The sequence below is a fragment of the Methanobrevibacter sp. V14 genome (genome assembly GCF_963082475.1).
Classification (GTDB): domain Archaea; phylum Methanobacteriota; class Methanobacteria; order Methanobacteriales; family Methanobacteriaceae; genus Methanocatella.
The window spans coordinates 1-57671 of record NZ_CAUJAM010000007.1; the positions used below are offsets into that span (position 1 = coordinate 1).

Annotated in this window: 39 protein-coding genes, 1 tRNA gene and 1 pseudogene; 17 read left to right on the forward strand and 24 right to left on the reverse strand. The window is 29.9% G+C overall.

Going from position 1 to position 57671, the window contains the following annotated elements; genetic code table 11:
* The 4 genes from Q9968_RS04035 to Q9968_RS04050 all read right to left on the reverse strand — a co-directional run.
* On the reverse strand, positions 1-2224 hold a 2224-nt coding region (locus Q9968_RS04035; protein WP_305513721.1), incomplete at its 3' end, for an Ig-like domain-containing protein.
* Positions 2225-2310: 86 nt separating this feature from the next.
* A complete protein-coding gene (locus Q9968_RS04040; RefSeq protein WP_305513722.1) occupies positions 2311-7914 on the reverse strand; it encodes an Ig-like domain repeat protein in 5604 nt (1867 codons plus the stop codon).
* A gap of 65 nt (positions 7915-7979) precedes the next feature.
* On the reverse strand, positions 7980-10475 hold the full coding sequence (locus Q9968_RS04045) for an Ig-like domain-containing protein (protein ID WP_305513728.1): 2496 nt from the start codon (positions 10473-10475) through the stop codon (positions 7980-7982).
* A gap of 63 nt (positions 10476-10538) precedes the next feature.
* Positions 10539-11237 carry a hypothetical protein gene (locus tag Q9968_RS04050; protein ID WP_305513730.1) on the reverse strand — a complete coding sequence of 233 codons (699 nt, stop codon included), beginning with the start codon at positions 11235-11237 and terminating at the stop codon, positions 10539-10541.
* Between the two features lie 41 nt (positions 11238-11278).
* Here Q9968_RS04050 and Q9968_RS04055 point away from each other — a divergent pair, with 41 nt between their 5' ends.
* Positions 11279-11941, forward strand: a complete 663-nt coding sequence (locus tag Q9968_RS04055; protein WP_305513732.1) for a hypothetical protein — start codon at positions 11279-11281, stop codon at positions 11939-11941.
* 3 nt (positions 11942-11944) lie between these two features.
* Here the strand turns inward: Q9968_RS04055 and Q9968_RS04060 are convergent, their stop codons facing one another.
* The 6 genes from Q9968_RS04060 to Q9968_RS04085 form a co-directional block, all read right to left on the reverse strand.
* The gene (locus tag Q9968_RS04060) at positions 11945-12769 is read right to left on the reverse strand and encodes an energy-coupling factor transporter transmembrane protein EcfT (protein ID WP_305513734.1); all 825 of its coding nucleotides are present in this window, start codon (positions 12767-12769) and stop codon (positions 11945-11947) included.
* Positions 12766-14493, reverse strand: coding sequence for an ABC transporter ATP-binding protein (locus Q9968_RS04065; RefSeq protein WP_305513735.1), 1728 nt, complete (start codon positions 14491-14493; stop codon positions 12766-12768). Before Q9968_RS04065 ends, Q9968_RS04060 begins: the two co-directional genes overlap by 4 nt.
* A 16-nt stretch (positions 14494-14509) precedes the next feature.
* Entirely contained in the window at positions 14510-16270 is a 1761-nt protein-coding gene (locus Q9968_RS04070; protein ID WP_305513738.1) for an ABC transporter ATP-binding protein, read from the reverse strand.
* Positions 16270-18018, reverse strand: coding sequence for an ABC transporter ATP-binding protein (locus Q9968_RS04075; RefSeq protein ID WP_305513740.1), 1749 nt, complete (start codon positions 18016-18018; stop codon positions 16270-16272). The genes Q9968_RS04070 and Q9968_RS04075 overlap by 1 nt, the downstream gene beginning before the upstream one ends.
* A 116-nt stretch (positions 18019-18134) precedes the next feature.
* Complete coding sequence (locus tag Q9968_RS04080; RefSeq protein ID WP_305513742.1) at positions 18135-18686, reverse strand: ECF transporter S component; 552 nt, start codon at positions 18684-18686, stop codon at positions 18135-18137.
* 859 nt (positions 18687-19545) lie between these two features.
* Positions 19546-19692, reverse strand: coding sequence for a hypothetical protein (locus tag Q9968_RS04085; RefSeq protein WP_305513744.1), 147 nt, complete (start codon positions 19690-19692; stop codon positions 19546-19548).
* A gap of 379 nt (positions 19693-20071) precedes the next feature.
* On the opposite strand from Q9968_RS04085, the gene Q9968_RS04090 reads away from it, so the two are divergent.
* From Q9968_RS04090 to Q9968_RS04105, 4 genes are all read left to right on the forward strand, one after another.
* The gene (locus Q9968_RS04090; protein WP_305513747.1) at positions 20072-24814 is read left to right on the forward strand and encodes a chitobiase/beta-hexosaminidase C-terminal domain-containing protein; all 4743 of its coding nucleotides are present in this window, start codon (positions 20072-20074) and stop codon (positions 24812-24814) included.
* 23 nt (positions 24815-24837) lie between these two features.
* Positions 24838-25608, forward strand: coding sequence for a hypothetical protein (locus Q9968_RS04095; protein ID WP_305513748.1), 771 nt, complete (start codon positions 24838-24840; stop codon positions 25606-25608).
* An 814-nt stretch (positions 25609-26422) separates the two neighbouring features.
* Positions 26423-27415, forward strand: coding sequence for a ketol-acid reductoisomerase (gene ilvC, locus Q9968_RS04100; RefSeq protein ID WP_305513750.1), 993 nt, complete (start codon positions 26423-26425; stop codon positions 27413-27415).
* A 54-nt stretch (positions 27416-27469) separates the two neighbouring features.
* On the forward strand, positions 27470-28474 hold the full coding sequence (locus Q9968_RS04105) for a methanogenesis marker 12 protein (RefSeq protein WP_305513752.1): 1005 nt from the start codon (positions 27470-27472) through the stop codon (positions 28472-28474).
* Here Q9968_RS04105 and Q9968_RS04110 read toward each other — a convergent pair.
* Positions 28471-28668: an LSM domain-containing protein gene (locus Q9968_RS04110; protein ID WP_305513754.1), complete on the reverse strand. Its 198-nt coding sequence runs from the start codon at positions 28666-28668 to the stop codon at positions 28471-28473. The two genes, Q9968_RS04105 and Q9968_RS04110, sit on opposite strands and share 4 nt — an antisense overlap.
* A 76-nt stretch (positions 28669-28744) precedes the next feature.
* Between Q9968_RS04110 and Q9968_RS04115 the strand changes: the two genes are divergently transcribed.
* The gene (locus Q9968_RS04115) at positions 28745-28888 is read left to right on the forward strand and encodes a hypothetical protein (RefSeq protein ID WP_305513756.1); all 144 of its coding nucleotides are present in this window, start codon (positions 28745-28747) and stop codon (positions 28886-28888) included.
* 5 nt (positions 28889-28893) lie between these two features.
* Here the strand turns inward: Q9968_RS04115 and surE are convergent, their stop codons facing one another.
* Positions 28894-29670 (reverse strand): 5'/3'-nucleotidase SurE, encoded by a 777-nt coding sequence (gene surE, locus Q9968_RS04120; RefSeq protein WP_305513758.1) that lies wholly within the window; start codon positions 29668-29670, stop codon positions 28894-28896.
* Positions 29671-29792: 122 nt separating this feature from the next.
* On the opposite strand from surE, the gene Q9968_RS04125 reads away from it, so the two are divergent.
* A complete protein-coding gene (locus tag Q9968_RS04125) occupies positions 29793-30725 on the forward strand; it encodes a restriction endonuclease (protein ID WP_305513760.1) in 933 nt (310 codons plus the stop codon).
* Between the two features lie 21 nt (positions 30726-30746).
* On the opposite strand, the gene Q9968_RS04130 is transcribed toward Q9968_RS04125, so the two are convergent.
* On the reverse strand, positions 30747-31817 hold the full coding sequence (locus Q9968_RS04130; protein WP_305513761.1) for an oligosaccharide repeat unit polymerase family protein: 1071 nt from the start codon (positions 31815-31817) through the stop codon (positions 30747-30749).
* Position 31818: 1 nt separating this feature from the next.
* Positions 31819-33168, reverse strand: a complete 1350-nt coding sequence (gene cfbB, locus Q9968_RS04135; RefSeq protein ID WP_305513763.1) for a Ni-sirohydrochlorin a,c-diamide synthase — start codon at positions 33166-33168, stop codon at positions 31819-31821.
* A gap of 392 nt (positions 33169-33560) precedes the next feature.
* Between cfbB and Q9968_RS04140 the strand changes: the two genes are divergently transcribed.
* From Q9968_RS04140 to Q9968_RS04170, 7 genes are all read left to right on the forward strand, one after another.
* Entirely contained in the window at positions 33561-34925 is a 1365-nt protein-coding gene (locus Q9968_RS04140; protein ID WP_305513765.1) for a hypothetical protein, read from the forward strand.
* Positions 34926-35082: 157 nt separating this feature from the next.
* Positions 35083-35802 carry a hypothetical protein gene (locus Q9968_RS04145; RefSeq protein ID WP_305513767.1) on the forward strand — a complete coding sequence of 240 codons (720 nt, stop codon included), beginning with the start codon at positions 35083-35085 and terminating at the stop codon, positions 35800-35802.
* A complete protein-coding gene (locus Q9968_RS04150; protein ID WP_305513769.1) occupies positions 35795-37318 on the forward strand; it encodes an Ig-like domain repeat protein in 1524 nt (507 codons plus the stop codon). Before Q9968_RS04145 ends, Q9968_RS04150 begins: the two co-directional genes overlap by 8 nt.
* A gap of 10 nt (positions 37319-37328) precedes the next feature.
* Positions 37329-40286: a phage distal tail protein gene (locus Q9968_RS04155; RefSeq protein ID WP_305513770.1), complete on the forward strand. Its 2958-nt coding sequence runs from the start codon at positions 37329-37331 to the stop codon at positions 40284-40286.
* Between the two features lie 8 nt (positions 40287-40294).
* Entirely contained in the window at positions 40295-43390 is a 3096-nt protein-coding gene (locus Q9968_RS04160; protein WP_305513772.1) for a hypothetical protein, read from the forward strand.
* A 22-nt stretch (positions 43391-43412) separates the two neighbouring features.
* Positions 43413-44087, forward strand: coding sequence for a cysteine peptidase family C39 domain-containing protein (locus Q9968_RS04165; RefSeq protein ID WP_305513774.1), 675 nt, complete (start codon positions 43413-43415; stop codon positions 44085-44087).
* Positions 44084-44245, forward strand: a complete 162-nt coding sequence (locus Q9968_RS04170) for a hypothetical protein (protein WP_305513776.1) — start codon at positions 44084-44086, stop codon at positions 44243-44245. The genes Q9968_RS04165 and Q9968_RS04170 overlap by 4 nt, the downstream gene beginning before the upstream one ends.
* Positions 44246-44497: 252 nt before the next feature.
* Here the strand turns inward: Q9968_RS04170 and Q9968_RS04175 are convergent, their stop codons facing one another.
* The 10 genes from Q9968_RS04175 to Q9968_RS04220 all read right to left on the reverse strand — a co-directional run bounded on the left by Q9968_RS04175 (position 44498) and on the right by Q9968_RS04220 (position 56075).
* Positions 44498-45799 carry an O-acetylhomoserine aminocarboxypropyltransferase/cysteine synthase family protein gene (locus tag Q9968_RS04175; RefSeq protein WP_305513778.1) on the reverse strand — a complete coding sequence of 434 codons (1302 nt, stop codon included), beginning with the start codon at positions 45797-45799 and terminating at the stop codon, positions 44498-44500.
* 365 nt (positions 45800-46164) lie between these two features.
* Positions 46165-47511, reverse strand: coding sequence for a cysteine--tRNA ligase (gene cysS, locus Q9968_RS04180; protein ID WP_305513780.1), 1347 nt, complete (start codon positions 47509-47511; stop codon positions 46165-46167).
* A 31-nt stretch (positions 47512-47542) separates the two neighbouring features.
* A tRNA-Cys gene (locus tag Q9968_RS04185) sits at positions 47543-47613 on the reverse strand.
* Between the two features lie 73 nt (positions 47614-47686).
* Positions 47687-48061 (reverse strand): transcriptional regulator, encoded by a 375-nt coding sequence (locus Q9968_RS04190; RefSeq protein WP_305513782.1) that lies wholly within the window; start codon positions 48059-48061, stop codon positions 47687-47689.
* Between the two features lies 1 nt (position 48062).
* Entirely contained in the window at positions 48063-48776 is a 714-nt protein-coding gene (gene cysE / locus Q9968_RS04195; RefSeq protein WP_305513784.1) for a serine O-acetyltransferase, read from the reverse strand.
* A gap of 528 nt (positions 48777-49304) precedes the next feature.
* On the reverse strand, positions 49305-50252 hold the full coding sequence (cysK, locus tag Q9968_RS04200) for a cysteine synthase A (protein ID WP_305513785.1): 948 nt from the start codon (positions 50250-50252) through the stop codon (positions 49305-49307).
* Positions 50253-50394: 142 nt separating this feature from the next.
* The gene (gene nth / locus Q9968_RS04205; protein ID WP_305514345.1) at positions 50395-51024 is read right to left on the reverse strand and encodes an endonuclease III; all 630 of its coding nucleotides are present in this window, start codon (positions 51022-51024) and stop codon (positions 50395-50397) included.
* A complete protein-coding gene (gene aroA / locus Q9968_RS04210; protein WP_305513787.1) occupies positions 51024-52340 on the reverse strand; it encodes a 3-phosphoshikimate 1-carboxyvinyltransferase in 1317 nt (438 codons plus the stop codon). The genes nth and aroA overlap by 1 nt, the downstream gene beginning before the upstream one ends.
* A gap of 284 nt (positions 52341-52624) precedes the next feature.
* A complete protein-coding gene (locus Q9968_RS04215) occupies positions 52625-54064 on the reverse strand; it encodes an ATP-binding protein (RefSeq protein ID WP_305513789.1) in 1440 nt (479 codons plus the stop codon).
* A gap of 130 nt (positions 54065-54194) precedes the next feature.
* Positions 54195-56075, reverse strand: a complete 1881-nt coding sequence (locus tag Q9968_RS04220; RefSeq protein ID WP_305513791.1) for a GNAT family N-acetyltransferase — start codon at positions 56073-56075, stop codon at positions 54195-54197.
* 479 nt (positions 56076-56554) lie between these two features.
* Here Q9968_RS04220 and Q9968_RS04225 point away from each other — a divergent pair, with 479 nt between their 5' ends.
* From Q9968_RS04225 to Q9968_RS04235, 3 genes and pseudogenes are all read left to right on the forward strand, one after another.
* Positions 56555-56743, forward strand: a complete 189-nt coding sequence (locus Q9968_RS04225) for a hypothetical protein (RefSeq protein ID WP_305513793.1) — start codon at positions 56555-56557, stop codon at positions 56741-56743.
* Positions 56744-56900: 157 nt separating this feature from the next.
* Positions 56901-57353, forward strand: a pseudogene (locus Q9968_RS04230) (transposase); the annotation flags it as partial.
* 13 nt (positions 57354-57366) lie between these two features.
* A complete protein-coding gene (locus Q9968_RS04235; RefSeq protein ID WP_305513794.1) occupies positions 57367-57648 on the forward strand; it encodes a hypothetical protein in 282 nt (93 codons plus the stop codon).
* The last annotated feature ends 23 nt before the right edge of the window (positions 57649-57671 follow it).

Below are 57671 nucleotides of genomic sequence, written 5' to 3' on the forward strand. Positions count from 1 at the left end.
TAGATACAGAAATGTTTTTAGCAAATGATTCATACTTATCATCCCCAGAATATGCAATATTAACATTGTGTTCACCTTCACATAATTCAAGGATTTTAATTTTAGCATTGCCTTTTACTAAAGTTTCAACATAATTTTTACCACCAACACTAACTGTTAAGTTACCAGTTGCATCTAAAGGTAAATTAATAGCAAAATATAGGCTATTGTCTTTAAAAGAATTTATATCCAATACTTTATCAATATTAACGATTTGAACTTTAGATACTTTAATACAAGTTGTGTTTTCATTTGAGCAATATTTATCATCACCTTTGTAATTTAAAATTAGGATATAAGTTCCTTCTTCAGAAAAGCTTAAATTTAAAGTTGAAACACCATTTATAATAGTTAAATTTTGTTTTATATTGTTAAGCTCAACAGTTAGGTTTCCAGTAGCATCATTAGCTAAATTAAAGGTTATATTTACCTCATCACCCACTTTAACATCACTAGGAATTAGGATATTAATTAACGGATTAATCTTATCAACAGTTACAATAACATTTTTTGTTTTTTCTCTGTATTTTTTATTTCCAGAAAACTTCACAATTAAATTATTATTTCCAAAAACTAAATTTGGAATATCAATATTAATAGTACTATTAGTTAATTCTTTTGTATAATTTTTATCCCCTACAAAAACATCAATATTACCATTAGCATCAGAAGGCACAATAATTTTTAAAGTTGCATTTTCACCAACTTTGATTTCACTTGGAGCGATTACATAAATCTGATAATCATCAACTTTAGATACAATAAAATTAACTGAAGTTAAACCATGAATATGATTTACTTTATCAAAAAAGTAAATATTAGCCGTATAATTACCTTCATCTAAATCATTAATAGTTACATTAACTAAAGCTTCATTATTTATACTTAAAGAATGAGTTTTATTATTAATAGTAACATTAACAATGCCAGATATAGCCTCAGGCAAATTTACAGTTATATTTGCATTTTCAGTAGGATGAATATTATTACAGCTTGCATTAATGCCAATATTTTTAAAATTTAAATTAATTATTTGTTCATCTAATTTAGCAGTGATCTTGTTATTTGAAGAATTGCTAGTGTAAATTACTTTAAAAGTACCATTTTCTAAAATTGCAGTCCATGCTAATTCACCTGTATTTGAAGATAAATTAACCACCATAGGTCTTATATTTTTAATAACTTCATTTGTACCATTCCTCATTAATTTACCAATGATTTCATATTTATTATTTCCCAAGTATTTTTCACAAATAGAAAATACCGCATAACTTGAAACTAAACATTTACCAATAGCCCACGTACCTGAAGGATAATAAGTCATCTGCCCACTAAGGGTAACAACATAATTAGGAAGAGTATTTTGACAGAACCAACAATCTTTTAACATTCCTATTTGTGATGTAGTCATCATTCTTGCAAAAAAATGAGACTCAGGATCTTTATCTAAAATACAGTATTTAAATAATGCCTTAACATTAAAATAATATTTTTCAAGAATTATATCACACTTACTAAACTTACAATTAATAAATTCAAAAGGAGAATGGTAAGATAAAACATAAGTACGGTAAAAATTTAAAAAAGTACAATTATGAAATTTGCCATCCATAAATTTACCTTTCACTACATTAAACCAACTATAATTACCACTAATTGGAGTATAATTTTGTACATAACCATAATCTTTTGCATCAAAAGTAATATTAGAAAATGTAAAATTAGAAGACGCAGAAACAAATCCTAGTGACTGTGAATAACTATTAGAGTTAACTGGTTTAATAATAACATTTCCACCATTAATGGATTGCATTAATAAATTACTTGTATTAAATTTTAAGTTTGATCCAACATAATAAATTCCATCAAATATATTAATTTTTACATTACCTTTGCCATTAACATCAATACATGCTAAATCTAGAGTTGCAAAAGGATTTTCATAAGAACCATTACCTCCATCTTCAGTGATGTTTTGACCAACATGAACTTCATAAAACTCTTCAGATGATTTTTGATTATTATTAACTGAACTTAATATGTTCTCATTATCAATATCATTAACAATTATTTCATCTCCATCATAGGTTAATGAACTATTATCATTTGTTGCACTAACTTGCCCAACACAACAAATTAATAAAATCATCATTGTTAAAACAAAAACTTTTAACTGTTTTTTCATCGTTTCACCTTCATTTTAGTATTAAACAATTAATTAAATAAAAAAATAATATAAAAATAACATTATATTATCAATAACATTATTTTTTAACTGCATTTTTTATTTGCATTATCCTTTAAGTAAGATACATTATAACTGTATTTTTTTCCAACTTTTAATTTTTTAAGAATGTTTTTCTTAATATTAAAAGTTGCAAGTCCTTTTTTATTGGTTTTTGCGTTATATATTTTGCCCTTGAATTTTAAAGTGATTTTTTTGCCTTTTAAATATTTTCCATTGATTTTATTCAAAGATACTTTAATTTTAAGTGTTTTAGCAGATTTTTTAACTTTTAGATTTTTAGCAGATATTATGCTTTTTACTGTTATTTTATTAGTTGTTTTAACTCCATTATACATTGATATTACGGTGTATTTTTTGGAACTAGGATTTAAATTAATCTTAAATGAAGCATAACCATATTTATCAGTTTTAGCTTGTGTTTTTTTACCGTTTACCATGAAAGTTATGGTTTTACCAACTAAATTTACATTTCCCCAAGTTAGTCTAACTTTATACTTAACCCCACTAGTATACGGCATTATAACATCAAAGCCAGATAACTTCACAGGAGGAATATTTACAACACAGTAATGAATATTCGCTGCATATTTATCATCCCCAAGATATATAATAAAAATATTATGATTTCCAGAAGATAGATCTGGAATTTTTAATAAAGCACTACCTTTGACAAGATTTATAATATAAGCTGTACCATCAACATAGATAGTTAAATTCCCAATTGCATCATCAGGTAGACTAATAGTGAAAATTGAATTTCCATCAGATTGAATCTTGTTATTCATATTAATCATTGGAATATCCTTAACAACAAAACTAGCCAATTTACTAACCTTATTAAATCTCATATCACCACTATATGTGACGTTAATTGAATAATTACCAATTGGTAAATTTGGAATAGTTATTTGAAATACTCCTTTATCAATAATATATTCATATATTTTTTCACCAATTTTAAAAGAGATATTGCCTGATGCTTGATTATTTAAAGTAATTATAATCCTCACATCACCAACAGCAGTACCGTTTTCAACAAAAACAGATAAATTAGGATTAATTAATTCAGAACTATTTAATGCAAAAATACTATTATCCTCAGAAGTGACATAAATCATACCATCAGCATTCATTATTGGATTTCCAGTTATTTTACATCCCAAATCAGACTTCCACAAAACTTTACCATCACTATTGATTCCATAAAACATTTTACCAGAAGCAAAATACAAATTTCCATTATTATCTATTAAAACACCAGAACTTATACTCAAATCACTAACTAAAGATTCGATACCACTAATTAAATCATATTTATATAATTTACCTTGTGAATTAACTGAATATACTCCTTTTTCATGATTCAGAATTATCTTGTTTCCAACACCTCCAGTTACTTTTGTTTTCCACATTCGAGCACCAGAACTGTTATATGCAACAATAAAATCATCATGAATCGTGTAAATTATGTTTCCTTCACCAATAACCGGCTTTACTTTAGCATAATTTCCACTTTTGATAAAAATAGTTTTCAACGTTTTAGCGTCAATTACTCTAAGAGTGTTTTGGGATAAAACAACTATAATATCATCATTTAGTGTTGGTGAAGCAATAGGTTTTACATTACCTAAATCAACTATTTTAATTTGTCCACCATGCTTCCAAGCCTTAAATGGAACTATAACAAGATTATAATTGTTTGATGAAACTTGATACTCACTAACAATGTATAAATTTGCATTAGAATCAATAATAGGTGAAAATAAACTAGATCCTTGATATATATTAGAACTCCCATAAATCTCACCAGTTGTTTGATTTATAAAGTATAATGTATCTCCAGATTTTGGTGAAATTATTACATCCCGACCAATTGTGATTCCTGAAAAATTACCATCATGTGTACCATATGAACAATTCCATCTTGGAGTTCCATTACTTGTAAAAGAATAAATTCTAGATTTTGTTGCTACATAAATATTGCCTTCATAATCAATCATCAGACTACCAACAATTTCACCACCGATAGTTTGATTCCAAAATACATTACCATTAACTTCACTATCATATATTGATTTTCCACTATTGCTAGTGTCAAAACCTTCATTTACCCATTGGGAATTAGGATAATCCGATACGCTAAATGTGGTGGAATTAGAAACAGTAAAATAATTATTACCTGAATATGTTGCAACAAATGTATATTCACCAATTTCTAAATCTTCAATTATATAAACTAAATTACCAGATAATGGGATTTTTAATGTAACTCCATTAATAGTGAATGTTCCACTTACCTTTGGAGGAACACTAATATAAATAATTGCATCCTGACCAATTTTTATACTGCTGGATGAAATATTAAATGACAGATTAGTCTTATTTATTGTGAAATTATTAATTATTGTTTTATTAAAGTAAGTATCATCACCAGTATAAAATATTACAACATTTTTGATTCCAGCATCAATATTTTCAAAAGTTATTGTTGATTTTCCATTGACAACACTAGATGTATTTGTTTTACCATCAATTGTAGCACTTACATTCCCTGTAGCATTATCATTTAAAGTAATCTGTATAGTAACCATTTCGCCATAAGTAATATCTTCAATTACCGCATCCATAGTTGAATTTAAATTATCTACTTCAAGATTATATGAACTTTCGCTAGATAAATACTTATCATCTCCACTGTAAATAGTTCTGATAAAATAATCCCCTCTACTTACATTTTTCATGGTATATGATGCTTTTGCATTTTCTAAAATTAATGTGTTAACAACACCATTTACTGAAATACTTACATTACCTGTAGCATCATCATTAACAGTGATATTTAAAACAACATCACCACCAACCACAAATTCATTAATTAAAATTTTAGTAAAAGAATTATATTTAGATACTGTAACCGAAGTTGTTTTAATTTGAGGCAAATATTTTTTATCTCCAGTATAGTTAATAATGATTGGATAATTACCTGCTTTTAAATTTTCAAAAATAAATATTGTATTAGCATTTGCAATTTCTTTTACCTGAGTTAAATTGCCAACACAAACTGTTAAATTGCCACTAATATCATTTGGAAGTTTGACTTCAACAACTAAATTATCACCATACATAACATTTTTAGCCTTAAATGAAATATTAGGATCAGATTTTAAAAATTTAAAATTAATCGTGGTGAAAATTCCATTATAACTAGCAGTTAAAGACCCATCATATAACTCTGTTAAGGTATACTCCACTGTAGAATAACAATCTGTAATATTTTTATTAATACTTCCATTAACTGGGATAATTTTTAAATTAAATTTAGGAAAATCCAAATATTCATCGCCATTAACCAGATTAAAACCAAACTGAACTAATGTCACTTGATTTTGCTCAAGAGAATCTGAATTTGAAGTAATATTTAAAATTAACCAATTATCCATTTTTAAATTATTAGGTTTAGTTAAATTATTTAAATTGTTACCCCACCAATTATAATTAACATTAATATTCTCAATGTTACCAGAAATAATATCCTTTTTGTTATTTATTAAAATCGAATTTTTAATTGATGCAAATCCATTATTATAAACTATAACTGCATTATTATTCATAATTATAGAATTAACTATTTCAACAGAAGTAGAATCTATAAATTTAGATACTAAATTATCCATTATTAAACATTTTAAAATAATTAAATTACCGTTATTCTGTTTAACAAAAGTATTTCCAGTTAAATTAACAATATTCATATTTTTAATAGTGAAATTACTGGCATTTACACTAAACATAGACTTTGAAATACTACCAATAAATTTAGCATTACCCTCACCTTTAATTGTCAAATCATTATTTATTTGAAGATCTTCTTCATAAAAATCCCCATCCATAATTAAAATATTTTTACAATTTTTAGAAAGTTCAATTGCTTTTTTAATTGAAAAAACAGGATTCGACCTTGATAATCCATTATTAGCATCATTTCCATAATTTTTTGAAATGAAAATATATTCGCGAGTACTAATTACTGTTAAACTGTTTGATTTATGATTAGAAATACTTGGAATAACATATACATTAAAAATGTCCAAATCATCAAAATCTAAAGTAAAACTAGTTGAATTTACTGTTTTAAAATACTTATTATCCACATAAACATCATAAAGCGTTTTATCTAAAATATCTGAATCATAATATTGGGGATTAACTAATTTCGAATTAATTTTAAATGAAGCATTATCATCATTAACATCTAATAATTCAAGATTTAACCTTGAAAATTCAATTGAATTTCCCAAATAATAATTATCCGAAATACTTGCATTTGATGAACCTAATTCAACATATAAAACATCACCATATCTAGTATGATTAATGAATTTATTTCCTTCAATGATAACATTTGGAGAACCCCAATCCCCACCTGGATCTAATACACATATTGCTGTACCAATTGAAGCCGCATTTGAAATAAAAGTCGAATTTCTAACCTCTATTGAACCTTCATCCATTATAGAAATTGCTCCTCCACGACCAGTTCCAGTTGTTGATGTGTTATCAAGAGCCCAGCAAAGATTTTCATTATTTTTAAATAAAGAATTTTCAATATAAATATGAGGTGCTGTTTCATAATTACAAGCTCCAATTGCTCCTCCACCATTATTAGTAGTGCAATTATTACCTTCAAATATTGTATTATAAATTTGCAAGTAACTATAAGTATACAATGCTCCACCATTCCAACCAGCTACATTATCTGTGAAATTAGAATCATAAATAGTTGTATTAGCTCCACCATGAGTATGAATTGCTCCAGCCCACCAAAAAGACCTATTTTTATAAAATGTAGTATTGTAAACAGTTAAAAGAGCACAATTATTAATACAACCAGGTTCAGTTCTAGCATAATTATTTCCAAAATAACAATTTTTCACAAACATGTGCGCAGATTTAAAATGATAACGTTCAAAAATACTAGCACAACCAAAATCAGTTGTACAATTAATAAAAGTACAATTATCTAAAGTTGCATAACCTCTTTTTAAATACACAATACAGGAATGACCTAACTTAGTATTAATATTACTAAATGAGCAATTCACCAATGAGTTATTTGATTTACCAGCCATTTGAAGAAATATTGCATCAGGACTGTGCTGTACGTTAATCCATTTAAAATCAATGCCTTTTAATGTTAAACCTGCATTAACCCCATCTTGGACAATAATAGCAGTATATTTGATTAGTTTGGGAATTGATGAATTATCACCAATATATGCTCCAGAACTACCTAAAATAGTAAAATTATTCAAAACTTTAATTTGACAGTTTGAATCAGAAGAATTAGTAGGATAAAAGTTAGTATTTTCCTTTAATTTTACAATATAATCCTTATCTGTTTGTGATGCATAATATTGAAGTTCATCCCAATTATTCACTACAATGACATCAGATCCCGATTTTATTAAATCTGATGAATCATCAGATTTCAATTCATTAGTAATATTACTAACTTCCAGATTGGAAGAATCATCATCTAAAGTTAAATTATCATTAATTTCATTTGCAGATACAATATTAATTCCTAAAAGTAAAACCAACATCAAAAAAATAAAAAACTTTTTCATAATCCACCTCCACTTATGGATCTTAAAATAAAAAAAAAAAAAAATAAAATAGAGAAGAATTAACTCTATTTTTTAACTGTAATTTTTTTACTTACACTATCTTTAAGGTAAGATACGTTGTAAGTGTATTTTTTACCAACTTTTAATTTTTTAAGAACATTCTTCTTAATACTAAAAATCGCTACACCTTTTTTATTGGTTTTTGCTTTATATTTTTTTCCTTTAAATTTTAATGTTATTTTACCTTTTAAATATTTGCCGTTGACTTTTTTCAAAGAAACTTTGATTTTAAGTTTTTTAGCTGATTTTTTAACTTTTAAATTTTTAGCAAAAACAATACTTTTTATAGTGATGTTTTTATTTAATTTGACATTATCATATGTTGCAGTTATTGTGTATTTACCTGGTTTTGCATCAAGTTTTAAGATAGCATATCCATTTTTATCAGTGATGACTAGATAAGGTTTCTTATTGAACTTAATAATTACTTTTTTTCCTTTAACTGCAACACCATTCAAAGTTACAAGAATCTTATATTTGTATCCACTAGTATAGTACATTGTAATATCTTTACCGGTTAATTTAGGTTTAGGAATGTTAATAGTAGTATTTTTAACTATTGGAGCATATTTATCATCACCAGAATAGGTAATTATTATATTATGGTTTCCAGCTGATAATACAGGAACATTTACAGTAGCACTACCGTTAAAAAGTGTTTGGGTATAATTTTTACCATCCACTGTTACAGTTAAATTACCTGTTGCATCAGCAGGTAAATTAATACTGAATGTAGGGCTGGTACCTATTGGAGTGGTGATATCTAATACTTCATCAGTATTGTTTATTTCAATTTTAGATACTGTAAAACTAGTGCTATTTCCATTAGAACCATATTTATTGTCACCAGTATAATTAACAATGACTGAGTAGACTCCTTCTTTTAAATGAGTAAAAGTTAAAGAAGCAGTGCCATTTATTATTGTTAGGTTTTGTTTATCATCATTTACTTGAATAGTTACGTTTCCAGTAGCATCAATTGGAAGATTGATTGTTATAATAACATCATCTCCAACTTTAGCTTCACTTGGAGCAGTGATATATATTTGATAATCCTCAATTTTGGATACTGTGAAATTAGTTGAAGCTTCACCATAAACCTGATTTACTTCATCTTTAAATGTGGCATATACAGTGTATTCTCCTTCATTTAAAATCTCATCAACAGTAATATTAACAGAAGATGAGTCTGTAACATTCACTGTATAAGTTTTATTATTAACCACTACGTTAACTATACCATTTGAATTATCAGGTAAAGTCACAGTAATATTAGCATATTGTCCAATAAGAATATCTTCAACACTCACATCAATATCTGCTGTTTCAAAATTCAATTCCAATTCTTCAAAGTCTAACTTAGCAGTGACTGTATGGTCTTTAGAATTACTTCTATAAATTACTCTGAAAGTACCATTTTCTAAAACAGCAGTATCTGGCAATTCACCAGTAGTTGAAGATAAAGTAACATTCATAGGACCTAACTGATCAATACCATCACTTGTACTATCATTCCACATCAATTTACCAACAATCTCATAAGCAGTATCATTAATATAATTCTCAGAAATAGAAAATATCGCATGCCTATTGATAATTAATGAACAGTTATGAAAATAAATTGGAATAGGATAAAAAGATAGATCATCTGTAATATTAAAAGAAGATGGAATAGTATTAGAACCTAACCAAACATCCTCCAAAGTTACATTTTTAGAGAATGTACTTATAAATCTGGAACAATTAGCTGAAAAAATACAATATTTAAATTGTCCTCCGAATGATTCTAAAATATATCCTGTTGGATTATCAATATCAATGAATTTACAATTCGAAACTATAAGACTAGATTCCAAACTTCTTAACCAATACAAAATTGGGTTTTTATTAAAGCCCCTAAAAGTACAATTATAAATCTCACCTCCCGTAGAAGTTCCAGTTAACCTATAATAACTACCAGTTAAGTCTGAAGCATCAAAAATTAAATTATTTATTTTCCAATACCATCCATCAAATGTTAACTCAACACTATTATGAGGTTTTGGTTTTAAAATTACTTCACCACTAACTGGCTCCATAATTACATTAGTATAAGACCAAAACGCTGTATTTTCTATAATATGAGTTCCTTCAAAAAACTTGATTGTTAAATTCTTTTCAACATTCTTAGTCTTTTGAATGGCTATTGTTAATGTTTTAAAAGGATTATCATAAGATCCATTACCATCCTCTGTATTTGGTCCAACATAAACAACATGTTGAGAATTTTCTTCAGAAGAATTATATGATCCATCTTTTAAAACATCACTATCAGCCACCTTTAATACAGTATCCACCTTATCTGAATTATTTTCAATATTAGTGTTTTCATCATCTATTGATAAATCTATTGATTGATCAACTGTATCAGAAGAGTTAATATCTTCCAAAGCATTGACTGCATTAAACGAAAGTAAAATTGTAAAAATTAAAATTAAAAGAAAAATTTTTTTAAACGTCATATTTAAAGTCCTCCTAAAAAAATAAAAAAATGAGAGTTTTAAACTCCCAATAGTTTTACATAATTAACTTCTTATAACTCCTATTTTTTGAAAATTTCCTAAATAAGAACCAGATTTATAAATATTCGCAAAGGGTATTTTTAAATCTATGAAAGAAGATGAAATAGTGTTTATAATGTCTCGGCAATAATTATTACTAACACTATTACCGCTTCCACCACCAATATATACTGCAGCATCACCACAGTTAACAGTACCAGCGGAGTTAATAGTTTTTAAAGCATTATAATGCACAGTAGTATTAACTGCACTCATTAAATAAACCGCATATGTTCCATTTTTAACAAGAATATTATTATTGTATATATCATAGATATGATTTCCAGAAGTCCATTGAGCGTAACTAACTCCAAATGCATTGAATGATGGATTATAACCTGCAACATTATTAACAAGAATAGTGTTGCCAGTTACATTAGCATAATCATCTTGTAATTCCATGCCAGATACTAATGACCATGAATCAGTTCCTGCAGAACCAGTAACATCAATATTATTGCCAATATTAGTTCTATTTAAATTATTTTCATCAACTGTAATCACATTCTTTTCAACGTCTACAAGTGATTCATCAGCAACATCTGCTCCAATAACATCACTTTCCTCAATTATTGCACTTTCATTTGTATCTGTTGCACTAACTGTACCAACACAACAAATTAAAATGATAGCCAATATCAGCAATATATTTAATTTTTTCATTAAATTCACCTGTTTTAGAATATTAAACTTTATCCTCTTTTATGGGCAATAATTATTCGAAAATTAGTGCTGTTTATAAAGCCATTAAATCTAAGTTATCAACCGGAGAAAGTGTTAGAATATATATGAGAAACTTTACACAAGAAGAAATTGGATACTCATGTCAATTCTGTCATAATTTATATAAACTAACTTTTTTAAGTTATTACAAATATCTAAAATCACCCAAATATCAAATTATTGCAGCACCTAATAGAATCCCTCTTGTTATTAATTTTTTAACAGGGCATTGGCTAGAATGTTATGTTGTAAATGAAATTGAAGAATTAATAAAAAAATTGAACATCAACAAAGAAACATCTTTTTTATTAAATCCGCAAATAATTTTACCTAATGGAGATGATTTCGAACTAGATGTTTTATTTTCAGTTGAAGAGGACATTTATTGGATTGAATCAAAAACATCAGATTACCACCATTATCTGGAAAAATATTCAAAAATGGCCAAACTATTAAGTTCTGAAAAGGTTCATCCTTTTTTAATATTGACGGATGTTCCCCAACAAACTTGCAATAAACTTTCCAATTTATTTGGAATGGAAGTTTTAAATATAGAAAATTTCTCTGAAGTAATGTTTGAAGAATTAAAACCCTATAAAACTATTCACAATACTGAAGAAATAACCAATAGTGAAATTGATTAATATTTAACCAAATTTACCTAAATAAAAACCAATTTCACCCATCAATCCAAATTTATATGCGATGAAAAATATTAATGACCCTGTAATCCAATACATCAATACATAAATCCAATCATCCCTATCGAATTTGAGTTTTTTAAAAAATGTACGTTCTTCAAAAGCTCCAAAAGCTCTGCTATCCATAGACAATGCAGCTCTACTGCCAATTCTGATGGAATTAACAATAAGTGGAACAGAATATCTTTTTAGTTTATTGAAATAAGAAAAAATCCCCTTCTCATCGGAAAATCCCATAACTTTGTGAGCAGACCTTACAACATTAAATTCGGTTTCTATCATAGGTATAAATCTAAATGCAACCATAACCCCATAACTAAATTTATAAGGAATATTCAAATTTTGAATTAAAGATCGTATAAAATTACTTGGTTCTGTAGTGAGACTAAAAGGCAATGCTAAAATAAGCAAAGAATAAATTCTAACAGCATAAATCAAACCTAGATAAACACTAGTCCAATAAATATTAAATGACCCAATGGAAAAAAGTATTGGAGAACCTGCAGTTAAATCACTTCTTGCAGCTAGCAAAAACAGAATAAAAATCGAAAGTGAAAAAATCGATATTGGAGCTGAAATCTTTAAAAACCTAATAATGGGAATTTTGCCCAGTGTTAAAATAATCAGTGCTGTAAAAACAATAAACGCCAGAGGTATCCAAATCTCATTAATCAAACAAATTAAAAAAAGAAATGGAAAAAAACTAATTATCTTAGATAGTGGATTTAATTTGTTTAAAAAAGAAGCGTTATCATAGAAAAAGATCTTCACAGTACCACCTGTTGACTGAAATAATCAACAAACTCCTCACTAGAAGACATGCCCCTCAAATTTTCATCATAATGAGATAAACGCTTAGAAAGTTTCAAAAGAGGAGGTAAAGTTAATGATGCTCTTTCAAGAATTTCATCCCTCTTAAAAAGATCCTTTGTTGTTCCCTTAAAAATTATCTTTCCTTTATTCATTACAACAACTTCTTCAGCGTATTTTTCCACCAAACTCATATCATGAGTAATCACGATTATTGTTTTACCTTTATCATTTAAAGACTTTAAAAAACTTAACAATTTAGTTGAACTTTTAAAATCTTGACCAAAAGTGGGCTCATCCAATATTAAGATATCCTGACCTAAGGTCAACATTGTTGCAACACTTAATAACCGTTTTTGACCATGGCTTAACATAAATGGGCTTTTGTTTCGATAATTTTCTATATCAAATTGCTTTAAGGTTTTATTTAGCCAATTATCAATTTGATCTTGTGAAAATCCTCTAAGTTTCAATCCAAAGCTCAATTGTTCCTCAACTGTGTCCTTAATAAACTGATGTTCAGGATTTTGAAAAACATATCCTATCTTTTTGCTTAGATTTTTTGAGGATATGTTAGATATATCCTCATTATCAATGAAAACCTTAGATTTAGGAGGTTCTATAACATTCACCATATGTTTAGCCAATGTAGTTTTACCTGCCCCATTAGTTCCGACAATAGCTAAAAAATCACCGGAATTGACATTTAAATTAATAAAATCCAATACCTTCTTTTTACCATATGAAAATGACAAATCTTCAATTTTAATCACATTTTCTTTATTTTCCTCAAAAGACTGTGAAATTTCATTAAAATCATTAGATTTTTTATTGTTCGCAAAATTTTCAAGATTTCTTATAGATTCAACAGCTTCCGGAATGGTCAATGGCACCCTATCAAGTTTTATGTTATTTTTTTCCAGCTCATAATAAAGCATAACCACCTGAGGCATCCAAATTCCTTCCCTAATAAGAATATCTGCTTTGTTCGTGAAAATTTCCCTTGGTGTTCCTTCGGCTATTTTAATTCCCTGTTTATTTATAACTAAAATTCTATCAATGATTTCCATTAAATCATCAAGTTTATGCTCAATGAGAATTATTGTATTATTTTCAACTTTTTTAAGGTCCTTTAACTTTTCAAAAAAATCTAAAGTACCGAAAGGGTCTAAATTAGCTGTTGGTTCATCAAAAATGAAAACAGAAGGATGCATAGCTATTAATGCAGCTAAAAGAATTTTTTGTTTTTCACCACCTGAAAGGCTGTAAACCTCCCTATAGCGATAATCTAACATGTTGACTTTATTTAGTGCCTCAATTAACCGTTTTTCCATTTCATCATGAGAAAAGCAAAGATTTTCCAATGCAAAAACAATTTCATCCTCTACATTCAAACTAACAAATTGCGCTTCAGGGTCTTGAAAAACAATTCCCACTTTTTGAGTCAATTGATGAACTGGAGTTCCATCAGTTTTTTCACCGCAAATTTCAACAGTCCCTTCCATCTCACCAGGTATGATATTAGGTATAATGCCATTGAGAGATAATGCAAAAGTACTTTTACCCGAGCCAGATGGCCCTAAGACCAGTACCACTTCCCCTTTTGAAATTTCAAAATTAATATTTGTTATGGATTTGCAATCATTTTTCTCATACTTAAAAGCCAAATCATTGATTTTGATCAAAATTTTCACCTATCATTTAAAAACCTGATTTATTGATTTTCCAGCTTTTAGCTTTAATTCGTCTTTGCCAGAACTCCCCATATAAACCTTCTTCATTAATTAAATCATTATGAGTTCCTTCCTGTATGATTCTACCGTTATCAATTACAATTATCTGATCGGCATTTTTTATTGTAGACAACTTATGAGCAATCATTACAAGGGTTTTGTTTTTAACAAGTTCATCAATAGCTTTTTGAATATGTTTTTCATTGTCCGGATCAACACTGGCAGTTGCTTCATCAAGAATTATAATAGGCGCATCCTTTAGAATTGCCCTTGCTATGGAAATCCTCTGTTTTTCACCACCTGACAATGAAGATCCTCCTTCACCAATGATAGTATCATAACCATTTTCCAATTCCATTATAAACTCATGGCATCTTGCTTTTTTACAAGCTTCAATTACTTCATCTTTTGTTGCATCCACATCTCCAAATTTTATGTTATTTAAAACTGTGTCATTAAACAGATAAACATTTTGAAATACCATTGACATGTTTTTGAGAAGATTATCTGCAGTCATTTCTTTAATATTGACATTTCCAACCTTTATCTCACCAGAATCCACATCCCAGAATCTTGCAATTAAGTTAGCTATTGTTGTTTTGCCACTACCTGATCTTCCAACAAGAGCTGTCATACTATGCTCCGGAACTTTAAAACTGATGTTGTGCAATATTTCCTGTTCTTCATATGCAAAGCTGACATTTTCAAATTCTATATCAAAATGTTCAAGAGCTATGTCATTTCCACCGCTATCTATGATTTCAAGATTAGAAATGGATTTATATCTCTCTAAAGCTTTTTCCATAATATATATTTGAGGACTTAATCCAGCTAATGATTTAAGAGGCATATAAAACTGGAATATGAAAATAAGTATCATCAACATGAAAATCATGTCCATGCTTTTATTGAGTGCGAAAAATGTGGCGAATAAAATAGTTACTCCAATCCCTATTGAAAAAACATTTTCAAAGATAAGCATTGGAAACCTAGATTTTTTCTCAAATTCAATAGCCGCATCCCTTGTTTTTATAAATTCCCCATTCAATTTTTTAGATCTAACTCCAACCATATTAAATGATTTGATAATTGGAATTCCCTTAATATATTCTATAACTGCATCAATAAGTTTGGATTGAACTTGTAATTTGATGCCTGAATGAAATTCCATTACTTTTTCATGTCTATTTAGTGCAAACAGCGCTAAAAGTACTGTGATGAGAGAAATAATTCCAATCCTATAATCCAGTATTGTTAAAAATACAACTCCTATAGCTGTATTTAAAAAAGCAGTTACTATTTTTGAAATTTGCATCATGGAATTTTCTTCTATAAAGCTCATATCAGATGTGGCGACTGCTGTAATGTTGCCTATATTACTTTGTGAAAAGTATCCCATCGGAAGTCTTTTTAACTTATCTCCCAATTTCATCCGTTCATCTGCAAAGATTTTAAACCCGATATTTGCTTGAAACTTGTCAATTAAACGCCTTGTTATAGTTCTCAAAATAACGCTCATAACAATGACTATGCCTACAGTCCATATATTATCCATTGTAAGGCTGTTTGAAATTATCTGGTTTAGAACATATAATATCAGCATTATTGGAATAATTGCAAAAATTTCTTCAAAAAATGATAATACAAAAGCTATTTTTAAATTTTTTGAATAGTCCCCTGCAATATTTAGAAGTTCTCTGATGATTTTAATCATGTTGAATTCCAACATTATGTTTCCCCCTTAACATTTATATCCCAGTTTAATGATTCCATGTGAGATTGCCATAGCAATTTATATTGATTAGACTCTTCAAGCAATATTTCATGTGTTCCTTGCATTAATAGGTTACCATCATCCATTAATATTATATTATCCGATTCGACGATGCTTGAAAGACGATGAGCTATTACGATTAAAGTTTTTTTACCTACAAGTGAATTTAATGCCTCCTGTATTTTATCCTCATTTTCTGAATCGGTGAATGTTGTTGCTTCATCAAGAATTATAATAGGTGCATTCTTTAGAATTGCTCTGGCAATTGTGATTCTTTGTTTTTCACCACCAGAAAGTTTGTTTCCAGCATCTCCAACATCCGTATCATATCCCCTGTCCAATTCCATTATAAAATCATGGCATTGTGCAAGTTTTGAAACAGATATGACTTCCTCATCACTTGCATCAGGCCTTCCGATTCGAATATTTTCCATGATTGATTCGTTGAATAAAAAGGTGTCCTGAGAAACATAACTAATTAAATTCATTAAATTTCCAAATGAAATATCATTTATGTTAATTCCACCTATGGTAATTTCTCCACCATTCAAATCCCAAAAATGAACTAGAAGCCGAGCAAGTGTACTTTTACCACTTCCAGATTCACCAACTAATGCAGTTACAGAATTTTCATCGACTTTGAATGAAACATCTTTGATAACTTCTTTCTTATCATATGCAAAGCAAACATTTTTAAATTCGATGTCATGATTTTCAGGTCTTGATGATTTGTCAGTTATGTGAAGTTCATCTCCACTAAAAGTTTCTTCAAGAGCATCGGTTTGATAATTAAGTCTGGGAATCAATGGTAAAAATGTAACCATCCTTATTAAAGGAGATCCTAAACTAAGTGAGATTAATAATGCAAAGATAAATGTTGAAAGAGCCAAACTTCCTTGAAAATAAAATAAAGTACCGAAAGGTAATGAAAACAGTATTGTGCATGGCATTACAGCTGCATATACCGCCATGTAATTCCATGATTCATTATACCAGTCAAGAGTATATTTTTTATAGTCTTCAACAGAGGAAGCGTATTTCTCATAGGAACTTGTAGTTCTATTGAAAATCTTTATAACTTCCATTCCGGCAATATACTCAACTATATTGGAATTCATATTTTTTGAAGATTCATAGTAATATTTCATCTTCTCCACACCGGATTTCATCATCAACATTATAGCCACAAGACCTACTGAAGTTGAAGCGACAGTTAAAACACCTAATCTCCAATCAAGAACAAATAGCATAATATATACCAGAATACAAATAATCATGTAAGGTAGCCCTTCAGGAATCATATGGGCTAAAATCAGTTCTACTTGCTCAATATCATCTACAAAGTTTTTTTTATAACTGCCTGTGCCCTTCTGATTTATGACACCTAATGGCAATTTGGTCATTTTTTCAGCAAATTTCATCCTCATACCCAATAAAGTATCGTATGCAGCCTCATGAGAGAAATCCAATCCTTTTATATACAGAACCGATTTTAAAAATAAGAAAAGAATAATGGCGCATCCCATTATTATAAGATACTCAACAGTTATTGAATGCTTTTCAACAAAACTAATGATTATATCATATGTTAAAATAAATGTAATTAATTCTGAAACCACACTGAAAAAAATAAGGAGTATTGCTAAATATATTTTATTTTTATGTTCTTTTGCATAAGAAAAAGTTCTCAAAAAACTACTCATAAATATCCCTCAAAAAAGAAACAGTTTATTAAAACATATAGAGTATTGACCAAAATCAGTTATTTTTAAGCATTTTCCTCTTGATTTTGGCAGATATTCCATAAAATTAAATTTTATTATTGGATAACACCTGTTTTTAAAACAGCATCCCCTATCCATTTAGATAATAATCCTGCAAATACTGCTCCTCCAATAACAGTTTCAACAACAGCAAGCAATTGAATTGTAATGTCCATATTCAATATTCCATAGGATACAAAATATAAAATTCCACCAACAACACTTACCACAATACCTGCAATAGCCATAAACCAGCTTTCAAAGTGTTTATACCTGCCGATTAAGAAAACAATTTCCAATGGCAGTCCATACATTAAAACTTGACCTAACATCATAACACCATATGGGGTAAATGGCACTCCCAATACCATAATAATAAGAGAAGACAATAAAACAACTCCAGGTTTACGTATAAGATATGCCACCAAAATAGGTGGGAAAAATCCTATACCCATAATAAATGGGAAAAATGTTGGAAAAGCCATTAAATAAGCAGTTGCATAAGTTAAAGGAATATTTAATAGTCCTAAAGCTATTGAAAGTACAGCTGTAATCATGATATCATGAGTACTCCATTTACGATTAAAAATTGAAACATTTTCGTTCATAACAAACACCACCATAAAATTAAGCATATTTAGGTATGCCTAAATTTACTGCATATTATACTAATATCATATTATTAATATATATATTTTTTTATTGAAATTGGATTGTTGGCAGAAATTATTGAGTTTTGGCTTTTGTTCAATTTTAAACTGTCTTTTCTATTTTTTTTATCAATGTCATCAACTCAATTTTTGATTTCATGTTTTTTCCTTTTTTATATTACTTTATATGTCTTGTTCAATTGTTATTCGTATTTTTTCCTGTGTAATTTTCAATGTTCAGTCTGTTTTTCATTGTATTACAATTGATTTCGATTCCCCGTGTAGATTGTAGAGTTTTTTGAAATCTTCTATTGTGAAGTTTTTTATCTAATAATGTTGGTTAGTAGTAAATTCTGTTGTTCCGTTTTCTAGTGTTATTGTCAGTATTCTTAAATTTAAGTGTTTTTGTTTTACTGTATTTTTTCTTTTTAGGTCAGGATTGTGGAATTTATTTTAATCTGTCTTTTGTGAGTTCAATTTTTGATTTTTGAGTCATTTTCTGTAATTTTGTATCGTTCGTCAATATAACTTTTATCTTTTAATTTGGGGATGAAACAACTGTTCATGGACATTATGTGTGCGTATAATTTATATTGCGTTGTATTCTATGTCGAAATGAAAATTGATTTATTCTGGTGTGATTAATTCATGGGATGTTTTCTAGGTTTTGGTGCATTAGAGGTAATTCTGCTTGTTTGTAGTTTCCAAGTATTCCATCGAGTATAAATCCGTTTAATAAGTCCATAATTGATGAAAATTTGGCTTGTGCAGGTTTTTCTGTATTTTTTCAGTGACTTTGATTTTGGGATTTGATAGATTATCCAGTAATCTTGATCTTTTCATTTCCTATTTTTCTGGAATTATTGTTGTCTTCTTTCCTGCAGATCTTTTGAACTTTTTCAATGGAAATTTGTTGTGAATTGTCATTATATGGTTCATTATTGATTTTATTTATCAAATCCATTTCATTTAGTGATTTCGAGGATAAATATCTTTTTATTTCTTTATCAGATAAGTTTTCATTGTTTTATTGAATATTCGATTAATTGTTTACCGAATGTGTTGTTCATGTTTTCAATACTGTAATGACATGATGTAATTACAAATTGAATGCATTGTTTTTTGTATTTTACTTCCATGTATGAGTTGCAATTAATTCCTTGAAATCCTGTTACATTTATTTTCTAAAAAAAGCAAAATATTCAGTTTTTATGTCAGTTGTGTTTGGTTTTTTTAAGATCTTTTTCTGGATTTTCAGGATGTGTATTATATTTAATGAATGGTTTTTCCATAGTTTAAATTTAGTTTTTGTCTTGTAATGACCCATATTTGCTTTTCGCTATATGTTATTCCATATTTTTCTTCAATTAAATTTTGTACATCTTTTAAATTATATTTTTCTTCATTCCCAGTTATTATTTCGTTTAATTCTTTTAATTGTTGGTCGTTTTATAATTTGTTTAAACTGCACTTATGCAGTTTCAGACAATGCAGTCGAAAATGATACGTTAAGCATCGATTATCAATCAGATGATATCTATTCTGATAGTATAGATGTTTCATCAGATGATAATCATGTTGATGAAAAAATTGAAAATTCATCCAATGTTAAAATTCAAGACAATAATACGAAACCCAGTAATGTTGTAAAAAAAGCTAGTTCCACAGTTAAAACAACAATTACTGCAAAAGATGTGACCAAATATTACCAAGACGGAACTACTCTTAAAGCTTATTTGAAAAATTCAAACGGCAAAGCATTATCCGGGAAAAAGATCACAGTAACTTATTCTGGTAAAACTTACTCACGTACAACCGATTCCAAAGGTTGCGTTAGTTGGGATGTTCAAAAAGGACCCGGAACATATTCAGTGAAATTTTCTTTTTCAGCAAGCGGTTATGCAAGAAGCAGTAAAACAGCAAAAGTTACAGTAAAAGCAATGCCAACAACATTAACTGCAAATAATCTTGCTTTCACATATGGTGATGGCAACAATAAGTTAAAAGCAACTCTAAAAGATAAAAATGGAAAGGTTTTAGTAGATAAAACTGTTGTTTTTAATTTTAATGGTAAAAACTATAATCAAAAAACTGATTCCAAAGGAGTTGCAACACTAATAATTGGAGCAGGACCAAAAAAATACACAACAACAATTTCATTTACAAATTCAAATTATGTAACCAGTAAAAAGACAGTAACCGTAACAGTCAACAGTATCCCTACAAGTTTAACAGTGAATGATTTAACTTGTAATTATGATGACAGCAATGCATACTTATATGCAACTTTAAAAGATACCAAGAATAATAAATTTTTAAGTGGACAAACCATCATATTTAAAATCAATGATAAAAGTACAAATGTAGTTAGTGACAGTAATGGGCGAGCAGGAATTAAAATAGAAGAAAAACCCGGAACGTATAATGTTGAAGTCTCATTTGCTAAAAGTCCATATGCAAGTGTTAGTAAAAAAATTAATGTAAATGTAATATCATTTCACCCAACAGTGAATTATGATGGTGGATTTTACAATAACTCTTATCTAAATTTATCATTAAACATAAATAATGCTAAATTGATTAAATATAGTTGGGACAATAATAATTGGAACCAATCTAATAAATCAAAGTCATTTATCTTGACAAATGGCATTTATGATTTATATTACAGCAACGGCACCTGTAGTATTTACCATGAACATTATATAATTGACAATAAACGTCCACTCGTCTGGAGTAATTTGGATTCCGATTTATATAGCTCACCTATTCTTGTAAATTTGACTAGCTGGGATAATCTTGATCAAAACCCTAAAATTTATTATTCATTAAATGAATCAAATTTCAGATTATATGAAAATGTATTAAGTATTTCCAAAACTACCTCTTTACGATTTTATGCAATTGATTTTAATGGGCATAAAAGTGAAGTAATAACCTGCAATTACATTTTTGAAAAAGTAGGTAATTTAAATTCAGGTAAAGGATACACAACAATTCAATCAGCAATTAATGATGCGAATACTCATAATGGAGACGTAATTAAAATTGGTGAAGGTTTATATAATGAACAAATAACTGTAAATAAATTTATTAATTTAATATCAATTAACGCTACATTACAAGGCATAGACTCTACTCATCCAGTTATTGGAGTTACCAATGGAGGAAGCAATAGTGTTATTCGTGGATTTAAAATTAAGGATTCTTCTTTTGGAATTGTAATTTATCAAGCAGAAAATGTTACTCTCATTAATAATCAATTTATTAATGTGGTTAGTTCTATAGAAACTGATTGTGATACAAATACTTTGATTGCTTATAATTCAATTGATTCAAATAAGTTCATAAATTCCATGAGAGGTATAAGTGTTAGAAAATCCGATAATCTTATGGTTTTAAATAATAATATATTATTAAATTCTAATATGGGTGCTGGCGGGATTCTTGTTTTAAATAATACTTCAAATAATATTTCAATTGTTAACAACAATATTATCAATAAAAACAAGTTAAATGGTATTGGATTATATATTCTTTGTCCGAATATAAATATAAATTCCAATAATATTTCAGATTTTGATACTGGATCATATGTAATCTCTTATAACTCCCACGTGCTTTATAATGAATTTAAAAACAATAAATATGGAGTATTCTTAAGAGTTTCAGTTAATAATACTTATGCTTTTAATAATATTCATGATAATAAATTATGTGGTTTTGTTTTAGACGCCTCTCTTTTATCATATGATGATTCATTTTATTTAAATAGATTATGTGATAATGGTCAATATGATTTTTATTCCGAAGCAAATTGCTCTTATGTTATAGATAATAACTGGTGGGGTGAAAATACTCCTAAGATTTCTACAAGTCGCAATGTTCTTTCTAATGTTTATAATGCTACTGGAAATTTAATAATGAACACCTGGATGGTTGCACATTTATTTTCATCATCTTATAAAGTAAATGAATATAGTCAAATTGAAAGAGCTAAATTCTATGTTGATTTAACTTATAATAATTTGGGAAATAAATTATCTTCATTAGGATATATTCCAGATAATCTTGAATCTTTTATTTCTGTATTTAATGTTGATGGAAATAAAAAGTTTAATACAACTTATTTAAAAGACGGCAAAGCATTTGTGGATTTTGAATTAAGTAGTTTATTTGCAAATCATGACCATATTTCAGTTATGGCTATTTTTGATAATGAAAAAATAGTTAACACATTTAATAAGAATGCAACAATAGACATAACATTATTTTCATCTGCATGGGATGTTGAAAATAATTATTTTGTAAACAAAACATATCATATCCCATTTAGTAATAATGCCTCTTGGATTACTTTTAGTTGGGGTGAATCAGGTTTATATTCTGGTAAAATTTATATGATCGTTAATGGAGAAATTATTGATGAAATTAATATCAACAATCTTTTTTATCAATATTTTAAAAATAATTATTCGACAAAGGTTTTTGAAGCCATTAAATTTTTAAATAATGTTTTTGCAAGTATGAAAGAAGGTGTTTGGGAGCCTAATGGCTACTATTTAAGTTTTGCAAAAGCAGCAAATATTGATGCAAGTAATTTTAATTTAGTTTATAATAGATTCTTAAATTATCTGCAATTAGATTATAAACTAACTAATTCAGAATTAGATTTCGTTAAAAATCATAAAAACTATTTTATTGATATGATTGAAATGACTGCGGATTATCATGGTGACGTAACTCCAGACATTAATTTTGAATATAATGGACAGCATAAGCTTTTAAATCCACCATCCAGTTATGCGTACCGTATAAGCAATATCTATTATACTGATATTACTGATGAAAATAATATGAGCATTGGTTATGAAGGTATGCGCAGTTTTGCAGTTGTTAAAAATAATCTAACAAGCAATGATTTACGTTACTGGTTAAATCAAAAAGAACTATATGCACCAGGTTTGATGAAAGCCGCTTATGGTACATTTTTAACACCATTAATTGTCATTTACGAAAATGACCGTGTCGCTGATGAATCAGCAAATAAATTTAATGTAACATGGAGCCGTATTAGTCCAGCATGTGTTTCACTATGTAATGATTATAACAGTCTGTACATTACTGGTGAATCTGACCATAATATGGGTCGTGAAACCATAGGAAACAACACTAATGTTTGGAAGTTTAATTATGCTACAAGTTTCAGTTTCAGTTTAGTGGAACAATTAGTCGGCAATAATGTATGGAATACCACAGTAATTGGCAGCGTTACTCTTGGTTTAATTGAAAGTTTCATGAACAATGGAACTCTAGAGATATTCACCAGTAATGGTTATACTTTTATCAAACATGCAGACGATAATAGTACATTATTATTTTTAGATTTAGAAACCGGCATTGTACGTGATTACTTTAGTAATTATGGATTACTTGGAACAATGCCCTGCTACCATGACAACATAACAGAAAATGCTTGGAATTATGGTGGAAAAATATTAAATAAATCAAGTAATGATTATTCTGATTTAGAATCCATTGGGAATTATTCAATAAATAATGTTTTATTCAATACCTCTCTTGGAAATGATTGGTCTGAATTGGAATCATTTTTTACTAGTTTAATTGTTGGAATTGTAGGTGGAGAATTAGTTTTAGCAGGCATTACTCTTACAGCAGGGGGATTAATTACAGGTGATATTCCCGTATCTATCGCAGGAATATTTTTATTTGCATCAGGAGAAGTTGGATTATTATATGCCGATGGATTATTAGATGGGGAAATAACCTATATTGATGCGGCATTTTTCCTTTTAGATAATGGTTTATCTTTTATTGGGTTAGGTGGCACTTTAAAAATAGGTACACAAATTACCAAAGTTACTGTTGAGCGAATAATACTTTCAAAAGGAGGAAAAATTGCAACTATAACTTCAATCAAAATTGATGAGAAGTTGATTAGATATAATCCAATTGAGTTAATATTAAAAAACAATTATGATGATCCAGTTATTCGTCAAATAATTAATTTTTTCAATACCAATATTGTTCCTCCAGTATTTAAAGAGGCAATCGAAAATAAATAAATAAATAAAACAGAGGAAATATAATGAAATCATTCGCTGAAATTATGAAGACTAGTTGGAGAGATTTGAATTCATATGAACTTAAATATTATACATTGGGTTTGATTATAGAATGCGAACTCTTATCATTCTTCACTTCAGTTTTCATTGCATTTTTAATTGGAGACTTTAATTATTTATTAATTTCATTTACGGGTTTATCTTTTTCATCACTAATAATAATTTTAATTATTTATAAACGTGATTATTTAAATGAGAGGTATGTTTTATTTGATATGAGGTATCCTGGAATTTCATATCAGGGAATGATTTTCATTTTATTTGGAGTTAGTGGATTATTATCCACTGGTGTGGGAATTTTAGCTTTTAAACAAGGTGGTTTGTATTCCACTATTGCTTTTAGTTTAATAGAATTTTTCCCACCCCTATTTATGTTTTTGAAATTAAATGTGTATAATAATGAGAGTAGATGGTGTTTAAATGACTTTAAGAATAACATGACTTTTGGATATCATCCCTTTTATTATTATATGTTATCTCTTATGGTTTGTAATGGTCCAATGGGCATTTCACTTTTATGGATATTTAAAAGCATTTTTCAAAATGTAATGTCTTTGAATCATAGTTTATTTTATTTTTTACTATCATTCTGTTTATTTTGCTTTGTACTATCTCCAGATAAAATTAATAACATAATTCCATTTGAATTAAAAACAGAAAAAGGATTTAAAAAATATGCCTTTTTATCATTAATTTTAACAACCACATTATTAATATCAATGATATGGAAGTAATAACATGTTTATAGGAAATGATAAAGGTAGTCAATTAGCAAGATATATTGCTTGGATATATATTATTTTATGGATTTTATTCATTATCTTTATGGTAGTTAGATTTAATCTTAATGAACTTTTTGAAATTGATTTGATAATACCATTAATTATAACAACTATTGTTGACATCTCATTGTCATTAATTATTTACATATCGTCATATAAAATTAAAAATAATAATCAATTATGTATTTTATATAGCGTTATTTGTTTATTTTCAATTTTTTGGTATTTTAATTGGTTTGGGTTAATTTTATTAATACTATTTATAATTACCATAGCAATAATTAAATTAGAAAGGGACACTTATTAAAAATTATATAAATGACCATAAATTAATTAGATTTGGACTTCATAAATTGGTGATTTATCGAAATCATATCCGTTGCAGGTATTTCATATATGATTTTATTTTTGGATGAATTTTTTCTCCTCATTGCAATTAATATTTATGAGGACATGTCAATTATAAAACTTTTTTTAATGCAAATTATCTTAATAATCTATGACATATTATATTATAGATGCAGATTTCCTATTTTTAAATCGTGTAGTCAAGATTGCAAAACTTGTTCGTTTCATTCGCTATGAGCATTCTAAAAATGTTAGGGATATTTTCATAACAACTTATATACTAGGATGTATAAAAATTACGTGCCGAGAGTGTGAAAGTATTCATAAACACAAATCTTTTAGTTACTTTTATTAATAATTAACAATCATAATTATTAAGTGATATTTTAAGATATCTTAATTTTTAACAAGTGATATTATGAAAATGTATTATGACGACGATGTAAATACAGATGCTCTTGAAGGAAAAACCATTGCAGTAATAGGTTATGGTTCACAAGGAATAGCTCAATCTAGAAATATGGCTGATAGTGGAGCTAACGTTATTGTTGGTGTAAGGGAAAATGGTAATTCTTGGGATTTAGTTAAAGAAGATGGCATGACTGTAAAAACCATTGAAGATGCAGCTGCTGAAGCGGACATTATTCACATTTTGCTTCCGGATGAAATCCAAGAAAAGGTATATGCAGAGCAAATTGCACCTTATGTTGAAGCTGGAAACACTATTTCTTTCTCTCATGGTTACAATATTCACTTTAAATTAATTAAACCTGGAGAAGACGTAAATATTGTAATGTTTGCCCCAAAAGGACCGGGATCAATGGTAAGAAGAACTTATGAAGAAGGATTTGGTATTCCTGGTTTGGTAGCAGTTGAACAAGATGCAACTGGTGACGCTTTACAATTGGCATTAGGTATGGCAAAAGCATGTGGTTTAACCAAAGCTGGTGTTTTAGAAACTACATTTAAAGAAGAAACTGAAACTGATTTGTTCGGTGAACAAACTGTATTGTGCGGAGGAGTTACTGAATTAATCAACGCGGGATTTACAACTTTAGTTGAAGCTGGTTACCAACCTGAAATCGCTTACTTTGAAACTTGTCACGAAGTAAAACTAATCGTTGATTTAATCTACGAAAAAGGTTTCGAAGGAATGTGGACAGATGTCAGTAACACCGCTGAATACGGTGGATTAACTAGAGGTAAAACCATTATCACTGATGAAGCTAGAGAAGGTATGAAAGTAGCTTTAAAACAAATACAAGATGGCACATTCAAAAAACAATGGGCTGAAGAAAACGCAACTAATGGAGCTAACTTAAAAGAAATGCGTGCAGCCGAAGGTCAAAAAAACATTGAAATTGTTGGTAAAAGATTAAGAAAAGCTTGTGGATTACAAAAAGACGATTAAATGCCTTTTTTCTTTTTTTTATTTTATTTTTAATATATTTTTAGTGTGGTAATCATGGTATTTATTGGAATGGACCATGGAACAACTGGAATCTCTTTTTGCATAATGTCTGATGGGGGGGATGTTATTGATGTTTTTAAAATTGGAAGGGAGGAAAGTAAAGACGGTCTGATTTCTGCATCAGAAGAACTTAAAAAGCGTGTGGATTTCAGTGATGTTAAATTAATGGCAATTACATATGCAATGGGTGACGGAATTAATCAGATTTTGCCAACGGATAAAGTTAAAAATCGGGGGATATTGTCAATTAATGGTGCAGGTAAAGTAACCGGCGGCGGAACATCCGTATTCAGCGAACTTGAACAATTGGATATTCCTTCAGTCATGATTCCCGGTCTTCATAAAGACTCTGAATCTTTAGATAAACTGTTTAGGGCAGCTTATTCACATCAGACAAGTCCAGAAAAGGTCAGCATTTCATATAATGCTATAAAAGAAACTGGGTGGAGTAATTTCATCGTTGCGGACATATCATCTAACAGTGTTGATATTTTAATTGAAAACGGTAAAATTAAAGGGGCTGTTGATGCATGTTTAGGTGCAATGGGTGTTGTTCATGGACCGCTTGATTTAGAAATGCTTCGCGATATTGATGAGAACGATGCATCAGCTAATACATGTTTTTCACATGCAGGCGCTATTAAAATAGCAGGTATTGATGGAAAAGTTTCCAATATGAAAAATCAACTTTTAGATAATTATCGTGAAGGCGATGAGAAAGCTAAACTTGCAATCGATACATTAATAATGACTGTTGCAATGGAAATAGCTGGTTTGGAGATTGTTTGCGAAAATGAAATTGAAGGGGTTGTATTAACCGGTTCTATTGGGAGTGCGGCTGAACCATTTAACTTTAAAGATGAGATTAATAAGTACTTTAAAGATAAATATGATTTAAGAATAATTTCAGCAGAATCAGGAGCGATTGGCGCAGCTCAAATTGCAATGGATGTTTATAATGGTGAAAAAGAGATATTGGGTGTTAAAGTTAATATCTAATCTTCTTTTAAATTTATAAATATTATATTTCCGCCTTTAATGGTTTCAAGGTTATTATTATTTTCTAATACAAGATTTAAGTAATTGTCAATAGCCACCACTTTACCTTCGGTTTGATAATTTCCTCTTAAATCAACACTTACATATTTATTTTTAAATTGACTAAAAAGTTTGTTTACAGTATCATCACTCATTATTTCAAATCCTTGAATATTCTATTTTTACATTAGTTTTTCAACTTTAAATACTTTAATGTTTATAATATATATTATGGTAATTAATCAATTAGAAAGTAATTTAGAAGCTATTACCCGTACAATAGCCAAACTTAAACAAGAAGGTTGTACTGATGAGAAAGTTTTAGGAGAACTTAGAGAAGAAAGAGATAAAATACTTAAAGATTTAAATTTATAAGTATTTTAATCTAACCATTCATGTAATGATGCCATATCTCCAGTCATATCGATTTTTATTGGAGTTATTGTAGTTTTTCCTAAATTATGTAAAGCATAACCGTCACTTTTAGATTCGTATGATTCATAAGGTTCACCACCAATCCAATAATATGGTTTTCCACGGGGATCTAGGCGTTTTTCAACATGTGGAGTATACATCCTTTCGCATAAGTTAACAATTTTAAATGAATCGTCTGAAGGATTAGCAGGAATATTAACGTTTAACAAGTCGATTCCTTCAGGTAAACCTTTTTTTAAAACAATTTTAGTCAGTTTGTTAAGCATTTTTTCAGCAAAATCAAAATTAACTTCTATGTCTCCATTTTCAAACTTAATATCGTCACGAGTAACTTCCTGGGATATTGCAATTGTTGGAATTCCAAAAGTTGCAGATTCAATAGCGGCTCCTAGTGTTCCAGATGTTGTAAGTTCTGCTTTACCAATATTAAAACCAGTATTTATTCCTGAAATCATTATATCAGGTTTTTCATCCATTATTTCAAATAAAGCTAGTGTTACAGCATCAGTTGGTGTTCCTTCAACTCCTAAACCTTTACTCCCGTCTTTTAAGGTATATTCATTTATTCTTAAAGGGTCATACAATGTTAACGCATGACCAATTCCACTTTGTTGAGTTTCAGGAGCTATGACATAGGTTTCACATAAATCTTCAATGGCCTTTTTACAAGCAAGGATTCCTGAAGCGGTTATTCCATCATCATTACTAATTAACGCTTTCATATATTTATTAATAGCATACTTTGTTAAAATAATTTTAGGTTGCAATGAAATATAAAAAGGTTTAATAACAATTTAATCTATAAAATATAATAATCATTTAAAAAACACATATGGGTGGAAACTTGGAAAAACCACAATTGATTAATTTTATAGCGAAGGTAATGGAAGATTCTGGTTTTAAGGTTTATAAGAATTTTAAAACCTCACAGAAAGTCATTGACATATATGCTATTCTACCCACTACAATTGGGGATTTTGGGGTAGTTGTAGCATGTAAAAATTATGATAAAGAATTTCAGATTGGTGTCGATGTTTTAAAAGAAATGGAAGATGTACAAAAGAGTATTAAAGCTTCTAAAGTAACTATTGTGACCTCAGCATATTTTTCTGAACAAGCTAAAAACTATGCAATTAGAAAAAATATTAAATTAGTTGACAGGGATAATTTACTTGAATTGGCTAAGAAATATCAGGACAGAACTAAACAAACAACTCTTGATAATACACCATATGATGGCGGTGCATCTGGTTATATTGAAGAAGACTATCCAGAATACAGTTATGATGCTTCAGATATGGAGTATATAATGCAGAGAAGGGATGCTAATCCACATGTTTATAAAAATACCTTATACAGACAAGTTGATGAGCCTAGGTCAAGAACAAGGTTTTTAAATAGACAACTTGATGAACCTAGAGGTGGATTTTTAAATAGGGCACCATCTAGAAATAGAGGACATTATGGTCAAACTAATTTATATAATTATGATACAAGAAAAAGTCATTTTGGGCCTGATTCATTATTCTTTAAAATTATTAGCAATCCAATCGGCTTAATTATTTTAGTAGTGATCTTTTCATACTTGATTTCATTTATTGCAGGGAAATTAATTGGAATGGATTCAGGCATGACAGGTTTAATAGAAATGTTCGCTGCCTTAGCTCTATCATATGGGGGATCATTCTATATTGATAGGAATGCTGACTTTATTGTAAAAGGAACATTCATATTCTTTATTTCATTAATAATTTTAATCATATTAATTTTTGTATAAAAAGATTAATATTAGGATTTTTCATTTGGGTTGGGTTTTTAATTTCACTCCACTCTTTCCTTTTCTGTAAATTATAATTAAATAAATCAATCCAATTAAGTATAAAAACCAAATCATGATGTCTGTAGGACCTGTTTCTATCCAAATTAGCGTATGTGTCAAAATAATGGAATATATTCCGATTCCAATGCCTTTTTTTATTTTATGTATTAATCCTAAAAATGTTCCCATAAATAACATTTGAACTGTAAGGCCGACATATCCAAAATCAAGCATCACCGGACCAAATAAAGTTGATGTTAAACATACGGTATAATGCAGGACATATTCACCGATAAATGTTCTAGGACTTCCTGATGAGAAAATCATTGATAATATTTTACCGTTTGTTGTTCCTGCAAGTGGAATGATCTTTTCAAATACTTCTAAAGTAAATCCTGCGCGGTAAAATATTAATTCTAATGGGTTCAATGTCCATGTTTGACCTATAATTGATTGAGATGCAATATAACCAATACCGGCAATTCCAGCTATTATTATTGCAATAAATAGTATTCCAAATTTCCTTGATATTTTATCTAAATAATATAGTGTGATAAATGTACTTCCTAAAATTCCTAAAACAGATGTTCTATAACCGTTTAAGCCGAATATTAAAGCTCCAAGCATTACTAAAATTAAATATTTCCGATTATAATATTTGGCAAGTAAAAAGTTAACGCCTATTAAAAATAATGGATAAGCGATTCTCCAAATATTGGTTGTAGCATTTGCTTTTAATTCGCTGTTAAAAAGAGGAATTCCTCCGAGCAAAACAAGATTAAGTGCTTGTAAGATTAATGCAACAATAGTTAAAATTAAAAGTAACTTTTCACTTAAATAGTCAATTTCAGATGATTCAAGAGTTATTTTGTATTGGACTGTTATCAAAGATATTATAAATACTGTACAGGAAAAAATAACGGTTAAAATCACATTTGAATTTAATGGATCTTCGAATCGGTAGTTAAATGAGCCAATATAGCCCATTGCGAGAAATGCCAAAATAGCAACTACTGCAATTGATGGATTAAAAAAATCATGGTTTTTCATTTTAATCTCCCAATTCTCTTGCAGAAATTGCTAAATTACCTCCAAAATTAGGCATAGCTGCAACATGTGTGTGAACATAACTTGCAAGAGTGTTTTTTTCCATAAAACCATCTTGTAGGTTATAAGAACCTTTTCCTCTTGTGACTTTAAAAGCCAAGGGATTTTTTAAATTATCAACAATAACTTTTGAATAGTGGAATTCATGTCCATTGAAGACTTCTCCTTTCTTTGAAATAATATTATCTTCTTGCACTTCAGCAACGGTATATTTTAATGCTTGCACTCTATCGGTTAAGACAGATTTATATGGATAAATTCCAACTTGTTTATCATCATGAATAGCATCCATTAAATACATCAAACCTCCACATTCAGCAAAAATAGGTCTTGATTCATCATGGAACTGTTTAATGTCCCTTAACATTTGAGAATTTTGTGATAGTTCTTTTGAGAATAATTCAGGATATCCTCCACCGATATAAAGGCCATCAGCATCAGGTAGGCCTTCATCATTTAAAGGTGAGAAATATTGTATTTTGGCATTGTTCGCTTCTAAAGATTCAATGTTTTCTTTATAGTAAAAATTAAACACTTCGTCATAAGCAACTGCAATTTTAACACTTTGTTTATTTAGTTTATTCCAAATTGGAATTGTTTTTGAATTTATTTTTGGAGCTGATTTAGCTATTTCAACTAATCTGTCTAAGTCAATTGATTCTTTAATGGTTTTAGACCAAATATCAATAAATTTAATTGAAGTTTCCTTCTCCCGTGCTGGAACAAGGCCTAAATGTCTTTGTTCAATTGAAATATCGTCATCTCTTTTAATGCCGCCGATAACTTCAGTATTGGTAATTTCTTCAATTGATCTTTTAGTCTTTTCGTAATGTGCGTTATTTTTAACTTTATTTAAAATAACTCCCGCAATATTGATTTCTGGGTCAAGACTTTTAAAACCTAAAACAAGTGCAGCAGCACTTTTAACAAGACTTCTAGAATTAATAATCAGTATTACTGGTGCTTCTAGGGATTTTGCAATACTTGCGGTACTTCCAATATCATTAATTGAATCGATTCCTTCATATAGTCCTCTAACGCCCTCAATCACAGCAATATCTTTGCCTTTCATTCCTTTTAAGAAAGAATCTCTAACTTGCCCTTCTTTCATGAAAAACGAATCCAGATTTCTTGATGTATTGCCGGTAGCAAGTGTGTGGTAGGATGGGTCAATATAGTCGGGTCCAACTTTAAATGGTTGGACATTATATTTTTCACTTAAAGCTTTCATTATTCCAGTTGCAACAGTTGTTTTTCCAACTGCACTGCCTGTTCCTGCTAAAATAATTCTCATAGTTATATAGTATTATATTGTTTATTTAATTAATTTTGGTATTTAAAATTCTAAGTATTACCTTTTTTCAAATTTTAGTCAATAAATATTACATTTGTTACTATTTATTTTTGCGGTAAATTTGTTTGAAAAAGTTATGCTGCTTTAATCTTTTGGTAAACCTTAATTTAAAAATAAACAAAGGAATTATTTATCATGAAAAAATTATAAAAAATCAGTATTTTTATATTTTTTTAAAAATTTATAATTTTATTAAAATTTTTTAAACATAATAATTACAATATTGCAAACATCATAAAAATTATTTAGTTAAGTATATATATTATGTGTATTTTATATATAAGATGTTGATTTATAATTATATGTATTAAATCAATTAAAGAGGTTATGTAATGAAGAAATTTAAGATATCATTATTGATAATTTTGATAATGACTATATCAATTGCTGCAGTTTCTGCAGCTGACAATTCTTCAGAATTAGAAATTGCTCAAGTTGAGGATTCTATGTTGGATGTAAGTTCTGATGTAGAAAACAATGTTGTTCAATCAACAAACGATTTTGAGATATTGTCTGATGAGGAGAATGGAAATAATTTCACTTCACTTCAATCAACTATTGACAATGGAGGATTAGTATCATTATCCTCCGATTATGTTCGTGTTGATGGAGAATATGATGTATTAATTTCAAAAAATGTTACCCTTTTTGGTAATAATCATAAAATTGATGCAGACAACAAAGGTGGAATTTTTAAGGTTCAATCTGGTTGCACTTTAACTTTAATTGGTGTAACTTTGATTAATGGAAATGCTGAATATGGTGGGGCTATTTATAATAATGGAAATTTAGCCATTTCTCATTCTTATTTAATAAATAACACTGCTACTAAAAGTGGTGGTGCAATATATGATGAGGGAGGCAATGTTAATGTATTTGGTTCTACTTTTGATAATAATATAGTTCGTGATTTGACTAAGAATGATGATACTGGTGGCGCAGCAATTCATGCTATAAATTCAAATATAACTATAACTGACTCTAGAATTACTAATAATGGTAATAAATCTATGAGTCGTACTAATAATGATTTAACTAATGGAGCTATTAACTTACTTAGTTCAGAAGCTCATATTACCAATACATTATTTGAAAACAACACCGGTATCTATGGTAGTGCAATTACTGCTTTACCGGTTTCAGGTTCTACAAGTAAAAATATTAAAATAGATGCTTGTAACTTCACTAATAACGTTGCTTATGCAGGTACAGTTCATATTGAAAAATCATCTTATACTATTTTGAATTCAATATTTACTAAAAACATGGCAACTGGTGTTGGCAGTAACGGATATACTGCAGCAGGCGGCGCTATTTCTATATTATATAATGCAGATGAATGTTTAATAGATAATTGTACTTTTATTAAAAATAGTGTAACAAATACTTCTAATGCTCAAGGAGGAGCAATATCTATTGAATTTAACGAAGTAACTATAATTAACTCCAGATTTGAAGAAAACTCTGCTGAAATTGTAGGAGGAGCTATTGACGCTTATGAAACTACTATTATAATAAAAAATTGTGACTTTACAGGCAATAGTGCTAATACTGGCGGAGCCATTTCGGCTTCTGGAAATACTAGTATTTCTAATTCAGCATTCGTTGATAATGAAGCTGCAAATTACACTAATGCTATGTACATATGGAAAACCGGTTCTTCATTAAATTTATCTAATAATACTATTACCTACTAGTGGTAAAAATAATAAATTTTCCGTACCTGATTTAATAAGAAGTGGAAATATAAAAATACCAATTGGTCTAGAAGATCTAAAAAATCGTGGTGCTGGATGGACTACTGGTGTAAGCAAACATGTACAAAAAATCAAAGATACCTCAAAAAACTGGGGAATGAAAGGACCTAAAATAATAGGTAAATATCAAACCAGCCATGGATTCAAAGTGAAAGAATTCCTAAACGGAACACCAAAAATAGACTTTGCCACATTTAAAAGCATGGCTGAAGATGTATTTAGTCAATGTCATTATGAATTTTATTACGATAGTAATAAGTATGGTTCATGGCAAAGAGCATTTGCTGGTGGGGGTATGAATTGTAGTGATTCAAGTGACGCATTAATTGCAATGGCTCACAGTATGGGCTTACCGGCCAGTAAAGTTCATGGGCATTGGGGTAAGACCGGACATTTCTGGGCTAATGTTGCAGGGCATAAAATGGATACTACCGGTTGGATGAATCAAAGAAATTGGACTCCTGCTGCTAGTCATGCTGGACCTGCTCCAAGAGGATTAAGCTTTGGTGAATTTATTGATGCTATTAAATCTAAAAATGATTCTACTCTTGTAGTGGATAACAATTCTAGTGATGATGATGTGGAAATCAAAGGTAAAGTAACTGTTGAACATATTCATAAATTCATTGATTTACCAGAAGGAGTTTCTGCTGCAGAAGTGGCTAGATTAATCAATGAAGCACCTGAAGACGAATCTTGGTTAATAAAATTAATCAAGTTACTGGTTAAAGAGAAACACTTCCAAGATTTGGATTTAAAAGAAAAAATCAAATTAAATAAAAAGAATGCACGTGCGGGAGGAATTATAAGTGGATAAGTTAATTGTCGATGTTAAAAAGATAAGAGGATTGGGGAATATAGTTTCCCCAAAATCTTTTTATGATTTCATAGGATATCAAAGCATAATATCTGAAAGTGAAGAAACAGTAGGATTAGTAACTTCTCAAGTTTTTAGTGTAATACCAGTGAAAACAAAAGCCAATACTGTACTTAGTATTAATGTGCCATTATCATTAGTTTATAGTGATGAGTTTAATATTACTGGAACATTACACAATGAAGAAAACACCCCTATAAGTAATGTTAATATTAAGTTAAAGGTCGGAGATACTGTTGTTGATACACAAATCACTAATACTGAGGGAATAGTGACTTTTACTCAAACCCCAGTAAACTTAGGTACACATAGTTTCCAATTAATTTTTGATGGAAATGATAACTATGAAAATTCAGTTTCCAGTGAAATAACACGAGATATAAATAAAGAAACAAGTGTTTTAAATATTAATTCTCCAGCAAATAATCAAATATATTATTCTGGAGATGTGGTAAATGTTAGGGGTGTTTTAACTAGTGATGATGGAGAACCATTAATCCATCAAAACATAAACTTGAGGAACAATAATGAGGTCTTGGCATCTATCACTACAGGTAATGATGGTTCATTCTCAACAACACTAACTGGACTAAACGTAGGTCAATATAGTTTAAACATACATTATGAAGATAACTATTATACTTCAAGTGATGCACATATCAATTTTAGTGTACTGGAAGGAAGTCTAACACTTACTAAAACAGCAGGCAAACAAATATTATACTACCCTAACATAAGTAATGGAGAAGAATACTGTACTTTAACCGCCACATTGTTCACATCAGACAATGTTAACAAACCAATCACATTTAAACAAGGAAACACAATTTTAACCACAGTTAACACAGATAATGAGGGTAAAGCAACATACACCTATAATTCACAAGGAATTGGAGATGCAACAATAACCGCTGAATACATGAATCTACACGGAACTTACATTATTGAAGATTACTTATTCAAACCGGCTTTAGACGGGACAACAGGAGCAAAATACTGTCATTCGTATAATGAAGCAAACGGAGAAAGTGTTGGAAAAGGATTTATCATAAATGGAGGATTTCCAAATATTGAAAAATGGGAATTATCATTCGAATTCAGGCACGACAACATAAGATACACAGGCATAATTCTTTTAGCGGATGTTAACTCTTCATATAATGGAGGTGGAGGTGGTGGAACAAATGCACTAACCACTTGGGAAGGAAGTTTCCCAGGTACATCAGCATACGCAGGCCCTTATGATGGAGCTATTGATTGGTTTGACATAAAAATAACAAAAATTGATGAAACACATGCTAGAATAGAATCTGTTAAGTTAAATAAAAATGCAACTGTTGAACTAGTTAATTTACCTAACTGGCAACAAATATCCTGCGGAGCAAGACATAATACTGTTAGTCAATATGGCCCTTCCAGAATAAGAAATATTATTGCAAAGAGAATATTGGAGTGAAAATGTAACCATGTCAAGTAAAACTGTTTATCCCAGCACTATTTCTCAAAGTAGTTCATCAAACACTAAATTTCGAGAATTCACAAATTTAAATAATATAAAAAATAACACATCAAGTTATGCGATTTCAGAATCAGACATTGCAAGTAGCAGTGGAACACATAACAGACCATCCACACTAACCACTAAAAATTATAAAACAAAAATACCAACTGGTTCTAAAATTACAAAGATAACATTAGAATATGCTGCTTGTTATACTGGAAACTTAAGTATTGCAGGACCTAGTCTAGATTTATTAAATGTTAGTGCATCAGCTAAAACTGGAAAAGCATTAACTAAAACCATGACTAAAACTAGTGTTTCATGGAAAAGTAATTTTAACGTGTCATCAGTAAATAGTAGTAATTTTGGAGCTACTATTAATTTCCCAAAAAATACTAAAAGTGATATTGGTAAGGTCAAAATTCAATATGTAAGACTAATAATCGAATACAACTCACCTAACTTTACTTTATCTGCGGGTAAAACTAAGGGATTGTATACTGGTGATGATTTCCTTGTTAAATTAACATGTAACAACAAAGGACAAACCAATGGTGGAACTAATGTAAATATAACATTACCTTCAGGTGTATCTTTTGTTCGGCAAGAAAGTGGTGACGGAACAATATCAAGTAGCAAAGTATGGAATACAAACATTGGATCTAAACTAAGTGCCAGTGTAGTTTTCCGTGTGAAAATAACTACAGATGGAAATCATAACCTATCATTTAAGGAGAGTGCTACTGGCCATACTGCTAGTTTGAATCTTCAATCAATACCAGTACCCGCTCCAGAACCTGCTCCCATTCCAGAACCCGAACCAATTGAACCTCAAATTATCACTGGGGAAGTTGAAGAATTTTTCATACAAGTTAAACAAAATGAAGAGTTTAGTGTTAATCTAAATTTCCCATCATATAATAAAAATCATGTTAAAATATACGCATGTGTTATTAAAAGTAATGCTTTTCTTGGTGGAGGTTTTGAGAATTATGCTGTTGATAATTGTACAGAAGACATTTTAGTCTATGCAATTATATACCAACAACCATCTTGGAGAAAAGTAACAACATTAACCCAACAGGGAATTTATCCATTAAAATACATGTTGGTTGGTGGATTAATACAAAACAAGTTCAAATGCTTAACCCCTGGAGAATATTGTCTTGCAATATTTGATGTTGATAACATAACAGGTAGCGGTTTATTAAGAAAAATTAATATTAGTGTAAAACCAAGTAATTTAACTGTCCCAAATATTGGTGTTTTGAAATTATCTAGTGAAGAATTAGACAGATTAAGTGAAGGCACATATTTTGTTCAATCATATTTAAAAGAAGTAACACCAGATACTTATGTTCGTGATTGGGGAAGAAACTTCCGTATAGGAGTATTTAACAATTCAATTGAAGCAAATCTATCTACAACTACAATAATTGATGAAAACGGTGTTGCACAAGAAGTAACTACTGATTCTACCGATTATGAAAACTTAACAATTGAAGAAATATACAACAATGCATCCTACTGGAGTCAATGTGTAAATGAAGTAAACACTTTTGAACAATTAACATCTGAGTTTATTTACAATGAGGATTACCCAGTATACATTCTTTTTGTTGGAGATTATATTGAAGGAAATCATAACCATTCATATATACAATTTACTCCACCTACAATTAAAGAAGCAGAATCCAATAATAATCAATGTATTTTCCCAATACCCATTAAAAAAATAATCTCTGATGATGCTTCACTTTCACAATTAAGTCTTAATTCATTTGAATCAAGTAATCCCATAAGGTTATATGATTTCGATACTAATGACATTGAAACAATTGAAAAAATTAGCATTCTTGGATTTCAAGTAAATATAACTTGTGATGTTACAGATAACGTTATATTACTTGTTAAATTAATAAATCCAAACGGAGTGACTGGTGAGAGAAGTATTCAAATAACAAAAAATACTGAAGACAGAATAATTTCACTTGGAGGAGCATTCGATTTATGGGGATTCGATGTGGCGGATCTTAAAAACCTTGATGACTGGGAATTAGAAATAATAATTTCAGATCCATGGGATAATCCAGCAGAATCAATTTTAACTATTGAGCATGTTGAATTGATATTTTTTGTAAATAAAATCAAAGACTATCTTGTAAAATGTTATCTTAATGGTCAAGATACAAGTAATTACGGAATGTTTCTTGAAGAGGTGGATGTGCCTGCTGGTTTGAAAACTGATGTAAAATACTTAGATATTGAAGGTACGGATACAAATAATGCATACCGACAAAATATTAATAAAAAAGAAATTACTATTAAATTTGGTATTCATGGTTGTACTATTGAAGAAACAACAAACATGCTTAGACTTATAACTAAATTATTCACCAACAAAAGAGATGAAATGAACCGACCAATACCAAATAACATAGAATTCAGCCATTATCCTGGGGAATATTGGCGTGTTATCATGGAAGATCCAATTGATAGTGATGTTAATAGTGTTGATTATAGTAGTACATTGAAACTTATTGTTCCGGATGGCACTAGTTTTAGTACCCGCGAAACAGTAACATCTTTTGTTGGGAATATTAATTCAATTGCAAAAATATTTCCCACATTAGAATTAATTCCAGAACCTGGGGTAAATCAAGTCACTATTCGTGAGTTGAATTCTAAACAAACAATGGTGTTGAATTACACTGATTTTACTGAAGGGGATATTATTAGAGTAGATTGTGAAAATCAAAAACTATTTTTAAAACGATTTTCAACTGAACTTTCTGATCATGTTGAAACAAATATTAGTTCTGCTGTGGATTGGCATAGTGACTGGTTCAGTCTTATTGGTGCATATTATTTTGAATGTGAAAACGCAACATTAAGAACAGTTTCATATACTGAAAGAGGATGATTATAGTGTTGACTGTTGTTTTATTGGATCATGAAGAGAATTTCATTGATTTTCTTGATATTGATTTAATTAGTCTTGAAGAAACATGTGAAAAAAGGAAGTTAAGGACATTGTCTGTTGTTTATTTTGTTAGTGATTTTGAAACTGCAAAGAAAAACTTCAAAATGGGCAACAAACTATATATCGCTGGATATAAACAACTGAAACCATGTTTGTATGTTATTAATACTACTATTGAGCGTGATTATTATCAAGAGAACAACATTACTTTTGATGTAGAAGACGCACTTGTTGAATTAAATTATGTGCCATTATTCAGTCAACATGAAGCCACAACTGCAAATGGGTTCACAGTTACAAATGATGGAGTAATAACATTAGACAGAAATGCATTAGGGTATTGGTTTGGGGAATATTTCAATATTGGAATTATCCAGGACTGCTTAAATGACAAGTTATTGAAAATTCACCCGAAATCTACAATGACATTAATGGATCTATTACGATTTATTGAAGAGGAAACTTCAAATGTATTCCTAACAAGATATGAAAAAGATCCTTGTAAAAACATTATTCACAAGTATCTTGATTTTTTAAATCCAAATGACAGTGATAAATCGTGGGAAGTGGTTATTGATTATGATTATCCGTTAACTGAAGAAGATGTTAGTGTTAATGTTCCCGCTGATGAAACAATACAAGCTGGAGATAACACTATTGCGCCTTTAACTCAAGTTAATCGTGTTTCTATTGAAGATTTGACATTAAGATTAGTACAACAAGAAAATATTCTTTTTGAAGAAACAGCTGAAAATCTAGGTTTTGACAATGACTATACAGACTATGAAATCACATTAAAATACAATAAACCAAATTTAAACATTGCTGTTTTAAAGGAAATGGAAAATGATGATGTATTGACTTCAAATACAGAAAATCAAACAAATATATCTATTGATTTATTTAATGATCTTGAGTTACAATTATATGATTCTACTAATAGTAGAATCGTTTTTCAATACAGTATTAATCCAACATTAGGAGTTATTCAAGAAGATATTCTTGAATTAGGCCGCAATACTGAGAATATAAACTTTGAATTAAATGAAACCGATTCATATAAAGGTATCGCACCAGTTTTAACAATTGAAGATTTAACACATACTCAATTGAACAATGTTATACAAGATTGGGTAAATCTTGAAGTTGAAAAGGGATCACTTGTTCCGATGATTGTTCAAAAAATCAATGCAAGTTCATATCCTTCACTGCCAGAAAATCAAAACAGCACTTACTGGTGTAAGGCTGTTAAAAACACAAATACTGAAGGAGTAGAGTATTATAAAGCTACTGCTTACTGGTATGCTCCATTTAATAAGAATGCTGGGGAAATATTTGTGGCAGATGATACTGATACTGGAGTTGAATATGATAGAATATTCATGAGATCCGACCTGGAACTAGATAAAAATGATACTAACAATCATGTAAAAATCGGAACTGTAGAAACATCTGATACTGATAAATTTGCAATATTCAACGATGTTTGCATGAAATTAAAAAACAAAAGAAACCCTGTGCTGAATATTGACGTTGATGTGGCAAATTACAAAAATGGATTATACAACAACTATGAAGTTCATGACAAAGTATATGTGAAAATTCCCACTTTTGAGAAACTTGTACTTGCAACTGTAAATAAAACAGTGAAAAACGCAAACAACATGGGAGTAAACAGTATTGAATTATCTAATTATGAAGTGAATACAAAAACAATTCAAACTGAAACTGCTTTAGCTGCTGAAAATGTCATTGTAGAATATCCAAAAAAAGTCGAATATAAAGTTACATTAGCAGATAAAGAAGAAAATCGATTATCTGGAAAATATGTTAGTGTTACATTATTAAAAGTTGAAGGAGGCAGTGTTTCTTATACTGGAACTACATATAATCGAAAAACAAATAGTAACGGAGAAATTAAATTAACTCTTGAATATGCTCCTGGAGAATATCAATTTGAAGCTAATTTTGGTGGAGATACAGAATATGAACCATCAACAATTACCACTCATGTAACTGTTACCGGTGTTTATTACTCTAAAACTAGTCAAAAAATTAAAATTGAAAACTTAAAATGGAGTAAGTATGGACATAGTCCAAAAGGAAAATATGTAACCAATAACGATTTAGGTTTGAAAGATCAGGAATCCAAAGGTGATTTAATAATTGCTATTGGAAAAGCAGTGACTAATGCTGATAAAAGTAAGTGGGGTAGTAAATTTATTGAAACTGTTTTTGAAAGAAAATGCTCATATTGTAATAGTGATAAATTATACTGGGGTTTTGAATGGGTTAAAAAAAGCGATACTGGTTATTTTAAACCAACAAAAACCACGGAAACTGGAGCAAAAACTGGTAGAATCATTTGTGCTAAGTGTGGTGCAAGTTACGATGTACTTGGACAAAGTGGAAATAAAAAACTAACAATCACCAAATCAACTAAAATTTCAAGCAAATCAAGAGTTAGTAACCTTAAAAAAGGAACTTTAAGCTTTGGTATTCTAAAAAAAATAGTTTCTAAAAAAGGTGCTGGAAAAAATAATGGTAAAGTTATACCTAGAAGTTCATTTCCAAAAAGTCAAACTGGGAAAGTTGAATCTAAAGTAAAATCTAAAGCTAAAAGTATTGTTGGGGGTAAAACTGGAGTATTGGCAGTTAAAGAAATAGCTGCTTGGATTAGTAAAAATATTAAAACTGAAGACCGTACTGGATTTTATCAAAAGCCAGCTAGAACATTAGCGCGTAAAAAAGGCAATGATGCATGTAAAACAGATTTACTATTTCATATGTGCGATGCTGTTGGTGTGCAAGAAGCAGGAATTGGTGTTTATTATGTTTACAATCAAAAAGTAACCAAATCAAAGAAAAAAACCAAATCAAAAAGAAGTAAAAAGAAAACAAGCCATATTTTCGCTAAAATAAATGGTACCTGGGTAGATGTTTGCAAATCCCAGCCATGGGGACATTATCAGACAGGTTATGGTGCAGTTAAAAATGCAACATTAACCAGATATCCCATATTGCCATTTAATCGAAAATATTAATATAAGAAGGAGGTTGTTTAAAATGACTAAATTTAGTAAAAAAGAAATGAAAAAAGCAGGAAAAACAATTCGTGAAAATATTAAAAAAGGAAAAGGATTAATCAGGACAATTAACATGACTGACATGTCTGGTAAAACACATAGATTAAATAAAGCTGATTATGCTGGATTATTTGAAGCTCAAAATGTGTTTATATTAAAAAATAATCGTTATCCAAACTATGTGACATTGAATAGTGAAGCAAATAACCCGTTAGTATTGAATTATCAAGATGATAAATATTCCTGCTGTGTAGCAAGTTTTAATATGGCTGTTCAAATGTTATATGGCTGGATTAATGAAGATAAAATTAAAAAAACTTTTAAAACTGATATTAATGGAACTGACCCAAGTAATATGATAATTGGTGCGAAAAATTTAGGTTATAAAGTAAGTAGAATTTCTAGGAATTTTGCAGGAGTGAAACAAAGCTTAAACAAAGGGTATCCTGTTATTGCTCACATTCAAACCAAGAGTGCAAAGTGTTTAGGTTACCAAAATGACTATGGCCATTATGTCTTGATTTACGGAACTACTCCATCTGGAGCGTATAAAGTAGCTGATCCAACAAAAGGTTTGAAAGTTTGCAAAGCAAATGAGTTAGACAAAGCAACTAATGGTAGAAGTATTAATTATTATAGTGTGGGAATTTTATGACTAGTTTGCACAATAGAGAAGAAAGAGTTTTTAAAGAAACAAGACTCCGTAATCTCGAAAGAAAATTCTCAAAAATGATTAATCATACTGACTTAGTAGATGAATGTAATGATTTGAAATATGAAATCGATAATTTGAAAAAAGAATTAAATTGTTAAATTTATTATAAGTATGTGACCTTAGATATTTCTCAATTGCATAATTTTTTTGAGGTCTGTTGAGTAATGAAGGACCCGGATAAAATATTGTCCTGGTCTATTTTTTTTATTTTTGTGTAATTGTAACATCTACATTTAATAATAATAACTTCCAATTTTTATATAGTGGGAGGAGGTAATTAAATGTAGAAGTTATTTTTACATAATACATTTCATATCTCCCAATATTTTTTATTGTATAAATTTTATTTTTTAGTCAATGCTATCAAGTGCTTGACTTAAATCATCAATTAAATCATTAACATCTTCAAGACCAATAGATAACCGGATGAAGTCAGGCGTAACGCCAGTTGCTTCTTGTTCTTCCAAAGTTAATTGCTGATGGGTTGTACTTGCCGGATGGATTGCCAAGCTTTTTGCATCACCAATATTTGCAAGAATTGAAAACAATTCTAATTTTTCAATTACTTTGCAACCGGCTTCCTCCCCACCTTCAACACCAAATCCCAAAACGCCTGCAAAATGGTCTTTTAAGTATTTCTTATTAATTTCATATGTAGGGTGTGATTCAAGACCAGGATAGCTTACCCATTTAACTTTTGGATGAGTTTCTAAGAATTCCGCTACTTTTAGTGCATTTTCAGAGTGTCTTTTTACACGCACATCAAGACTTTCTAATCCCTGAAGGAAAATAAAGCTGTGTACAGGAGATTGACTTGAACCTAAGTCCCTTAAAAGTCTTGCTCTTGCCCTAACAGTGAAAGCGACATTTCCAAGTTCAGGATCATCTCCAAATGCATCCCAAAATACTAATCCATGATAACTTGGATCTGCTTTTGTGAAATTTGGGAATTTTCCATTTCCCCAATTAAATTTCCCGGAATCTACAATATATCCTCCAACTGCAGTTCCATGACCTCCAACATATTTTGTTGCTGATGCTGCAATAACATCCGCACCATGTTCTAAAGGTCTGACCAAACCTACACCTACAGTATTGTCTACAATCAAAGGAATATCATGAGAATGTGCAATTTCTGCCAGTTTTTCAAAGTCAGGTACATCCAACTTAGGATTTCCAATAGATTCCACATAAATTGCTTTAGTTTTCTCATCTATCGCATCTTCAAATGCTTTTAAGCTTTGGGAGTTAACAAATTTAACATCACGTGCTAAATCTTTAAATGTATAGTTAAATAATTGATATGTTCCACCATAAAGGTTGTCTGCAGAAACAATATTGTCTCCAGGTTCCGTAACATTTAAAATTGCATATGAAATTGCCGCAAGACCACTTGATGTTGAAAGAGCTGAATTACCACCTTCAATAGAAGCAATTCTTGCTTCAAATACATCACCGGTAGGGTTTGTTAATCTTGAGTAAATTTGTCCAAATTCTTGAAGGGCGAATCTTCTTGCAGCCTCATCTGAGTCTTTGAATACATAAGAAGTTGTTTGATAAATTGGTACAGCTTGAGCTCCTGTTATCGGGTCTGGAGTTTGTCCTGCATGTACACCTAATGTTGGTAAAGCATATTTTTTATTATTTCTCATTCCTGATCACCAAATTTTTTAATCACTATCCAACATGTTTAAACAAATTATACTTAAAACAGGTTTATTCTGTTTTCAATATAAGGTGTGTGCGAGTTTAAATTAAATTATATCACGTGTTATATAGTGCCATATAACAATAGTTATTTTTTATAGTTAAATGTTTTGTATGCAAAAAAACCTTTGAGAAAAAAAAAAACAATATAACTCGTGTTATGTAAATATGGCATTTGTTATTTTTGCTATATAAATATTTCCTGAATGACAGGGATTTTTCATATGAGGATATAATGTCTAACTGGACATTAAAAACAAATTTAAAGACAATAAACAGTTAAAATAAAAAAAGAAGAGAAATAATTCTCTTAATCATTAATGTCATAACCTAAATCCTGAAGGTTATTACGGATTTTGTCTGACAAATCATATTGTTTGTTAGCCCTCAGCTCTGATCTTACTTCAGAAATCAAACCAAGTAAATCATCTGCCCCGGCATTTACTTCTTCGCTCTTAAAACTAACTCCTAAAATATGAGCCGCATCATCTAAAAATGCTTTAATAGCTATCTTATCATCATCAGATAAATCATCTAGTTCATTTTTAGTATCATTGATTAGTCCAAAGACTGATGCAATAGCTTTTGGAGTATTGAAATCATCATCCATACTTTCAAAGAATTCTTTTTTATGAGATAATAAAACATCACTATCAGGTATGCTGTCGCATACTTCAACATCTAAAAGTTCATAATATTTTCTAATTCTATCCAAACTTCTTTCAGATTGGTGAAGCGAATCTTTTGAAAAGTCAATCGGACTTCTATAATGGGTAGATAAAACAAAGAATCTGAATGTATCTGCTTCATAATTTTCAAGTAACTGGCGAATTGTTATGAAGTTATGAAGTGACTTTGACATTTTTTCTCCATTTACATTTAAAAATCCTGTGTGTAACCAGTATCTGACCATTGGAGATTTTCCGGAAACCGCTTCCATTTGAGTAATTTCGGCTTCATGGTGTGGGAAAATCAAGTCAAGCCCTCCACCATGTACATCGTATTGCTCTCCAAAGTAAAGTTCGGTGATTGCAGTATCTTCAATATGCCATCCAGGCCTTCCATCACCCCATGGAGATGACCATACCGGTTCATCAATTCCAATACGTTTTTTCCAGAGCGCAAAATCCTGTCGGTTTTTCTTGGTAGTCTCGCCAATATCGCGATGAGATTCTAACTCTTCAACATTTCTGTTAGATAATTTTCCAAATTCCTCAAACTTATCTATTTCAAAGTAAACCCCGTCTTCAGTTTCATATGCAAATCCCTTATCAATTAATCTTTGAATTTGATTTAAGATTTCAGGCATGTGATCTGTTGCTCTTGCAAATAAGTTTACACCATCAACATGTAATTTATGCATATCTTCACGATATCTTTTTTCAAACTTACGAACAAGAACTTCAGAGGGAATTCCGCTTTCTTTAGAACGGTTGATTATTTTATCATCAATATCAGTTACGTTTTGAATGTAAAATACAGAATAACCCTTATATTCCAAGTATCTTTTAATTGTATCAAAGGAAATGTAAGTTCTTCCATGCCCAATGTGAGCATCATCATAAACAGTAGGACCGCAAACGAATAAGTTGACCCTATTTTTGTTAATAGTTTTAAAATCTTGTTTATTACGAGTTAAAGTTGAATAAATTTTCATTAAATAAACCTCGAAAAAAAAGTAATTGAAAAGGCAAGTGAGGGACTTGAACCCCCGTATTATGGTCTGCAGCCACACACCTAGCCACTCGGTAAACTTGCCACTAAAATTAATAGGATAATAAGATATTGGTAATTAATAGTTAATAAATGTTACTATTTTTTCCAATATTTTCCTATTTTGAATCAGACCCCATACATGTTTGACAGTCTTCTCCAAGTTCAGACTTATCAATATTTAGTTGCTCTAGAACATCACTTGTTTTGACATTTTTACAGATATTGCAAGTTCTTGGAATTAAATCCACTTTTGTAGCTTCGCCTTCAGATAGCTGGCGGGCAAATTCTTTAATCATGTCCTTTACGTTATCATCCAGCTTAATTCCGCTGCCTCTTTTATCAGTAATATATTGAGACACTGCAGGTTGAGTTATATCCATTAGTTTTGAAACATCCTTTTGTTTCATACCTAAATTTAAAAGTTCCTTTGCTAATTCTGATCTGATTGCCGGTATTACATACCATACTACAATTTCACATGGTGGTTTCATTTTAATCACTATCTATTTTTAATAAATCTCCACAATCCTCTTTTTCATCGGTTTTATCTTCACTAACACAAATTCCATTTTTATCCAGTAAAATTTGTATAAGTTTTTCATTATCTTCAATTTGCTTTTCTAAAGTTTTAATTGCACTGGCAACAGGGTCTGGAAGTTTGTTATGATCTAAGTCAACAACATGCCTTTTATGTTTACTTCTAACAATTCTTCCAGGAACACCAACACATGTTGATTCAGGCGGAACGTCTTTTAGTACAACTGCACCAGTACCTATTTTAGAATACTCCCCAATGGTAATATTACCCATTATTTTAGCACCAGAACCAATAACGACACCTTTTTCAATTGTAGGGTGCCTTTTGGTTTTTTGAGTTGTAGTTCCTCCCAGCACAACACCCTGATAAATTAATACATCATCACCGACAATTGCTGTTTCACCAACAACAATCCCCATTCCATGATCAATAAAAACCCTATCGCCAAACTGTGCACCGGGATGTATTTCAATACCTGTAAGAAAACGAGAAAAAGTTGAGAGAACACGAGCTAAAAATTTTAATGAATGATTCCATAAATAATGACTAATTCTATGGAACAATATTGCATAAAATCCAGGATAACAGAAAAATACCTCAATTGTAGAACGCATTGCAGGGTCTTTTTCTTTGATTACCTTTACCTCACTTCTCAACCTATCAAACATATAAAATCTCCAAAGCCATATATTATATAATATATAACATATGGTATAAATACTATTGGGAATATGATAAAGAGCTGATTGCAGTTTTTTTCTCTATCATGTTTTAACTAAGTACAGTATGAATATTATAGGAAATATGATTTACTTTTTCTTTCTCCAATGTTGATTATATTTCTTTTTTTAGAGATAAATAATTGATTATGCATTAATGTATTTCTTTGTACAATATAAAAACATTATCCTGTTTAGATTGTATCCGACTGCAGATAGTTCTAATTCTGTGTATTATCCTGCATAGCACAAGGAGCAACAATACACATGGACAACAAAAGAATACACGGCCCATTTATTATCAAGGCTTTTCCAATCAAATTATTGATCTTAGATTCAATGAGCAAACATTGAAAATGCTCAACATACACTTCAAGAGCATAGGATTATCCTAAAAATAAGCAGCGATTTCAAAGTATTTGTATACTGCAGCAACCTGTGTGAAGTAGATGGATACTGTGTTTTCATATGCTTATCTTATTCAAATAGCCAATCTACAGAGAGATATCTCTCACCATTATCCGGTAAGATGGCAATTATTCTTTTACCTTTATTTTCTTTCCGTTTAGCTAATTGTAAAGCGGCCCAAGTAGCAGCTCCTGAAGAAATACCTGCGAAAATGCCTTCTTCTTTAGCAAGCAAAATTAAGGTTTTTCCTGCTTCATCGCCAGGTACTGGAATAATTTCGTCAATAACATCCGAGTCATAAATTGATGGAACAAATCCTGCACCAATTCCTTGGATTTTATGAGATCCTTTTACACCTTTAGCCAATGTTTGTGATTCTTCTGGTTCCACAGCAACAATCTTGACATTGGGAATAACTTCTTTTAATGCTTTACCAATACCTGTGACAGTACCTCCAGTACCTACACCTGCAACAATGAAATCCACATTTCCTTCAGTGTCTCTTAAAATTTCCTGTCCGGTTGTTCTGTAGTGGATAGCCACATTAGCTTCATTGTCAAACTGTCCTAAAATAACTGAGTTAGGATTTTCTTTGTGCAGTTCTTCTGCTTTTGCAATAGCTCCACCCATACCTTCCGAACCTGGAGTTAATACAATTTCAGCACCATAAATAGCTAAAAGTTTTCTTCTTTCAACAGACATGGTTTCAGGCATTGTCAATATTACTTTATAACCTTTTGCAGCGGCGGCAAACCCAATTCCAATACCTGTGTTTCCACTAGTTGGTTCAATAATAACAGAACCTTCTTTAAGCAATCCTTTTTCCTCTGCATCTTCAATCATTGCAACGGCAACACGATCTTTTACACTGCCTGTTGGATTGAATGCTTCCATTTTTACATCAATTTCAGCATCTAAATCTTTTGTCAAATTGTTCAGCCTTATAATCGGTGTGTTTCCGATTGCATCGACAACACTGTCAAGTACTCCTCTTTTTAATTCAGGGACATTTGCCATATTTTATTCTCCTAGTAGATTATTTGTTTTTAATGGTATATTAAAAGGGTTATCTTAAAGTCATATAACTATTGTTATAACAACTGGTGATATATAACATTGTTCAGTCATATAAATGTTTTGAAAAAAATAATTTTAAAAATTAAATATTCCCCTTAAAATAATCACAAATCTCAATACATGGACAAATCTCACATTGGGGAGACATTGGCTTACAAATATTTTGACCGAACTGAACCATCAAATCATTTAACTTAATCCACAAATCTTTAGGAGCAATTTTAGTAAGCTCAACTTCAGTATCTTCAGGGTTTTTAGTATCTACTAAACCTAACCTATTTGAGATTCTGTGAACATGAGTATCAACTGGAATTGCTGGAAGTTCAAAAGCAAAAACCATTACACAATTGGCAGTTTTTCTGCCTACTCCAGGAAGTTTTAGCATTTCTTCAACAGTATCTGGAACCTCCCCACCATATTGGTCAATTAAAATTTGGGAAACTTCCTGAATTCTTGCCGCTTTCACATTATAAAATCCAGCTGGTCTGATTAACTCTTTTACATCATCAATCGGAGCTTCTGCAACTTCATAAATATTTCTATATTTGGAAAATAAATTATTAGTAGCTTGATCTGTGTTTTCATCACGAGTTCTCTGAGACAAAATAGTTCTAATTAATACCTGATATGGATCATGGTCTTGAAATGTCCTTATCTCAAAAGTATTTTCCAAACATTCAACCAATCTAATTACTCTTTCTTCTTTATTCATCATACCAACTCCAATTCAAAACCCAGTTTTGCCATTGTTTCTATAAAATTAGGGAATGAAACATCGAACACTTCCCCATTCGTGATTTCAATGTCATGTCTAAGACCTATCAGGGAAAATGCCATTGCAAGTCTGTGATCCCCATGAGAATCAACAGTGCCTGACGATACCCCACCAGTTATGCTCATTCCATCTTCATGTTCCTCCAATTTGCACCCAAGTTTTTCCAACTCGCGGCAAGTGGTGTCAATCCTATCAGTTTCTTTTAATCTTGCATGAGCAACACCAGTGATATTTGATGTTCCTTCAGCCATTGCCGCTAGAACTGCAACAGTGATTAATAAATCTGGAGCATTGGACAAATCAACATCGATTGCCTTTAAATTACCTCCTGATGCAATTTCAACATAATCCTCCCCACGGACAATAGTTGCACCCATTTTCTGAAGGATATCTAAAATAAATCTATCTCCCTGTTTTGATGTTCTAAATAGATTCTTAATTCTGGCACTGCCGCCATTAATGGCAATCAATGCAAGCAAATAGGATGCAGAGGAATAATCTCCTTCAACCGTGTAATCACAAGCGACATATTCCTGTTTAGGAATTTTGAATTCATCAATCCTGCAACTTTGGTGTTCCCGATTGCATGAATCATGCTTTAAATAATAAGATTTGATTGACCTAATACCGAATTTCCTCATAATGTCCCAAGTCATATGAACATAAGGTTTTGATTTAAATTCAGGCAGCACGTATAAATTAACGCCACAGTCAGACAATGGTGCGGATATTAAAATTGATGAAATGAACTGTGAACTAACATTGCCCATAATATTAGTTTCGCCACCAAGATAACCCGGCTTAATCAATATTGGCGCTTTATCATCATCATTTAATGATACTGTTTCAACTCCCAATGGTTTTAAAGCATCCATTAAAAGACCCATTGGCCTTGTCTGAAGAGACTCATCACCAGTTAGAATAACCTCATTATCACTTAATGCAGATACTGATGTCATCAATCTAAGCGTAGTTCCTGAATTTGCAAGATCAATTGGCCCCTCACAGGAATTATGGAGTCTACCATTAGTTCCTATAACTTCCAAATAATTATCTTTCCTGTTAATTTGAGCACCTAACGCTTTACACACCCTAATAGATGCCAAAGTATCTTCAGAGAATAGCATATCATAAAGTTTAGATGTGCCTTTAGCTAGTGAAGCCAATATAACTGCTCTGTGAGAATAACTTTTAGATGGAGGTGCTTTAACCTCCCCACCAATATTTGAAACAATTTTTACCTTAAGAATCATCTTATCCCAACAAAAAGATATTGAACATGACATTATCTTCCTAACTTTTCTATAATAAAATCTGATTTCATTGGTTAATTAAATTTGTGGAATTATGTTAAAAAAATGAAATTAACATACCTCAATAAGGCATACTGTAAAAATAAATAGATGTGAATTTAAAACATACCCCTGCACAGTTCCTAATTTTTAATATTTCGTTGTTTTTATACACAGTTCAGTTAGTCAAATATTAATCCTTTGTAAATAAAAAATAAGAAATCAAATATTATTAAACAGGATAATCATAAAAAAGAAAATGTTTTCGGAGGTATGAATATCATATCATCTCTTTTTTCAATGCAATCTGTTTTATTTGAAACTACAATACCATAATCTGCATCATATTTATTTATAGCTTTCTTTACTTGTCTTTTTGTTTTATCATCTATTCCAGATTCAATTGGTATTGCATTTCCAAATGATTTTTGAACAATGAAATCAACACCACCCTTTTGAGAATCATAATACACATTGAAATCAAATGATACATTATTATTGCTTAAATTAAATAAATTTGATGCAATTTGGTTTTCAAGCAATATCCCCTCATATTCACTTTGTGATCCCGCACTATTTCCAAATTTTTTATTTATGCAATTTCTTATACTGGGTGTTGCAAAATTATATTTCCATGGTTTTTTTACTTTTTTTGAAGCGCCACCATATGCTTCACTATGAAATATTAATTGTGTTTTTTCTAAAGTGTTAATAATGTTGTTAATATTTGTTTTACTGCAATCTAAATAATTTGACAATTTATCATGAGATATTTCTCCTAGTTTTTGAGATGCTAAATATACTAATGTTTTATAAGTTAAATTTTGATTATTCTTATTTAAATTAAAAACATTGCCCATATCAATAGTTATCACTTTGGAAATTATTGACCATGATTTAGATACGATAATGTCTTCAAATTTAATGTTGAATGTTGTCGGAAAACCTCCATAATTTAAATAAATATTCCAATCATTTAAAGGATAGTTATCTAGACTTAATAATTCTTTTTGAATTGTTAATTCTTTTTCCTGTGCGTTTTCAACTTCCCCTGTGAATATTAAATCAAATAAATCTTTTTGAATGTCTGTCCGGTAGTTATATTTTAGGTTTAAGTGTTCACTATAATTTAAAGGCATTACTGGCAATATATTAAGTCTTCTTGCGGCATCAGGATTATAATTTAAGTGAAGTGAAGATGATCCTGTCAATATTAGAAAAACATATGGTGATTCATCAAAGATAACTTTGCCATTCATAGCCCAATTTTTATCAAAATGAGCCTCATCAATGAAAACAAAGACTGGTTTATCTAAAAGAGCAGGAGTAGTGTTGTGAATCTTATCCAAATAGATTTCTATTATTTTTTCGATATCGCTTTCACCTGCAAAATTTGTAGTTTCACAGGAAATATATAATAAATCATTGGAATTGAAGTTTTTTTCTTTTAATAAATACTCATAGCATTGAAATAGAATTGTTGTTTTTCCAACACCTCTAATTCCCGGCAATACAAAATACCTTTCCTCGGATTCATTATTTAAAAAACTATCAATCATTGATTTAAGTTTTCTGAATTCATATTTACTATTAAATTCAATGCCATTATATGACAGTCTCCTGTTTAAAATCATTGGAACTTCAGATAACTGTTTCTGTATATAATTATAAATTACATCATCCATATTAACCAAAACCATTTTTTACATCACAACAGTTGTTTATAATTTATAAACATACATATATAAAAACATGTTCATAAATAGAAAACATTACTATGGTGACTAAAAATCCTGCGAGTGAATTTAAATTCACTCAGTATTTTAAAAACTCTTTACCGCTTTTAGAAATCATCTCCTGTACAATAACACAATCAGCAATATATATAGAATCATTTTCTTTTTGAGCTAATTTTAAATGCTGTTTGATATATTTAAGAGAGAGTTCAATAAATTCCCCATCATTATTGTCCAAATATTTCGAAAAGTCATTAAAATCAAATTTATTTAAAAACGTGTCATAAAAATCAATCCATTGGTTCTGCTTTATGAATTCCTCACCATTTGGAGTTAATGTTACTTTTTCAGACCTGAATACATCCAAAGGTATCCGGTTTTCAGCTATCCTATCAATGAGTTCCTGTTTTTTGCCGGAAATTTTCAAATTATTTTCCCTTAAAATATTTTTCAAATCCTTGATTGTTAGTGAATCATGAGCGAATTCATCCCAGTTATCATAATTAACTTCATCATTGATTAAATCCTGCATAAACAGTTGTGATTCTACTGACTGTGAAGTCATTGCTCCTTTCATTCCCGCCATTGCCTTTGCAATCTTTAAACTATTATGTTTTTTAAGTGACTTTAAAATTCTGAAGACATAAATGTCATGGCTTATCGGATAATCTTTTCCATAATATGTGTCGTCAAGTTTGTATTTGTCATCATTAGGTCCCCACATCATCTCAGCGATAGGATATGGTGAGTCAAGATTCAAACCAAGAGAAGACATATCCAAATACTCTCCATCAGGCAATTGCAATTCATTTTCATCATGATCATCAACCAACTCAAGAAACTTGTTGGAAAACTCTTCATCATCATTCATTGCATTAACTATTAGGTTTTCAAATTCATTTTCATCATCCGAGAGTACGGCATTGAAAATACTGGCACCCAATTCTTTATTATCACTTATCATGTCAAAAAACTCTTTCATGATTTGTATATCTTCATCCTCTGCTTCAGGCGAATCTAAAAATTCCTGAAATTCTTCAAATAACATGGAATCTGGCATTTCGCCAAGAATCAGCTTAGTTACCCTTTCATCAATATCCTCATCACTTATCTCTCCAGCTTCATATTCCTTTATTAGTTGCTGTTTGATTTCTAAAGCCCTGTTCTGAGAAATTATTTCATTGTCAACGATTTCCTGCATAAAATCGGATAAACCTTCACCATCACCGACAATTACCTCATAACCCCATTTTTCTCTAGGCAGTTCCTCTTTCAATTCATGCAATAGTTTTTCAAACTCATTCTGATTTTTAAAAAATAATTCAGCAGTGCCCTTGAAATATTCTTCAGTCAATTCCTTTCTCTCGCCATACTTTCTTAAATCGTTTTCAAGCAGGTTGTGATAGATTACCTCACCGGAATCGACAAGAATGGTTGAACAGATTCCTAAATCATAAAAATTTGACAATAGCGTCTCGTTGGATATTTCATTTCTCATGTTGGATTTTACATCCCATTCATCAAAATAGAAGTCTATTCCGCTTACAACAATATCATCATTCACCTTTTTTGCAAAGGAATAATCGATTAGCAATTCAACAAGGTTTCGTGTTGGTTGTAGAATTCCAAATTGAGGTGCTGAAAAAATCATTTTACATATTTCATTGAAGAATATTTGTTTTCCTCTAAATTCAGGTAATACATAACATTCAGTTAACACCAATGTTAATTGATCATGCAATTCAAATGTTGCAAATCCAACAACTTTATTTTCATATACTAGTTCCTCAAAAACAAAGCACATCTCATTTTCAAGATAATACTCTTCATTATTCATTGATTCTATAATGTATGGATAGTCCTTGAGAATTTCTTCAGTATCCATAGAATCAAAATCAGATTCGGCAGAAATCATTACAGGCATTCCGTCTTCATGAATTACATAATTGACATTTGACATTTATTCACAACCTAACTTATAATTAATATTCATATATATTCGATTACTATAAATAATTTTTTCATATTTTCCAACCCAGTTAATTTAAGTTTAGCTTACTTATTGAAATCTTTTATTTGATATTATATTATATGATTTATTTTTTTACTTGTTTTATGGGTTTTTGATTATTTTTTTGATTTAGGAGTTGTTTTTGATGATAAATTTTAGTGAATAATGTAATGAAACTTGGGCAAACTTAGATAAATATGAAAATCGAAAATTATATAATATGATGATGGAAAAGTGCATTATGTTCGAAATCGAAAAACTATTTTAGAAAGTATAATCAAATATCCTTTCTATGATTGTGGTCGAACAACTGCTGTAGAAGCTATAAAATTTTATTAGAAGGGATAAGAAGGATAAAAATATGACTTTAACTAAATCCAATATTTTATCAAAGAAGAAAATTGCTTAATCATATTTGCTATGTAGACATGAATGAAGACTTTATCGACGGAATTTACAATGACCCGGATAGACCTGGTCTTTATAAAGGATATTCAATACTGGCAGGTGATACCAGCATCTGCGATGCACCAAATATTGGATACACAGAAAAACAACTAAAAGAATTAAATAATCCTCACCTCAATAGATTAAAAAAGGAATTAATCAGATTTTAGAGTCCTCATGCATAAGCAGATACACAAACAGATTTCATATTAACCTCTACAATAACCAATAGTAAAAAAAAAATAAACGAAGTAGAACTAGCATTAAAACATTTAGACAATTTAAATCAAAGAATAAATATGACCAACACCATCCACAACCTACGACAGAGGATATGCCTCTCTTGAACTAATGCTAAAACACATGAGTATAAATTCCCAGTTTATAATACGTTTAAGAGTAGATGACTTTGAACATGAACGAAAGAACATGAAAACCAACGATGAAATCATAGACATCACAATAAACGCAATACGCACAAAAAACTTCCATGATGAAGAAACCAAGAAAAAAGCATTAGAATCACGAAGTGCTGAGATACGAATAACAGAAATAGAACTCGAAACCAAAAAAGGAAAAAAAATACACAGAAATACTTGCAAGCATATTTACCATTCGAAAAATTCACCACACAAGATTTTAAAAGAATTATACAACAAAAGATGGAAAATAGAAACCAATTTTGACAGATTAAAAAACATAATCCACATAGAAAACTTCAGCAGACCCTCAGAAGAAATAATACAACAAGGACTTCTACGCCAACATATTCATGTTTAATTACTTAATGGCAATGAAACTCGACGCAGACCAAAAAATACAAGAAAAACACAAAGATAAAAACTTAAAACACAAATACAAAACCAATCTCAACGTTTTATTCAAACTAATAAAACTATACACACCTGACCTCTTATCAAACGACCCCAAAGAAAGAAAAGACGCCGTTAAAAGAATACTAAACACAGCAAAATCAAATTTAGTAGAAAAAAATAGAAAAAATGACCGAAACCATGATAGACAGGTCAAAGATCCAACTAACAAATTCCCCCCAACCCAACGCAGAGGTGAATAAAAAAAATATTTTTCAAATTATCT

What these genes read in the sequence shown, in the direction of transcription:
- Q9968_RS04105 (WP_305513752.1), top strand. Translation starts at nt 27,470, where the DNA reads ATGGTATTTATTGGAATGGACCATGGAACAACTGGAATCTCTTTTTGC.
- Q9968_RS04090 (WP_305513747.1), top strand. Translation starts at nt 20,072, where the DNA reads ATGTTATTCCATATTTTTCTTCAATTAAATTTTGTACATCTTTTAAAT.
- aroA (WP_305513787.1), bottom strand. Translation starts at nt 52,340, where the DNA reads ATGATTCTTAAGGTAAAAATTGTTTCAAATATTGGTGGGGAGGTTAAA.
- Q9968_RS04110 (WP_305513754.1), bottom strand. Translation starts at nt 28,668, where the DNA reads ATGAGTGATGATACTGTAAACAAACTTTTTAGTCAATTTAAAAATAAA.
- Q9968_RS04235 (WP_305513794.1), top strand. Translation starts at nt 57,367, where the DNA reads ATGAAACTCGACGCAGACCAAAAAATACAAGAAAAACACAAAGATAAA.
- Q9968_RS04175 (WP_305513778.1), bottom strand. Translation starts at nt 45,799, where the DNA reads ATGAGAAATAATAAAAAATATGCTTTACCAACATTAGGTGTACATGCA.
- cysE (WP_305513784.1), bottom strand. Translation starts at nt 48,776, where the DNA reads ATGTTTGATAGGTTGAGAAGTGAGGTAAAGGTAATCAAAGAAAAAGAC.
- Q9968_RS04075 (WP_305513740.1), bottom strand. Translation starts at nt 18,018, where the DNA reads ATGAGTAGTTTTTTGAGAACTTTTTCTTATGCAAAAGAACATAAAAAT.
- Q9968_RS04220 (WP_305513791.1), bottom strand. Translation starts at nt 56,075, where the DNA reads ATGTCAAATGTCAATTATGTAATTCATGAAGACGGAATGCCTGTAATG.
- Q9968_RS04215 (WP_305513789.1), bottom strand. Translation starts at nt 54,064, where the DNA reads ATGGATGATGTAATTTATAATTATATACAGAAACAGTTATCTGAAGTT.
- Q9968_RS04070 (WP_305513738.1), bottom strand. Translation starts at nt 16,270, where the DNA reads ATGTTGGAATTCAACATGATTAAAATCATCAGAGAACTTCTAAATATT.
- ilvC (WP_305513750.1), top strand. Translation starts at nt 26,423, where the DNA reads ATGAAAATGTATTATGACGACGATGTAAATACAGATGCTCTTGAAGGA.
- Q9968_RS04170 (WP_305513776.1), top strand. Translation starts at nt 44,084, where the DNA reads ATGACTAGTTTGCACAATAGAGAAGAAAGAGTTTTTAAAGAAACAAGA.
- Q9968_RS04095 (WP_305513748.1), top strand. Translation starts at nt 24,838, where the DNA reads ATGAAATCATTCGCTGAAATTATGAAGACTAGTTGGAGAGATTTGAAT.
- Q9968_RS04080 (WP_305513742.1), bottom strand. Translation starts at nt 18,686, where the DNA reads ATGAACGAAAATGTTTCAATTTTTAATCGTAAATGGAGTACTCATGAT.
- Q9968_RS04045 (WP_305513728.1), bottom strand. Translation starts at nt 10,475, where the DNA reads ATGACGTTTAAAAAAATTTTTCTTTTAATTTTAATTTTTACAATTTTA.
- Q9968_RS04055 (WP_305513732.1), top strand. Translation starts at nt 11,279, where the DNA reads ATGGGCAATAATTATTCGAAAATTAGTGCTGTTTATAAAGCCATTAAA.
- Q9968_RS04165 (WP_305513774.1), top strand. Translation starts at nt 43,413, where the DNA reads ATGACTAAATTTAGTAAAAAAGAAATGAAAAAAGCAGGAAAAACAATT.
- surE (WP_305513758.1), bottom strand. Translation starts at nt 29,670, where the DNA reads ATGAAAGCGTTAATTAGTAATGATGATGGAATAACCGCTTCAGGAATC.
- Q9968_RS04140 (WP_305513765.1), top strand. Translation starts at nt 33,561, where the DNA reads ATGAAGAAATTTAAGATATCATTATTGATAATTTTGATAATGACTATA.
- Q9968_RS04115 (WP_305513756.1), top strand. Translation starts at nt 28,745, where the DNA reads ATGGTAATTAATCAATTAGAAAGTAATTTAGAAGCTATTACCCGTACA.
- Q9968_RS04225 (WP_305513793.1), top strand. Translation starts at nt 56,555, where the DNA reads ATGAATGAAGACTTTATCGACGGAATTTACAATGACCCGGATAGACCT.
- cfbB (WP_305513763.1), bottom strand. Translation starts at nt 33,168, where the DNA reads ATGAGAATTATTTTAGCAGGAACAGGCAGTGCAGTTGGAAAAACAACT.
- cysK (WP_305513785.1), bottom strand. Translation starts at nt 50,252, where the DNA reads ATGGCAAATGTCCCTGAATTAAAAAGAGGAGTACTTGACAGTGTTGTC.
- Q9968_RS04145 (WP_305513767.1), top strand. Translation starts at nt 35,083, where the DNA reads ATGAAAGGACCTAAAATAATAGGTAAATATCAAACCAGCCATGGATTC.
- cysS (WP_305513780.1), bottom strand. Translation starts at nt 47,511, where the DNA reads ATGAAAATTTATTCAACTTTAACTCGTAATAAACAAGATTTTAAAACT.
- nth (WP_305514345.1), bottom strand. Translation starts at nt 51,024, where the DNA reads ATGAATAAAGAAGAAAGAGTAATTAGATTGGTTGAATGTTTGGAAAAT.
- Q9968_RS04085 (WP_305513744.1), bottom strand. Translation starts at nt 19,692, where the DNA reads ATGGATTTGATAAATAAAATCAATAATGAACCATATAATGACAATTCA.
- Q9968_RS04040 (WP_305513722.1), bottom strand. Translation starts at nt 7,914, where the DNA reads ATGAAAAAGTTTTTTATTTTTTTGATGTTGGTTTTACTTTTAGGAATT.
- Q9968_RS04050 (WP_305513730.1), bottom strand. Translation starts at nt 11,237, where the DNA reads ATGAAAAAATTAAATATATTGCTGATATTGGCTATCATTTTAATTTGT.
- Q9968_RS04155 (WP_305513770.1), top strand. Translation starts at nt 37,329, where the DNA reads ATGTCAAGTAAAACTGTTTATCCCAGCACTATTTCTCAAAGTAGTTCA.
- Q9968_RS04190 (WP_305513782.1), bottom strand. Translation starts at nt 48,061, where the DNA reads ATGAAACCACCATGTGAAATTGTAGTATGGTATGTAATACCGGCAATC.
- Q9968_RS04130 (WP_305513761.1), bottom strand. Translation starts at nt 31,817, where the DNA reads ATGAAAAACCATGATTTTTTTAATCCATCAATTGCAGTAGTTGCTATT.